The sequence below is a fragment of the Variovorax sp. LjRoot175 genome, assembly GCF_964253805.1.
Lineage (GTDB): Bacteria > Pseudomonadota > Gammaproteobacteria > Burkholderiales > Burkholderiaceae_C > Variovorax.
The window spans coordinates 1,471,857-1,527,513 of the sequence record NZ_CAXURY020000001.1 but is presented as its reverse complement, the minus strand read 5'-3'; the positions used below and the strand labels follow the sequence as shown (position 1 = coordinate 1,527,513).

Annotated in this window: 54 protein-coding genes (2 of these 54 only partly in view); 32 read left to right on the top strand and 22 right to left on the bottom strand. The window is 67.1% G+C overall.

Translation table 11 applies throughout. The annotated features are described in order from the left end of the window. The 4 genes in view from yccS to murJ are tightly spaced (at most 55 nt apart) and all read right to left on the bottom strand, a layout consistent with a single transcriptional unit that may run on beyond the window. On the bottom strand, positions 1-2,209 hold the 5' portion of the coding sequence (gene yccS / locus ACSQ89_RS07630) for a YccS family putative transporter (RefSeq protein ID WP_436292629.1). The gene continues 47 nt to the left of window position 1, outside the view; only the first 2,209 of its 2,256 coding nucleotides appear in the window; the start codon lies at positions 2,207-2,209; its stop codon lies beyond the left edge, outside the window. 39 nt (positions 2,210-2,248) lie between these two features. Beyond that, positions 2,249-2,671 carry a bleomycin resistance protein gene (locus tag ACSQ89_RS07625; protein WP_093106447.1) on the bottom strand — a complete coding sequence of 141 codons (423 nt, stop codon included), beginning with the start codon at positions 2,669-2,671 and terminating at the stop codon, positions 2,249-2,251. Beyond that, entirely contained in the window at positions 2,671-3,522 is an 852-nt protein-coding gene (locus ACSQ89_RS07620; protein ID WP_093106450.1) for a SirB1 family protein, read from the bottom strand. Before ACSQ89_RS07620 ends, ACSQ89_RS07625 begins: the two co-directional genes overlap by 1 nt. 55 nt (positions 3,523-3,577) lie before the next feature. Next, positions 3,578-5,143, bottom strand: coding sequence for a murein biosynthesis integral membrane protein MurJ (gene murJ / locus ACSQ89_RS07615; protein WP_436292628.1), 1,566 nt, complete (start codon positions 5,141-5,143; stop codon positions 3,578-3,580). A gap of 116 nt (positions 5,144-5,259) precedes the next feature. Between murJ and rpsT the strand changes: the two genes are divergently transcribed. After that, entirely contained in the window at positions 5,260-5,574 is a 315-nt protein-coding gene (gene rpsT, locus ACSQ89_RS07610) for a 30S ribosomal protein S20 (protein ID WP_093106455.1), read from the top strand. Between the two features lie 126 nt (positions 5,575-5,700). Here rpsT and ACSQ89_RS07605 read toward each other — a convergent pair whose 3' ends face one another. After that, positions 5,701-6,024, bottom strand: coding sequence for a DUF3579 domain-containing protein (locus ACSQ89_RS07605; RefSeq protein WP_093106458.1), 324 nt, complete (start codon positions 6,022-6,024; stop codon positions 5,701-5,703). Positions 6,025-6,185: 161 nt separating this feature from the next. Between ACSQ89_RS07605 and ACSQ89_RS07600 the strand changes: the two genes are divergently transcribed. The 6 genes from ACSQ89_RS07600 (at position 6,186) to ACSQ89_RS07575 (ending at position 12,475) form a co-directional block, all read left to right on the top strand. Further along, the gene (locus ACSQ89_RS07600) at positions 6,186-7,391 is read left to right on the top strand and encodes an aspartate aminotransferase family protein (RefSeq protein ID WP_093106459.1); all 1,206 of its coding nucleotides are present in this window, start codon (positions 6,186-6,188) and stop codon (positions 7,389-7,391) included. Continuing rightward, the gene (argF, locus tag ACSQ89_RS07595; protein ID WP_093106461.1) at positions 7,388-8,323 is read left to right on the top strand and encodes an ornithine carbamoyltransferase; all 936 of its coding nucleotides are present in this window, start codon (positions 7,388-7,390) and stop codon (positions 8,321-8,323) included. The genes ACSQ89_RS07600 and argF overlap by 4 nt, the downstream gene beginning before the upstream one ends. A 74-nt stretch (positions 8,324-8,397) precedes the next feature. Further along, positions 8,398-9,042 (top strand): arylformamidase, encoded by a 645-nt coding sequence (gene kynB / locus ACSQ89_RS07590; RefSeq protein WP_436292627.1) that lies wholly within the window; start codon positions 8,398-8,400, stop codon positions 9,040-9,042. Beyond that, positions 9,039-10,337 carry a kynureninase gene (gene kynU, locus ACSQ89_RS07585; protein ID WP_436292626.1) on the top strand — a complete coding sequence of 433 codons (1,299 nt, stop codon included), beginning with the start codon at positions 9,039-9,041 and terminating at the stop codon, positions 10,335-10,337. The genes kynB and kynU overlap by 4 nt, the downstream gene beginning before the upstream one ends. Before the next feature lie 12 nt (positions 10,338-10,349). Next, a complete protein-coding gene (gene kynA / locus ACSQ89_RS07580) occupies positions 10,350-11,186 on the top strand; it encodes a tryptophan 2,3-dioxygenase (RefSeq protein WP_093106468.1) in 837 nt (278 codons plus the stop codon). Positions 11,187-11,224: 38 nt separating this feature from the next. Further along, positions 11,225-12,475 (top strand): SMI1/KNR4 family protein, encoded by a 1,251-nt coding sequence (locus ACSQ89_RS07575; protein WP_436292625.1) that lies wholly within the window; start codon positions 11,225-11,227, stop codon positions 12,473-12,475. A 1-nt stretch (position 12,476) separates the two neighbouring features. Here ACSQ89_RS07575 and ACSQ89_RS07570 read toward each other — a convergent pair whose 3' ends face one another. The 4 genes from ACSQ89_RS07570 to ACSQ89_RS07555 are packed head-to-tail and all read right to left on the bottom strand — an operon-like array spanning position 12,477 to position 16,130. Further along, positions 12,477-13,658, bottom strand: coding sequence for an FAD-dependent monooxygenase (locus ACSQ89_RS07570; protein ID WP_093106473.1), 1,182 nt, complete (start codon positions 13,656-13,658; stop codon positions 12,477-12,479). Positions 13,659-13,665: 7 nt separating this feature from the next. Then, positions 13,666-13,947, bottom strand: a complete 282-nt coding sequence (locus ACSQ89_RS07565) for a DUF6587 family protein (protein ID WP_436292624.1) — start codon at positions 13,945-13,947, stop codon at positions 13,666-13,668. Position 13,948: 1 nt separating this feature from the next. Further along, positions 13,949-15,847: a ferrous iron transporter B gene (gene feoB / locus ACSQ89_RS07560; protein WP_436292623.1), complete on the bottom strand. Its 1,899-nt coding sequence runs from the start codon at positions 15,845-15,847 to the stop codon at positions 13,949-13,951. Continuing rightward, on the bottom strand, positions 15,840-16,130 hold the full coding sequence (locus tag ACSQ89_RS07555) for a FeoA family protein (RefSeq protein WP_436292622.1): 291 nt from the start codon (positions 16,128-16,130) through the stop codon (positions 15,840-15,842). The genes feoB and ACSQ89_RS07555 overlap by 8 nt, the downstream gene beginning before the upstream one ends. Positions 16,131-16,229: 99 nt before the next feature. Here ACSQ89_RS07555 and ACSQ89_RS07550 point away from each other — a divergent pair, with 99 nt between their 5' ends. Continuing rightward, on the top strand, positions 16,230-17,636 hold the full coding sequence (locus ACSQ89_RS07550; RefSeq protein WP_436292621.1) for a C13 family peptidase: 1,407 nt from the start codon (positions 16,230-16,232) through the stop codon (positions 17,634-17,636). A 79-nt stretch (positions 17,637-17,715) separates the two neighbouring features. Here the strand turns inward: ACSQ89_RS07550 and ACSQ89_RS07545 are convergent, their stop codons facing one another. Together ACSQ89_RS07545 and ACSQ89_RS07540 are read right to left on the bottom strand one after the other, a co-directional pair. After that, positions 17,716-20,583, bottom strand: coding sequence for an aconitate hydratase (locus tag ACSQ89_RS07545; RefSeq protein WP_093106481.1), 2,868 nt, complete (start codon positions 20,581-20,583; stop codon positions 17,716-17,718). 94 nt (positions 20,584-20,677) lie between these two features. Continuing rightward, complete coding sequence (locus ACSQ89_RS07540) at positions 20,678-21,094, bottom strand: hypothetical protein (RefSeq protein WP_436292620.1); 417 nt, start codon at positions 21,092-21,094, stop codon at positions 20,678-20,680. Between the two features lie 131 nt (positions 21,095-21,225). Between ACSQ89_RS07540 and ACSQ89_RS07535 the strand changes: the two genes are divergently transcribed. Beyond that, on the top strand, positions 21,226-22,059 hold the full coding sequence (locus tag ACSQ89_RS07535; protein WP_436292619.1) for a helix-turn-helix domain-containing protein: 834 nt from the start codon (positions 21,226-21,228) through the stop codon (positions 22,057-22,059). A gap of 40 nt (positions 22,060-22,099) precedes the next feature. On the opposite strand, the gene ACSQ89_RS07530 is transcribed toward ACSQ89_RS07535, so the two are convergent. The 5 genes from ACSQ89_RS07530 to ACSQ89_RS07510 form a co-directional block, all read right to left on the bottom strand. After that, a complete protein-coding gene (locus ACSQ89_RS07530) occupies positions 22,100-24,685 on the bottom strand; it encodes a bifunctional aconitate hydratase 2/2-methylisocitrate dehydratase (RefSeq protein WP_436292618.1) in 2,586 nt (861 codons plus the stop codon). Between the two features lie 63 nt (positions 24,686-24,748). Next, positions 24,749-25,312, bottom strand: coding sequence for a hypothetical protein (locus ACSQ89_RS07525; protein ID WP_436292617.1), 564 nt, complete (start codon positions 25,310-25,312; stop codon positions 24,749-24,751). A 31-nt stretch (positions 25,313-25,343) separates the two neighbouring features. Beyond that, positions 25,344-26,345, bottom strand: a complete 1,002-nt coding sequence (locus ACSQ89_RS07520; protein WP_093106491.1) for an HpcH/HpaI aldolase/citrate lyase family protein — start codon at positions 26,343-26,345, stop codon at positions 25,344-25,346. 62 nt (positions 26,346-26,407) lie between these two features. Continuing rightward, on the bottom strand, positions 26,408-27,184 hold the full coding sequence (gene tam / locus ACSQ89_RS07515; RefSeq protein WP_436292616.1) for a trans-aconitate 2-methyltransferase: 777 nt from the start codon (positions 27,182-27,184) through the stop codon (positions 26,408-26,410). 18 nt (positions 27,185-27,202) lie between these two features. Then, on the bottom strand, positions 27,203-28,189 hold the full coding sequence (locus ACSQ89_RS07510) for a malate dehydrogenase (protein WP_436292615.1): 987 nt from the start codon (positions 28,187-28,189) through the stop codon (positions 27,203-27,205). Between the two features lie 160 nt (positions 28,190-28,349). On the opposite strand from ACSQ89_RS07510, the gene ACSQ89_RS07505 reads away from it, so the two are divergent. From ACSQ89_RS07505 to accD, 19 genes are all read left to right on the top strand, one after another. Continuing rightward, positions 28,350-29,108 carry a GntR family transcriptional regulator gene (locus ACSQ89_RS07505; protein ID WP_436292614.1) on the top strand — a complete coding sequence of 253 codons (759 nt, stop codon included), beginning with the start codon at positions 28,350-28,352 and terminating at the stop codon, positions 29,106-29,108. A 160-nt stretch (positions 29,109-29,268) separates the two neighbouring features. Then, positions 29,269-29,715 (top strand): succinate dehydrogenase, cytochrome b556 subunit, encoded by a 447-nt coding sequence (gene sdhC, locus ACSQ89_RS07500; protein ID WP_093106502.1) that lies wholly within the window; start codon positions 29,269-29,271, stop codon positions 29,713-29,715. Positions 29,716-29,728: 13 nt separating this feature from the next. After that, complete coding sequence (gene sdhD, locus ACSQ89_RS07495) at positions 29,729-30,094, top strand: succinate dehydrogenase, hydrophobic membrane anchor protein (RefSeq protein ID WP_436292613.1); 366 nt, start codon at positions 29,729-29,731, stop codon at positions 30,092-30,094. A gap of 4 nt (positions 30,095-30,098) precedes the next feature. Further along, a complete protein-coding gene (gene sdhA / locus ACSQ89_RS07490; RefSeq protein WP_093106506.1) occupies positions 30,099-31,907 on the top strand; it encodes a succinate dehydrogenase flavoprotein subunit in 1,809 nt (602 codons plus the stop codon). 23 nt (positions 31,908-31,930) lie between these two features. After that, positions 31,931-32,632 (top strand): succinate dehydrogenase iron-sulfur subunit, encoded by a 702-nt coding sequence (locus tag ACSQ89_RS07485; RefSeq protein WP_093106509.1) that lies wholly within the window; start codon positions 31,931-31,933, stop codon positions 32,630-32,632. 13 nt (positions 32,633-32,645) lie between these two features. Beyond that, the gene (locus ACSQ89_RS07480) at positions 32,646-32,948 is read left to right on the top strand and encodes a succinate dehydrogenase assembly factor 2 (protein WP_093106511.1); all 303 of its coding nucleotides are present in this window, start codon (positions 32,646-32,648) and stop codon (positions 32,946-32,948) included. Positions 32,949-32,971: 23 nt separating this feature from the next. Then, on the top strand, positions 32,972-34,282 hold the full coding sequence (gltA, locus tag ACSQ89_RS07475; protein ID WP_093106514.1) for a citrate synthase: 1,311 nt from the start codon (positions 32,972-32,974) through the stop codon (positions 34,280-34,282). Between the two features lie 121 nt (positions 34,283-34,403). Then, the gene (locus ACSQ89_RS07470; RefSeq protein ID WP_093106516.1) at positions 34,404-34,544 is read left to right on the top strand and encodes an entericidin A/B family lipoprotein; all 141 of its coding nucleotides are present in this window, start codon (positions 34,404-34,406) and stop codon (positions 34,542-34,544) included. Positions 34,545-34,660: 116 nt separating this feature from the next. Beyond that, complete coding sequence (locus ACSQ89_RS07465; RefSeq protein WP_436292612.1) at positions 34,661-35,605, top strand: LysR substrate-binding domain-containing protein; 945 nt, start codon at positions 34,661-34,663, stop codon at positions 35,603-35,605. A 34-nt stretch (positions 35,606-35,639) separates the two neighbouring features. Further along, on the top strand, positions 35,640-37,061 hold the full coding sequence (leuC, locus tag ACSQ89_RS07460) for a 3-isopropylmalate dehydratase large subunit (RefSeq protein ID WP_093106522.1): 1,422 nt from the start codon (positions 35,640-35,642) through the stop codon (positions 37,059-37,061). A 13-nt stretch (positions 37,062-37,074) separates the two neighbouring features. Then, the gene (leuD, locus tag ACSQ89_RS07455; RefSeq protein WP_093106524.1) at positions 37,075-37,725 is read left to right on the top strand and encodes a 3-isopropylmalate dehydratase small subunit; all 651 of its coding nucleotides are present in this window, start codon (positions 37,075-37,077) and stop codon (positions 37,723-37,725) included. Positions 37,726-37,752: 27 nt separating this feature from the next. Then, on the top strand, positions 37,753-38,841 hold the full coding sequence (leuB, locus tag ACSQ89_RS07450; RefSeq protein ID WP_436292611.1) for a 3-isopropylmalate dehydrogenase: 1,089 nt from the start codon (positions 37,753-37,755) through the stop codon (positions 38,839-38,841). Positions 38,842-38,934: 93 nt separating this feature from the next. After that, positions 38,935-40,077, top strand: a complete 1,143-nt coding sequence (asd, locus tag ACSQ89_RS07445) for an aspartate-semialdehyde dehydrogenase (RefSeq protein WP_436292610.1) — start codon at positions 38,935-38,937, stop codon at positions 40,075-40,077. A 267-nt stretch (positions 40,078-40,344) separates the two neighbouring features. Continuing rightward, positions 40,345-42,969: a FimV/HubP family polar landmark protein gene (locus ACSQ89_RS07440; protein ID WP_436292609.1), complete on the top strand. Its 2,625-nt coding sequence runs from the start codon at positions 40,345-40,347 to the stop codon at positions 42,967-42,969. Positions 42,970-42,995: 26 nt separating this feature from the next. Beyond that, a complete protein-coding gene (gene truA / locus ACSQ89_RS07435) occupies positions 42,996-43,808 on the top strand; it encodes a tRNA pseudouridine(38-40) synthase TruA (protein WP_436292608.1) in 813 nt (270 codons plus the stop codon). After that, entirely contained in the window at positions 43,805-44,491 is a 687-nt protein-coding gene (locus tag ACSQ89_RS07430; protein WP_093106538.1) for a phosphoribosylanthranilate isomerase, read from the top strand. Before truA ends, ACSQ89_RS07430 begins: the two co-directional genes overlap by 4 nt. Before the next feature lie 51 nt (positions 44,492-44,542). Beyond that, the gene (gene trpB / locus ACSQ89_RS07425; RefSeq protein ID WP_093106540.1) at positions 44,543-45,820 is read left to right on the top strand and encodes a tryptophan synthase subunit beta; all 1,278 of its coding nucleotides are present in this window, start codon (positions 44,543-44,545) and stop codon (positions 45,818-45,820) included. Continuing rightward, positions 45,817-46,662: a tryptophan synthase subunit alpha gene (gene trpA, locus ACSQ89_RS07420; RefSeq protein WP_093106543.1), complete on the top strand. Its 846-nt coding sequence runs from the start codon at positions 45,817-45,819 to the stop codon at positions 46,660-46,662. Before trpB ends, trpA begins: the two co-directional genes overlap by 4 nt. Before the next feature lie 23 nt (positions 46,663-46,685). Further along, positions 46,686-47,558, top strand: a complete 873-nt coding sequence (gene accD / locus ACSQ89_RS07415) for an acetyl-CoA carboxylase, carboxyltransferase subunit beta (protein WP_093106545.1) — start codon at positions 46,686-46,688, stop codon at positions 47,556-47,558. A gap of 11 nt (positions 47,559-47,569) precedes the next feature. Here accD and ACSQ89_RS07410 read toward each other — a convergent pair whose 3' ends face one another. Continuing rightward, on the bottom strand, positions 47,570-48,130 hold the full coding sequence (locus ACSQ89_RS07410; RefSeq protein WP_093106548.1) for a YggT family protein: 561 nt from the start codon (positions 48,128-48,130) through the stop codon (positions 47,570-47,572). Between the two features lie 49 nt (positions 48,131-48,179). On the opposite strand from ACSQ89_RS07410, the gene ACSQ89_RS07405 reads away from it, so the two are divergent. The 4 genes from ACSQ89_RS07405 (at position 48,180) to ACSQ89_RS07390 (ending at position 52,213) form a co-directional block, all read left to right on the top strand. Beyond that, positions 48,180-48,827: an LON peptidase substrate-binding domain-containing protein gene (locus tag ACSQ89_RS07405; RefSeq protein ID WP_436292607.1), complete on the top strand. Its 648-nt coding sequence runs from the start codon at positions 48,180-48,182 to the stop codon at positions 48,825-48,827. Between the two features lie 91 nt (positions 48,828-48,918). Continuing rightward, a complete protein-coding gene (lysS, locus tag ACSQ89_RS07400) occupies positions 48,919-50,457 on the top strand; it encodes a lysine--tRNA ligase (protein WP_436292606.1) in 1,539 nt (512 codons plus the stop codon). Then, positions 50,454-51,707 (top strand): Hsp70 family protein, encoded by a 1,254-nt coding sequence (locus tag ACSQ89_RS07395; RefSeq protein WP_436292605.1) that lies wholly within the window; start codon positions 50,454-50,456, stop codon positions 51,705-51,707. The genes lysS and ACSQ89_RS07395 overlap by 4 nt, the downstream gene beginning before the upstream one ends. Continuing rightward, the gene (locus tag ACSQ89_RS07390) at positions 51,704-52,213 is read left to right on the top strand and encodes a M48 metallopeptidase family protein (RefSeq protein ID WP_436292604.1); all 510 of its coding nucleotides are present in this window, start codon (positions 51,704-51,706) and stop codon (positions 52,211-52,213) included. The genes ACSQ89_RS07395 and ACSQ89_RS07390 overlap by 4 nt, the downstream gene beginning before the upstream one ends. Here ACSQ89_RS07390 and nagZ read toward each other — a convergent pair. From nagZ to era, 5 genes are all read right to left on the bottom strand, one after another. Next, a complete protein-coding gene (gene nagZ, locus ACSQ89_RS07385) occupies positions 52,210-53,286 on the bottom strand; it encodes a beta-N-acetylhexosaminidase (protein WP_436292603.1) in 1,077 nt (358 codons plus the stop codon). The genes ACSQ89_RS07390 and nagZ overlap by 4 nt on opposite strands. After that, positions 53,283-53,678 (bottom strand): holo-ACP synthase, encoded by a 396-nt coding sequence (gene acpS, locus ACSQ89_RS07380; RefSeq protein ID WP_436292602.1) that lies wholly within the window; start codon positions 53,676-53,678, stop codon positions 53,283-53,285. Before acpS ends, nagZ begins: the two co-directional genes overlap by 4 nt. A gap of 86 nt (positions 53,679-53,764) precedes the next feature. Beyond that, positions 53,765-54,508, bottom strand: a complete 744-nt coding sequence (locus ACSQ89_RS07375) for a pyridoxine 5'-phosphate synthase (RefSeq protein ID WP_093106566.1) — start codon at positions 54,506-54,508, stop codon at positions 53,765-53,767. Next, the gene (gene recO, locus ACSQ89_RS07370) at positions 54,505-55,278 is read right to left on the bottom strand and encodes a DNA repair protein RecO (RefSeq protein WP_436292601.1); all 774 of its coding nucleotides are present in this window, start codon (positions 55,276-55,278) and stop codon (positions 54,505-54,507) included. Before recO ends, ACSQ89_RS07375 begins: the two co-directional genes overlap by 4 nt. A 30-nt stretch (positions 55,279-55,308) precedes the next feature. Further along, positions 55,309-55,657: the final stretch of a GTPase Era gene (gene era / locus ACSQ89_RS07365; RefSeq protein WP_126838273.1), read on the bottom strand. It continues 620 nt past the right edge of the window; 349 of the gene's 969 nt are visible here — the last part of the coding sequence; its start codon lies beyond the right edge, outside the window; the stop codon is at positions 55,309-55,311.

The window sequence follows — 55,657 nt, the reverse complement described above, 5'->3', positions numbered from 1 at the left end:
TTGACGCTTCTGCCGGCACCTTGCCCTCAGGCTGCAGCCATTCGCGCGCATGGTCGCGCAACGCGTCGATCTGCAGCCAGATCAGCGTGAGCTCCGTGCGAACGAGGCGGGCGGCCTGGTCTGCCCCGTCGCTGGGGTCGATCGCCGTCGCGAGCGCCGCACGGACGCAGGACTCCTCCAGGCCTGCGCCCGCCGCATCGGGCTCCCCCCTCTCCAGCCCGGCAGACAGGACATCGAGCGCCGCTGCTGCGCCTTCGGCCGCTTCCCGCAGCACCGCTGCACGTTCCGCATCGGGCAGCGCAACGCGGTGCGCGCCGAGCGCCGAGAGATAGCTCAACAGCGTGTGCGACCGGATCAGGAATCGCAGCGCCACGCCTGCGCGCGGCCGTACGTAGCCGGGCTCGCGGAACATGTCGGCCACCGCAGTCGAGAGCGCCGCGTCGGCGTTGTGGGCGTTGCGCCGCGCGAGCCGGTAGGCCAGGTCGTCGCGCGCGCCCGAGCGGTACTGCTGGACGATCTGTCGCAGGTAGCCGGCATGGTTGCGCATCGCGGTCGCGGCCAGCTCGTCGATGCGCCGCGCCTGCCAGTGCGGCAGCACCAACAGCACGGCGAGCCCCGCAATGGCGCTGCCGATGGCCGTGTCGACCAACCGCGGCGCGATCAGTCCATCGCCATCGCCCACCTGGTTGAAGCACATCAGCACCAGCAGCGTGATGGCCGCCGTGGCCAGCAGGTAGCGGGTGGTGCGCGTGGCAAAAAACAGCACGCCGGCCACCACGGCCAGCAGCGACTGCAGCAGCGGCTGGGGAAACAGCTGCAGCAGCGCCCAACCGACCACCACCCCGAGCGCGGTGCCTGCGATGCGCTGGCCCATGCGCGCCACGGTCTCGCTGTAGGTCTGCTGGCAGACGAACAGCGTGGTCAGGAGGATCCAGTAGCCCTGCGCCGGATGAACCAGCTGCATCACGCCGTAGCCGGCGGCAAGCGCGATCGCCAGCCGCAACGCGTGACGGAACAGCGCCGAGCGCGGCGTGAGTTGGCGCCGCACGCGCTCCATCACCTCGCGCCAAGAGCGCGGCGAGCGGTCGAACAAGCCCATGTCGGTGCGCCCCGCCTGGGCGGCCGGCTGACTCGCACCCGCAAGCTGCCCGTCGAGCTGCAAGAGGTTCCGTGCAAGCGCCTCGATCGAGGCCAGCAGCGCCAGTCGTTCCGGCGTGGTCGCGCGCTCGCGCTCTTGCTCGATCGCACTGCGCAGCTCCGCCAGCGCCTGCACCGTCCCGGCGTCGGCGACGAAGGGCTCGCGCCGGGTGATCGAACGGGCGAGGCGCTGGCAAGCCTGTCCCTGCAGGCCGAGCACGCGCTGGCAGCGGTACAGCAGGTCACTGTGGAAGAAGGCATCGGCCAGCGCGTTGTAGTCGTCGTGCGACGAGCTCGCGCGCTCATGCACGTCCTGCGCGATCAGGTAGAGCCCGCGATAGCGCGCGATGCGACCCGTCGGTGTCCGAGCGCCGATCCGCCTGAAGATGCTTTCCTTGGCGGCATTCAGCTCGGCCACCACCTCGGCGTTGAGCTGCGCGAGCGAGAGCCGCTTGCGCTCGATGTCGATCCCGCGCAGCGGCTCGAACAGCGAGGCCTTGAAGCGCACGTAGTCGCCGAGCACCGAGAACAGTCTGATCAGGCGCTCCTGCACCGGCTGGGCCGGAAAGGCCGCGCACCAGAGCACCGAAAACACCCCGTACCAGGCCGCGCCGGCCAACAGCAGCACCGCCTCGACCCAGTCTGCGGCGTCGCTCGCGGGCCGGTTGTCGATGCCGAGCATGGCGTACACCGCCAGGATGAGCGTCGCGAAGCCGATCGCCTTGTAGCGCGCCTCGACCGCGCCCAGCATCGTCAGGCAGAACGCCGCCAGCGCCAGAGCGGTGATGAACAGCAGGGGCTCGCCAATCAAGGCCTCGATCGCGAACGCCGCCGCTGCAAAGCAGACCAGCGTCACGACCTGGGCGCGAAATCGGCCGCGCCAGCTGTCATCGGTTTCGGCCAGCGCGCTCGCGATGGCGCCCAGAAACAGCGGGATCAACGCCTCGGGATGCCCGGTGAACTCGCACAGCGCCACCAGGCTGCCCAACGTGAGCAGCACCCGCAGCGGCTGCGCCCGGCCTGCGAATGCGCGAAGCCGCTGGCGAAAGGTGTAGCCTGCAAGTGAAATCATTGCCGTGGTCACGCATGATGCGTGCCACGGCACGGGCAGCTAAGGCAGGTAGCCGCAGAAGCGCAGCACGTGCCCGTCGGGCTCGCGGATCGCGAACTCCCGCAGGCCCCAGGGCTGCGACGCCACCGGTTCGATCACGTTGACGCCGCGCTTCAGGTAGGCGGCATGCAGTCCGTCGACATCCTGGCCGACATGTATCACGATCTCGCCGCGCCAGGGATCGGCTTCGCGCCGGCCGCATTGCCAAAGGCGGATGTAGACCGGGTCGCCGTAGCTGCGATCGCCTTTCTTCACGCGCGCATAGCTCGGCGGCTCGCCGGCGATGAAGTCGAGCTCGAAGCCCAGCACGTCGCAGAAGTAGCGCGCGGCGCGTGACGCGTCGGCCACCGGCAGCACCGGCTGGATGCCGTGGAACTCGTGCCGCGTGCCGAGGTCGACCCCCGTGGCCTTGGCCTGGTCCATCAGTTCTCCGTCCGGCGCAGCGCAGCGACGCGTTCGGCGATCGCATCGATGTCGAGCGCGTCTTCGGCGTGCATCAAATAGGTTTCGAGGTCGCGCACCGCCAGCGCGCTGTTGCCCTGCTCGGCATGCGCCAGGCCGCGGTCGCGGTACTCGCCCCAGGCTTCGGGAAACAGCGCCACCAGCCGGTCCTGCACCGCGATCGCGCGCTGCCAGTCTTCCTGCGCGCGATGGATTTCTTTCAGGTTGCGCAGCATCCGGCCGATGATTTCGCGCGGCGAGGCCGGCTGCAGGTACAGGCCCAGCGGCACGTCGAAGTCGCCGACCAGGCCGTTGCTGCGCTTGTAGGGCTCGAGCCGCTCGCTGAGCTCTTCGCGCGAGAGCGACTTGCCGGTGAAGGGGTCGATCACCACCTGTCCCTTCGGCAGCGTGACCTTGAGCATGAAGTGGCCCGGAAAACCCACGCCCCGCGCCTGCAGGCCCAGGCCCTGCGCAAGCTCCATCCACAGCACGGCCAGCGAGATCGGGATGCCGCGGCGCGTGCGCAGCACGGCATTGAGGTAGCTGTTGTCGGGATCGTAGTAGTCGTTGACGTTGCCGCCGAAGCTCAGGTCATGAAAGAAGAACTGGTTGAGCGCCCGCAGGCGCTGCAGCGGCGCCGCGTCGGCGGGCAGGCGGCGCCTGAGCCGCGCGAGCAACTGGTCGACGTCGCCCAGCACCTGTTGCACGTCGAGTTCGGGATATTCGTCCTGCGCCAGGCTGGCGGCCGCTTCGAGCAGGGGAAAGTGATCGTCGCTCTTGACAAGCGAGTCGAAGTACTCCAGAGCAGTGGGCGCCGAGAAGCTGAACGTCATGTGTCTTTGTAGAGGAGCGCGCGGAGAGCGTCAAGGCGGCTGCATGCGTCGCGTTTCAACGGCGCACAAAACTGCGCAACTTGACACCGACGAGCGCAAGCACCGCGAAATAGAGGAGCGCGGCGCCCACGATCAGCGCCGCCAGCAGGCCGATGCGGCGCAGGCGCTCGGCCTGCAAACCGATCCAGTCGAAGTGCTGGGCGCCCCAGACCAGCAGCGCACCCAGCACCAGGGCGCCGGCCATCACCTGCAGCACGAACTTGCCCCAGCCCGGCTCGGGCTGGTAGCTGCCGCGCCGGATCAGGCCGACCAGCAGCCAGCTCGCGTTGATCAGCGCCCCGATGCCGATCGTCAGTGTCAGCGCCGCATGCTGCAGCACCGGCACGAGGACGATGTTGAGCAGTTGCGTGAGCACCAGCACCACCACGGCGATCAGCATCGGCGTGCGCGTGTCGTGTTTGGCGTAGTAGCCCGGCGCCAGCACCTTGATCGCCACCAGGCCGACCAGGCCGACCCCGTAGCCCATGAGCGCCATGCTGGTTCGCTGCACGTGCAACTCGTTGAAGGCGCCGTTGTGGAACAGCACGGCGACCAGAGGCTTGGAGAAAACAAGCAGGGCCAACGCGCAGGGCACCGAGAGCAGTACCACGAGGCGCAGGCCCCAGTCGAGCATCGACGAATAGCGCACGTCATCCTTGGCGGCACGCGCGCCTGCGAGCTGCGGCATCAGCACCACGCCCAGCGCCACGCCCAGCATGGCGGTCGGGAATTCCATCAGGCGATCGGCGTTGGTGACCCAGCTGACACTGCCGGTCGCCAGATGAGACGCGATCTGTGTGTTGATGAGCAGCGAGATCTGCGCCACGCTGACGCCGACCAACGCCGGCAGCATCAGCTTGGTGATCTTGCGCGTCGTCGGATCGGCCCAGGCCGCACGGATCGCCGCGATGCTGGCACCGATGCGCGGCATCATGCCGAGCCCGCGCAGGGCCGGTATCTGCAGCGCCAGTTGCAGCACCCCGCCCACCATCACGCCCACGCACTGGGCATAGATCGGCTCGATACCGAGCCGCCGGAACCACGGCGCGCCGAGCACGATCGAGAGGATCAGCGCCACGTTCAGCAACACCGGCGACGCCGCCGGCACCACGAACTTGCGCCAGGTGTTGAGAATGCCGCCGGCCAGCGCGACCAGCGACATGAAACCGATGTAGGGAAACATCCAGCGCGTCATGATGACCGCGGCATCGAAGCCCTGCGGATTCTGTTTGAGGCCGCTGGCCATGGCCCAGACCATCAGCGGCGCTGCAATCACCCCGGCCGCGCAGACGACGACCAAAGTCCAGGTCAGGAGCGTCGCCACGTGATCCACCAGTTCCTTGGCGCCCTCCTCGCCGCGCTCCGTCTTGCTGGCGGCCAGCACCGGCACGAAAGCCTGGCTGAAGGCGCCTTCGCCGAACACGCGCCGGAACAGGTTGGGGATGCGAAAGGCGACGTAGAAGGCGTCGGTCATCGCGCTGACGCCGAACACCGAGGTCATGAGCACGTCGCGGACGAGCCCCGTGACCCGGGAGGCGAGCGTCAGCAGGGAGACGGTGGAGGCGGATTTGAACAGGGACACGGGCGGAAGTGTATGTGGCCGCGCGTGCTCTTCCGGGCCTGCAGGACGGCCTCGGGCTCCTCGCCTATAATGGAGGGCTTTGCTGCATCATCCTCAGACACCTAAGGAACACATCCATGGCATCCGCCAAGCCCAAGAAAAAGAACCCGCGCCTCGCGTCGGGCCGTAAACGCGTCCGCCAGGACGTCAAGCTCAACGCCGCGAACACCTCGCTGCGCTCCAAATACCGCACCGCCGTGAAGAATGTCGAAAAGGCGGTGCTCGCCGGCGACAAGACCAAGGCGGCAGAACTCTTCGCGAAGGCCCAGAGCATCGTCGACACCGTCGCCGACAAGGGCATCTTCCACAAGAACAAGGCCGCTCGCGACAAGAGCCGCCTCGCGGCCAAGGTCAAGACCCTGGCCCTCGCCCCTGAAAAGGCCGCCGCCTGACGTCATCAGGCATTAAGCCCGGACCGGTTTTCAGCCAGTCCGCCGTTTGATCGGGGTGCGCTGCAGCAAAGTGACAAAACCGCCTTCGGGCGGTTTTTTCATGTCCGCCCGCCTTCGGGCGGTTCTTCATGGGCGACCTGTTTTGGCATCCGGCACCAGGCAAGCCTCCACCACTTGCAGCCCGTTGTCCCTGGCGAAATTCATCACGAAGTCCCAGGCCATCACCTCGGCCTCGCGCAATTCGCTGCTGACCACCACGCACTTGATGCCATTGATGACCGTGGGCACGCACCAGGGCGAGTAGTTCAGATGACTCCCGGGCTGGGGCCCGCCCGGGCGGAACGAACACATCACGCCCGCCAGTCGCTCCGCCCAGTCGCTCGGGCGAAATGTCCGGCCATCTTGGGTGATGCCCTGGATGAAAACTTCTTTGGCGGAGGGGGAAACCATCGGTCGGCGAGAAGGAAACGCGCACTTGTGCTGCGCTGCACAACGATTCTATCCGGCGGTCCCGCGAGCGACACCTGCGAGGACATTGCTGTGATGCTCAATCCTCAACGATGCTGTCAAAGGGCACGCCTAGAATCCGCGTTCCCTTTTCCGGAGATCGTATGAGCGCCACTGCCGCCCCCTCGTCGCCCCACGTCATGAACACCTACGGCCGCCTGCCGATCGCGCTGTCGCACGGCCAGGGCTGCCGAGTGTGGGACACCGAAGGCCGCGCCTACCTCGACGGCCTGGGCGGGATTGCCGTCAACACGCTGGGCCACAACCACCCCGAGCTGGTGCCCGCGCTGCAGGACCAGATCGCCAAGCTGATCCACAGCTCCAACTACTACCACGTGCCCGGCCAGGAACAGCTGGCGACCAAGCTGACCGAGCTCTCGGGCCTCACCAACGCCTTCTTCTGCTCCACCGGGCTGGAGGCCAACGAGGCCGCGCTCAAGCTGGCGCGCAAGTTCGGCCATGACAAGGGGATCGAGCGCCCCGAGATCGTGGTCTACGAGGCCGCCTTCCACGGCCGCAGCATCGCCACGCTGTCGGCCACCGGCAATCCCAAGGTGCAGAAGGGCTTCGGCCCGCTGGTCGAAGGCTTCATCCGCGTGCCGCTCAACGACATCGAAGCGCTCAAGAAGGCGACCGAAGGCAATCCGAACGTGGTGGCCGTGTTCTTCGAAACAATCCAGGGCGAAGGCGGCATCCATCCGATGCGCTGGGAGTACCTGCGCCAGGTGCGCGCGCTGTGCGACGAGCGCGACTGGCTCATGATGATCGACGAGGTTCAGTGCGGCATGGGCCGCACCGGCAAGTGGTTCGCGCACCAGTGGGCGGACATCTTGCCGGACGTGATGCCGCTGGCCAAGGGCCTCGGCTCGGGCGTGCCGATCGGCGCCGTCGTCGCAGGTCCGCGCGCCGCCAACCTGTTCGGCCCGGGCAACCACGGCACGACCTTCGGCGGCAATCCGCTCGCGATGCGCGCCGGCATCGAGACCATCCGGATCATGGAAGAGCACAAGCTGCTCGAGAACGCAGCCAATGTCGGCGCGCATCTCAAGGCCGCGCTGGAGCGCGAGCTGGGCGGCCTGGCGGGCGTGACGGAAATCCGCGGCCAGGGCCTGATGCTCGGCATCGAGCTCGACCGGCCCTGCGGCGTGATCCTCAACCGCGCCTGCGATGCCGGCCTGCTGCTCAGCGTGACGGCCGACAGCGTGATCCGCCTGGTGCCGCCGCTGATCCTCAGCATCGCCGAAGCGGACGAGATCGTCGCGATCCTGGCGCCGATCGTGAAAGCCTTCCTCGCGGAGCCTCGGCCATGAGCGACAAGACACCCGCCATCCGGCACTACCTGCAGTTTTCCGACTTCACGGCCGACGAGTACGCGCACGTCTTCGCGCGTGCCGCGCTGATCAAGAAGAAGTTCAAGGCCTACGAGAAGCACCAGCCGCTGGTCGATCGCACGCTGGCCATGATCTTCGAGAAGGCCTCGACCCGCACCCGCGTGAGCTTCGAGGCCGGCATGTACCAGTTGGGCGGCAGCGTGGTGCACCTGACCACCGGCGACAGCCAGCTCGGCCGTGCCGAGCCGATCGAGGACAGCGCCAAGGTCATCAGCCGCATGGTCGACCTGGTGATGATCCGCACCTACGAGCAGACCAAGATCGAGGCCTTCGCGGCGCATTCGCGCGTGCCGGTGATCAACGGCCTCACCAACGAATTCCATCCCTGCCAGATCCTGGCCGACATCTTCACCTTCATCGAGCACCGTGGCTCGATCGCCGGCAAGACGGTGGCCTGGGTCGGCGACGGCAACAACATGGCCAACACCTGGCTGCAAGCCAGCGAGATTCTCGGCTTCAAGGTGCATGTGAGCACGCCCAGCGGCTACGAGGTCGACCAGTCGATCGCCGGCATCCGCTCGGCCGACAGCTACAAGGTGTTCAAGGACCCGATGGAAGCCTGCCGCGGTGCCGACCTGGTGACCACCGACGTCTGGACCAGCATGGGGTACGAGGCCGAGAACGAAGCGCGCCGCGCGGCCTTTGCCGAATGGTGCGTAGACGAAGAGATGATGCGCGTCGCCCATCCCGACGCCCTCTTCATGCACTGCCTGCCAGCGCACCGCGGCGAGGAAGTCCAGGCCGAAGTGATCGACGGCCCGCAATCGGTGGTGTGGGACGAAGCCGAGAACCGGCTGCATGCGCAGAAAGCGCTGATGGAGTTCCTGCTGCTGGGGCGGCAGACGAACTGACTCCCGCGCCGGTGTTTTCATTCTGTTGGAAATAACCGACACCACGACCCCGTTCGCGGCGCTAACTTTGCGCCATGAACCAACGCATCTGGGATATCTCGCCACCGGTGCATGAAGGCGCGCCGGTGTTTCCCGGCGACACGCCTTACCGCCAGCGCTGGGCGGCCACCATCGGGCCGGGCTGCCCGGTCAACGTCAGCGAAATCACGCTGTCGCCGCACGTCGGCGCGCATGCCGACGCACCGCTGCATTACGACCCGGCGGGCGCGACCATCGGCGACGTCGATCTCTCCCCTTACCTCGGCCCCTGCCGCGTGATCCATGCGATCGAGTGCGGGCCCCTGATCGAGTGGGAGCACCTCGCTCACGCCGCCGACAACCTGCCGCCGCGCGTGCTGGTGCGCACCTACCGGCACGCACCCATGGACCGCTGGGACGGCGCGCTCGCCGCCTACGCGCCCGCCACCATCGAGCGCCTGGCCGCGCTGGGCGTGAAGCTGATCGGCATCGACACCGCCAGCATCGATCCGGCCGAGAGCAAGACACTCGACAGCCACCAGGTCATCCGCCGCCTCGGCCTGCGCGTGCTCGAGAACCTCGTGCTCGACGCCGTGCCCGAAGGCGACTACGAACTCATCGCGCTGCCGCTCAAGCTCGTGACGGCCGATGCCTCCCCTGTCCGCGCCGTGCTGCGCGAACTCACACCTACCCAACCATGACCCTCGACGATTGCCAGCGCCTCGACGCGCAAGACCCCCTCGCCGCCCTGCGCGACCTGTTCATCCTGCCCGAGGACGTGATCTACCTCGACGGCAACTCGCTGGGCGTGCTGCCCAAGGCCGCGCCGGCGCGCGTCGCCGAGGTCGTCGCCAAGGAATGGGGCGAAGGCCTGATCCGCTCCTGGAACAGCGCCAGCTGGATCGACCTGCCGCAGCGCCTCGGCGACAAGCTGGCGCGCCTGATCGGCGCGGCGCCCGGCGAGGTGGTGTGCACCGATGGCACCTCGGTCAATCTCTACAAGGTGCTGTTCGCGGCGCTGTCGCAGATGAAGGCCAGCGGCCGCCAGGTCGTGATCAGCGAACGCAGCAATTTCCCGACCGACCTCTACATCGCCGAGTCGCTGTGCCGCGAGCGCGGCTTCACCTTGAAGCTGATCGAGGCCGGCGAGCTGCCCGCGGCACTGACCGCCGAAGTGGCGGTGCTGATGCTCACGCACGTGAACTACCGCACCGGCGCGATGCACGACATGAAGGCGCTCACGGCCGCGGCCCACGCGGCCGGCGCGCTCACGGTGTGGGACCTCGCGCACAGCGCGGGCGCGGTGCCGGTGGCGCTCAACGACAGCGAGGCCGATTTCGCGATCGGCTGCGGCTACAAGTACTTGAACGGCGGCCCGGGCGCACCGGCCTTCGTCTGGGTGCATGCGCGGCATGCGAGCCGCTTCGAGCAGCCTCTGTCGGGCTGGTTCGGCCATGCGGCGCCCTTCGAATTCACGCCGCACTACCGGCCGGCGCCGGGCGTGACGCGCTATCTGTGCGGTACCCAGCCCATCATCGCCCTGTCCGCACTCGAATGCGGGCTCGACACGGTACTGGCCGCCGAGCCTTTCGACGGCGATCAGGGCAGCATGGCGGCGCTGCGCACCAAGTCGCTGGCGTTGACCGACGCCTTCATCGCCCTGGTGGAAGAACGCTGCCCAGGCCGCTTCACGCTGGTCACGCCGCGCGCGCATGCGCAGCGCGGTTCGCAGGTGTGCCTCGCACTCAGCGACAACGAGCCCGGTGCCTACGCCATCGTGCAGGCGCTGATCGCGCGCGGCGTGATCGGCGACTTCCGCGCCGCCCATTCGACGAGCTCAGGGCAATCGGAGGACAGGGACATCCTGCGCTTTGGCTTCACGCCCCTGTACCTCGGCTTCGAAGACGTGTGGAATGCCGTCGAGCACCTGGTGCAGGTCCTGGAGCGCGAGGAATGGAAGCGCCCTGAGTTCAACCAGAAACTCGCGGTGACCTAGAGAGGGACGCACATGAGCACCGAAAAGATCGTCCACGACGAAAAGGCGCAGCTGGACTTCAGCGCCTCGATGAGCTACAGCGACTACCTGAGCCTCGACAGCATCCTCAACGCCCAGCATCCGCGCTCGCCGGCACACGACGAGCTGCTCTTCATCGTGCAGCACCAGACCAGCGAGCTGTGGATGAAGCTCATGCTGCACGAGCTGCGCGCCGCGATCCGCTGCGTCGCAGAGGACGACCTGTCCAGCGCCTTCAAGATGCTGGCGCGCGTCTCGCGCATCATGGAGCAGTTGGTACACGCCTGGGACGTGCTGGCCACCATGACGCCGCCCGAGTACAGCGCGATGCGGCCCTACCTGGGCAGCTCCAGCGGCTTCCAGAGCTGGCAGTACCGCTGCATCGAGTTCGCGCTCGGCAACAAGAACGCCGCCATGCTCAAGCCCCATGCGCACCGCCCCGAGCTGCTGGCCGAGGTCGAGGCGGCGTGGCGCGCACCCTCGCTCTACGACGAGGCGCTGCGCTTGCTGGCACGCCGCGGGCTGGACATTCCGGCCGACCACCTCGAGCGCGACTGGACCAAGCCTTATGAACTCAGCGACGGCGTCGAGCAAGCCTGGCTCGTGGCCTACCGCAACCCGAAGGCTCACTGGGACATTTACCAGCTCGGAGAGGAACTGACCGACCTCGAAGACGCCTTCCGCCTCTGGCGCTTCCGCCACGTGACCACGGTCGAGCGCGTGATCGGCTTCAAACGTGGCACGGGCGGCACCGGCGGGGTAAGCTACCTGCGCAAGATGCTCGATGTGGTGCTGTTCCCGGAGATCTGGAAATTGCGTACCGACCTGTAGCGCCGCCGCCGAGCTCGACAACGATCAAGGAGACGACGATGAGCAGCGATTTCTTTGCCGACGACGAGTTGAGCCAGCTGCGCGAGCACGGCATCGTGCTCTTTGCCGAGCGCGTGATCTTCGATGCCCGGCCGCCGATTCCCTTCGAGCAGATCGCCACGGTACAGGCCCTGTGCGCCGGGCCGATCCCGCCCGAACTCGTCGCGCTCTGGCAGCAAACGGCGGGCGGGCGCATCGACTACGACCTCCACCTGCGCATGAACGGCAACGAAGAGGCCGTCAGCTGGAGCGAGCTGTTCTGGAACGGCAGCGACGGCTACCACGACCTGCAGGGCTGGATCGATCACGAACGGCAAGTGGCGGAGGAAGCCGCCAAGGCGGGCGACCAAGCCTGGGACGGCAAGCTCACCGCCCTGCCCTTCGGCGGCTTCGAATACAGCGACCGCATCTACGCCGTGGTCGAGCCCGGCGCGGACTACGGCCATATCCTGGCGTGGAAGCAGGGCCTCCCCGAGGCCTGGGCGCACGCGCTGCACGAGGATGGATTGACGACCGTCGGGCACGATCTGTACGCAGCCTTTGCCGTGCTGCACCTGGACGAAGACCCGCTCGAACCGGCCGGCGACTACTTCACCGGGCAAGCACTGCTCGAATACCTCGACGAGCGTCACGAAGCGCACGGCCTGTCCCTGGAGCTGATGGACAAGCTGGTCGCGTTCTACCGCCGCGCCACGGTCGACTGGAAGACACCGCTGGCCGATGGCACGCTGGGCCAGGACGGCCCGCTCTCGCGCATCGCATTGCGCCATGCGGTCGCCACCGACGATGCCGCGCTGGTCGAACGGCTGGCGGCGGCCGGCGTGGCGCTCGACGGCCCGCTGCAGGGCAGCGCGATCGCCACCGACCTGGCGCTGAGCCACGGTGCCCATGCTGCAGCGGCCGCGCTGGTGCGCGCCGGTGCGCCGGTGGCGCCGGACGCGCTCGACTACATCGACAGCGCGGTCTCGCCCGAACTCGTCACCCTGCTGCTCGATCACGGCGCCCAACCGAGCGCCACCGCGATCGCAGAGTGCGTGGCTTGCGGCGCGCCGGCCGCCGCGCGGCTCATCGCCGCTGCCTACGGCCAGGCCCACGATGACCTGCCCGCGGCTTTCGAATCGGTCAGGAACGGGATGCTCGCCGAGCTCGAGACCTCGCTGGCCGAGGTGCGCACCGGCAAGGTCAGCCACTATCTGGGCGCGCACGGTCTGGCCGAGCGTGTCGACCATTTACAAAGCTTCGCGCTCTGATTCAAGCCCGGTAGAGCCAGGGCACGTCGAGCAGCCGCGCGCCGAGCAGTCGCAGGGCCGCATCGCGCCCCACGCGCACCAGGCCGGTGGCATGAAAGATCTCGCCGTTGCGCCGCGCCCGCGCCTGAACCTGGGCGTTGCGCTCCCAGCGCGCGGCCGCGTAGCGCGCCAGCGCGGCCGGCACTGCCGCCGAATCGCCTCCATCGAGTGCACCAGCCAGCGCCACCGCGTCCTCGATCGCCATGCCGGCACCCTGCGCCAGGTAGGGCAGCATCGGATGCGCCGCGTCGCCGGCCAGGGCCACGCGTTCGCCGGCCATCTGCTCGGGTCCGGTGAGCGGCGGCCGGTCGCTGAGCGTCCATGCGCCCCATGAAGGCATCGCTTCCAGCAGCGCCTGGAGGCCGGCGCAGGTTCGGCCGGTGGCCGCCTGCAGCGCAGCCAGGCTGCTCGCCTGGTCCCAATCGCGCGCATCGCCGGCCGGCGCGGCCTCGGCCAGCACCACGACATTGAGCGCATCGCCGCGGCGCACCGGGTAAGCCACCGCATGCAGCCGCGGCCCGAGCCAGACGCCGATCTGCGTGCTGCGCAGCGCCGCAGGCAGCGCCGATTGCTCGATGAGCGCACGCCAGGCCGTGTGGCCGGTCGCGCGCGGCGGCGGCGAATCCTCCACCACGCGCGAACGCACCGCGCTCCAGAGGCCGTCGGCGCCGATCAGCGCATCGCCCTCCCAGGCCCGCGCATCCGCACTCGACACGCAGACCGCGCCGGCACGCGCCACCGCCTGGTCGACGCGCGTGCCGGTGTTGAGCGTGACGGCGCCGCTCCCGCGCACGGCAGCCAGCAGCAGTGCATGCAGGTCGGCGCGGTGCACGCAAAGATAAGGGGAGTCATAGCTTCGCAGCATCGCATTGCCGAGCGGCAGGCGGGCGATCTCCAGGCCGCTGGTCGCGCTGCGCACCACCAGCGCCTCGGGCCGCGCCGCGATGCGCACAAGCGGCTCCCACACGCCCAGCGACTGCAGCCGGCGCGTGACGTTGGGGCCGAGCTGGATGCCGGCACCGACCTCGCCGAAAGCCACGGCCTGTTCGAACAGGTCGATGCGGTGGCGGCGGCGAGCCAGCGCGAGCGCGCTCGCCAGACCCGCAATGCCCCCGCCTGCGATCAGGATGTGAGCGGCCGGCATGCCCCGCTCAATGCGCGCGCGTCGCTGGCTTTGCGCGATCCGGCGCTGCCGAAGGACTGCTCTTGGTGGTGCCGCAACTGCCGCAGCTGTCGCACGAGCCGCAGCCCGAGCTCTTGGCCAGCGACTCGGCCAACTGCCGTGCCTGCTCCGCATCGACCAGGCCCGCGCGCTGCGTGCCCGACGCGAGCCTCGCCGCCGCGGCGCGGCGCCAGCCGGCGGGCATCCAGCGCCAGACCGCATAGATCGCGGCCAGCGCGACGATCAGCCCGACGATGATCTGTTGTGTCATCTCATCCTCCTGTGAGTGCCAGAGCAACCCTATAGGTTATCCAGCACGCAATGTAGGCGAGCGCGAACAAATAGCCGGCCATGATCCACACGTAGCGCCACGAACCGGTCTCGCGCTTGACCGCGGCCAGCGTCGAGATGCACTGCGGCGCGAACACGTACCAGACCAGGAGCGACAGCGCCGTGGCGAGCGACCAGCTGCCGGCGATCAGCGGCTCGAGCTGGCCCGCGACGTCGTCGCCGGTGGCCGACAGCGCATACACCGTGCCGAGCGCGCCCACCGCCACCTCGCGCGCCGCCATGCCCGGCACCAGCGCGATCGAGATCTGCCAGTTGAAGCCGATGGGCGCAAAGATGTGCTCCAGCCCGCGGCCGATCATGCCGGCCAGGCTGTACTGGATCGCCGGGCCGGTCGCGCCCTCGGGCGGCGACGGGAAGGTCGAGAGGAACCACAGCAGGATCGTGAGCGTGAGGATGATCGTGCCCACGCGCTGGATGAAGATCCACGCCCGTTCATAAAGGCCCAGCGCCAGGTTGCGCAGGTTGGGCCAGCGGTAGGCCGGCAGTTCCATCATCAGCGGCGAATGCTGCTTGCTGTCGCGGAAGCGCTTCATGACCCAAGCCACCGCCATCGCCGAGACGATGCCGAACACGTAAAGCGCGAACAACACCACGCCTTGCAGGTTGAACACGCCGCTCACGGTGCGCGCCGGGATGAAGGCCGCGATCAGGAGCGCATAGACCGGCAGCCGCGCCGAGCAGGTCATCAGCGGCGCGATCATGATCGTGGTGAGCCGGTCGCGCCAGTTGCTGATGGTGCGCGTGGCCATCACCCCCGGAATGGCGCAGGCGAAGCTCGACAGCAGCGGAATGAAGGAGCGGCCCGACAGGCCCACGGTGCCCATCACGCGGTCGAGCAGGAAGGCCGCGCGCGGCAGGTAGCCGGAGTCTTCCAGGGCGAGGATGAACAGGAACAGGATCAGGATCTGCGGCAGGAATACGATCACGCCGCCCACGCCGGCGATGATGCCGTCGACCAGCAGGCTCTGCAGCATGCCCTCGGGCACGAAGCGCTTGATGAGTTCGCCGAAGGCGGCGGTTGCGTCCTTGATCGCGTCCATCGGCACGTTGGCCCAACTGAACACGGCCTGGAACATCAGGAACAGCGTGACGGCGAGCACCAGCATGCCCCACACCGGATGCATCACCACGCGGTCGATGCGGTCGCTGGCGGCCAGGCTGCCGACCGGCTCGCGCACCGCCACGCCGAGGATGCGGCGCACCTCGCGCTGCGTGGCGAGCACGTCGTCGAGCCCCGGCGCCTGCCAGGGCTGGGGCGCCGCGACCGCCACCGGCGCATCGAGCGCCTCGAGCAGGCCCTTGGCGCCGCCGGCATGCACGCCGACGGTCTCGATCACCGGCACGCCGAGCTCGCGCGAAAGCAGCGCGACATCGACCACGATGCCCTGCTTCTTCGCCATGTCGGTCATGTTCAGCGCCACCACCATCGGCAGGCCCAGGCGCTTGGCCTCGAGCACCAGCCGCAGGTTGAGCCGCAGGTTGGTGGCGTCGGTCACGCACACCAGCAGATCGGGCAGCGCCTCCTGGCTCCTGCCGGTGACCACGTCGCGCGTCACCGCCTCGTCCGCCGACAGCGCATTGAGGCTGTAGGCGCCCGGCAGGTCGAGCACGAACACGCGCCGGCCGGCGGCGGTGCGCAGCAGGCCTTCCTTGCGCTCGACCGTCACGCCGGCGTAATTGGCCACTTTCTGGCGGCTGCCCGTCAGCAGATTGAACAGCGCCGTCTTGCCGCAGTTGGGATTGCCCAGGAGCGCGATGCGGCCCGGCGGCGCCGACGAGACAGCGGCGCCGGGCTGGAAGTTCAGCGTCGCTTCAACCATGCTGCGCGGCTCCCGGCATCACGCGGATGAACGAGGCCTCGTGGCGGCGCAGCGCGAAGGTGGTGTGGCCCAGGCGCACGGCCAGCGGCTCGCGGCCCGGCACGCCATTGGCAACGATGCGCACCGCCTCGCCGGGCACGAAGCCGATCTCGGTCAGGCGCAGCACCAGCTCCCGGCCTTCCGCTTCATCGGGCCGAAGCACATCGAGCACGGTCGCCCACTGGTTGCTGGGAAGCTGATCGAGGCTGATGGCGGCCAAGGCCGCGCCGTTCGTGGTGGTCACCCGCGGAATCCAATTGTCAAAATGAGAATTATTCTCGAAAACGCCGGCGTTTGGCGAACCGGGGCCGAAGAATCCCTGCGTGCAAGGCATCATCCGGGCATGACAGACGAGCATCCCGACCTGCCCGCACACGACGTGCAACGCCGTCCCAGCTTCTGGCATTGGATCGTCGAAGGCCTGCGCGCCTCGGTGCTGCTGGCCCCTCGCATCGCGGCCTCGCCCAGCCCCTGGCAGTTGATGCTCATCGTGCTGATCCCGCTCCTGCTGGTGCTGGGCATCGAACGGCTCCAGATCGACGGCCCGGCCACCTTCCATCCGGCCGCGGAGCTGAATGCCTGGTGGGCTGTCGCGCTCACGCTGTGGGTCGGCTGGGCGGCGCTGTCGCCCGCCGCGAGCGTGAGCCGCTGGTTTGCGTTGAGCACCTGGGCCGCCGTGCCCTGGAACCTGCTCATGGCGGGCTTCGCCCTCGCCTACTTCCGGGGCTGGTTGCCTCAACCGCTCACCACCACCTCGGGCTTCTGGGCTGTCTACGGCAGCCTGATCGCGTGCTGGCTGCTGAGCTCGATATGCCTCATGGCACGCTGCACGCCTTCGCGCATGCGCCTTGCCCTCTTCGTCCCCGGCATGCTGGCCATCACCGCCATCGGCATCTGGCAAGACACGCAGCAAGACCGCGAGCGGGTCTGGCAGCCGGACTACAGCGCCTCGGCGGCGCCGGAGCGGCCCCGGCTGCAGCTGACGCAGGAGACCTTCGAGGAACAGCAGGCCGTATGGCAGCGCGCCGTCGCCGGCCTGGCGCCGCGGCCGGACGGCGAATCCCATGTCTACGGACTGGTGTTCGCGCCCTATGCCTCAGAAGATGTCTTCCTGCGCGAAAGCGCCATGGTGGCCACCCTGCTCGAAGAGCGATTCGACGCCAAGGGGCGCGTGCTGCGCCTGGTCAACCACACGACCACCACGCAGGAGCTCCCCTGGGCGACGCCGCTGAACCTGCGGCGTGCCGTGGAGGCGCTGGCCGCGCGCATGGACCGCGAGCGCGACGTGCTGGTGCTCTACATGACCTCGCACGGCGCGCGGGATTTCAAGCTCGCCGCCACGCACTGGCCGCTGACCGTGCCGTGGCTGACGCCGCAGGAAGTGCGCGAAGCGCTCGACGCGGCCGGCATCCGGCACCGCGTGATCGCCATCTCGGCCTGCTATTCGGGCGGCTGGATCGAACCCCTCGCCACCGAGGACAGCCTCATCATGACCGCCGCCGATGCCGAGCACACCTCTTACGGCTGCGGCAGGCTGTCCGAACTCACCTTCTTCGGCCGCGCGGTATTCAACGAGGAACTGCGCAAGAGCCACTCCTTCGAAGCAGCCTTCGCGGCGGCCGTGCCGGCGATTCGCCAGCGCGAAATCGACGCCGGCAAGGACGACGGCTTCTCGAACCCGCAGATCCAGGTGGGCGAAGGTATCCGCCCGGTGCTCGAGCGCCTGGCGAAGCGGCTCGACAGCAACTGAGCTCAGGCAGCGAGCAGCTGCCGCAGCACCCCGGCACGCGGCCGCGTGCCGGTCACAGAGGCAGGCTCTGCCTGTGTGCTCAGGCAGCGAGGAGCTGCCTGAGCACAAAAGGCAGGATCCCGCCGTGTTTGTAGTAGTCGACCTCGATCGGCGTGTCGATGCGCAGGCGCACCGTCACTTCCTGGTGGCTGCCGTCGGGACGGTGCACCACGATCTTGACGTCCATCTGCGGCTTGAGTTCCCCGCCGATCACGACGTCGATCTTCTCGCCGCCGGTGAGCTCCAGGCTTTCCCACGAATCGGCACCGCGGAACTGCAGCGGCAGCACGCCCATACCGACCAGGTTGGCGCGGTGGATGCGCTCGAAACTGCGCGCCACCACCGCCTTGATGCCCAAGAGCTGCGTGCCCTTGGCCGCCCAGTCGCGCGACGACCCGGTGCCGTACTCCTCGCCGCCGAAGATGACGGTGGGCACGCCCTGCTCGATGTACTTCATCGCGGCGTCGTAGATGAACATCTTCTCGTTGCCCGGCTGGAACTGCGTCAGTCCGCCCTCCTCGCGCGAGCCGTCCGGGCCCGGCGGAAGCATGAGGTTCTTGATGCGCACGTTGGCGAAGGTCCCGCGCATCATCACGTCATGGTTGCCGCGGCGCGAGCCGTAGCTGTTGAAGTCGGCCTTCTGCACGCCATGCGCCTTGAGCCAGATGCCCGCCGGCGAGCTTTCCTTGATCGAGCCGGCCGGCGAGATGTGGTCGGTGGTGATCGAGTCGCCGAACAGCGCCATGATGCGCGCCCCGGTGAAGCCGGCGTCCGATGCGTGCGGCTCCATCTTGAAGCCCTCGAAGAAGGGCGGCTCGGCGATGTAGGTGGACTTGGGCCAGTCGTACACCTGCCCGGTCGTGCCCTTGATGCTGCTCCACAGCTTGCCGGGGTTGTCCTTGATCTGCTCGTAGTTCTTGCGGAAGGCCTTCGCATTCATCGCATAGTGCAGGTTCTCGTCGATCTCCTTCATGCTGGGCCAGATGTCGCCGAGGTAGACGTCCTTGCCCTTCTTGCCCTTGCCCACCGGCTGGGTCATGAGATCGACCATCACGTTGCCCGCGATGGCATAGGCCACCACCAGCGGCGGCGAGGCCAGGAAGTTGGCCTTGATGTTCGGATGGATGCGCGCTTCGAAGTTGCGGTTGCCCGAAAGCACGGCCGCGCCCACGAGGTTGTTCTTGGTGATCGCCTCGTTGATCTCGGGCGCCAGGTCGCCGGCATTGCCGATGCAGGTGGTGCAGCCGTAGCCCGCGAGATAGAAGCCGAGCTTTTCGAGGTACTGCAGGAGGCCCGCCTTCTCGAGGTACTCGGTCACGATGCGCGAGCCCGGCGCCAGCGAGGTCTTGATGTGCGGCTTGACCGTGAGCCCCGCCTCCACCGCCTTCTTGGCCAGCAGGCCGGCAGCCAGCAGCACGCTGGGATTCGAGGTGTTGGTGCAGGAGGTGATGGCGGCGATCAGCACGTCGCCGTTGCCGATGGTCACGCCGCTGGCTTTCACATGGGCTGCCGTGTCGCCGACGTGCGCTGATTCCGACGTCGGCTTGTTGTCGGCCATTTCGACCACCGGGCGCGGCGCGCCCGGCTTCGGGTCGTCCGGCTCCTGCTCCGCCGACTCGCCGTTGTGCGGCAGCGGATAGCGCAGCTTGAGCTTGTCGGCCGGCTGGTTGAAGCCGTTGGCCTCGTTGGGCTTGCTGTAGAGCTCGGAGAATTTGGTCGCGAGATGGCCGAGATCGATGCGGTCCTGCGGGCGCTTGGGGCCCGCGAGGCTCGGCGTCACGGTGCCGAGGTCGAGCTTGACGACCTTGGTGTAGTTCAGCTCGCCGGGCGCCGGCATGCCGAACAGCCCCTGCGCCTTGTAGTAGGCCTCGAAGCGCTCGATTTCCTTGTCGGTGCGGCCGGTGCCCTTGAAGTAGGCCACCGTCATCTCGTCGACCGGGAAGAAGCCCATGGTCGCGCCGTACTCGGGCGCCATGTTGCCGATGGTCGCGCGGTCGGGCACCGCGATCGAGGCCGCGCCGGGGCCGAAGAACTCGACGAACTTGCCCACCACCTTCTCGCCGCGCAGGATGGCCGTGACATAGAGCACCAGGTCGGTGGCCGTGACGCCTTCGCGCAGCTTGCCGCTGAGCTCGAAGCCCACCACGTCGGGCGTGAGCATGTAGACCGGTTGGCCCAGCATCGCGGCCTCGGCCTCGATGCCGCCCACGCCCCAGCCCACCACGCCGATGCCGTTGATCATGGTGGTGTGGCTGTCGGTGCCGACCAGCGAGTCGGGGTAGTAGACCGGCGGGTCGCCGTCGTCGTTCGGGCTCTTGTAGACGCCGCGCGCGAAGTATTCGAGGTTGACCTGGTGCACGATGCCGAAGCCGGGCGGCACCACGCCGAAGGTGTCAAAGGCCTGCATGCCCCACTTCATGAACTGGTAGCGCTCGTTGTTGCGCTGGAACTCGAGCTTCATGTTGAGGTCGAGTGCCTTGGGCGTGCCATAGTAGTCCACCATCACCGAGTGGTCGACCACCAGGTCCACCGGCACCAGCGGCTCGATGGTCTTGGGCGACTTGCCCAGCGACTTCGCGACACTGCGCATGGCGGCAAGGTCTGCGAGCAGCGGCACGCCGGTGAAGTCCTGCAGCACCACGCGGGTCACGACGAAGGGGATCTCGTCGGTGCGCTCCGCATTGGGCGCCCAGTTGGCGAGTTGCTCGACATGCTCGGCCGTGACCTTCTGGCCGTCGCAGTTGCGCAGCACCGATTCGAGCACGATGCGGATCGACACCGGCAGCTTGTCGACGTTGGGGTATTGCTTCGCGAGTTCCTTGAGTGACCAGTATTTGCCGGCTTTGCCCGATGCGGTCTTGAAGGTCTTGAGCATGGGGGCAAAAGCGTGTGCCGGTTCTTTGGCCATGAGGAACTCCTGTGATTCGTGGAAGCTCCTTAAAGATAGCAGGGATCGATGACAACGGCTGTAGTCGGGGAGCGCACCCCAGTGCTCCGTAGGCTCATGCCGCGATCGCGCCGCGGGCCGCCGGCCGGCTGTGGCGCAGGCCCATCCATTGCAGTTCGGCCAGCACGACCACGGTCAGGGCTTGCGCAATCACCCAGGCCCACCCGAGCGGCGCGATCGCGGCCCCGCCGATGGCCAGCAGGGCAACGCAGGCCGCGGCCCAGCCGAAGTTGCCGACGACCACCAGCCCGATCAGCCGGCGCGGCGGGACGCCGCGGCTGGCCATCCATGCCGCGGCGGCGGCATAGGCCAGCAGGAAGACGCCGGTGCCCAGGAGCAGGGGCGCGGGCAGACCGCTCAGGCGGGCCAGCACGCCGGTGAAGGCCACCTGCAGCAGGCCGGTCGCGGCGCACGAAGCGGCATCGGCCCACATCATGCGGGGCAGAAAGCGGGAAGAAGCGAAGACGGACATGACGGACTCCTTGTGTGGCACGCCGCAGGCCCTTCCTGTCGCGTTGGGGTCCATCATTCCGGCGACACGGCGGACCGTCGATGACCTGGGAGGTCATGGCCGCGGCGCGCCGCTTCACTAGGATGGCGGCCATGAGCTCCCACAGCACACCTCCTACCGCGGCCGACCCCTTCGGCATCCACTTGCGCCACTGGCGCCAGCACCGCCGCCTGAGCCAGCTCGACCTGGCGCACGAGGCCCAGGTCTCGACGCGCCACCTGAGCTACGTCGAAACCGGCCGCGCCGAGCCCAGCCGCGAGATGGTGCTGCGCCTTGCCGAGCGGCTCGAAGTGCCGCTGCGCGAACGCAACACGCTGCTGGTGGCGGCCGGCTACGCGCCGATGTACCGGCAGCGCTCGCTGGACGATCCCGCCCTCGCCTCGGCGCGCCGGGCGGTCGACCTGGTGCTCAAGGGGCACGAGCCCTTTCCGGCGCTGGCGGTCGATCGCCACTGGAACCTGGTGGCGTACAACGCGCTCGTGCCGCTGCTGATGGCGGGCGCGGCGCCAGAGCTGCTGAAGCCGCCGGTCAACGTGCTGCGGCTCAGCCTGCACCCCGATGGCCTGGCCTCGCGCATCGCGAACCTGGCCCAGTGGCGCGCGCATCTGCTCGAACGGCTGCAGCAACAGATCGCGGCCACGGGCGACGCGGCGCTCTCTGCACTGCACGATGAACTGGCGGCCTATCCGGCACCGAACGTCAGCCACGACACGCCCGCCGCGGGCGGCGAGCTCAACGGCGTGGTGGTGCCCTTCCAGTTCGTGACGCCGCAGGGCGTGCTGAGCTTCATCAGCACCACCACCATCTTCGGCACGCCGGTGGATGTGACGCTGCAGGAACTGGCGGTGGAGTCCTTCTTTCCGGCGGATGCGCAGACGGCCGCAGCACTGGCAGCGCTCCACGAAGGAGAAAAAAAGCCCGCCTAGAGGCGGGCTTTTTACTGAGGCGCCTGGCGGCGAGCAACGGTCAGGCCGCGACCGAATCTGCCACGCCCTTGTAATCCTCGATCTTGTCGAAATTCAGGTACTGGTAGATCTGCGCGCTCGACGCATCGAGCACGCCGACGCTGGCCATGTACTCTTCCTTGGTCGGAATGCGGCCCAGGCGCGAGCAGATCGCGGCCAGCTCGGCGCTGCCCAGGTACACGTTGGTGTTCTTGCCCAGGCGGTTGGGGAAGTTGCGCGTGCTGGTCGACATCACGGTCGCGCCTTCGCGCACCTGCGCCTGGTTGCCCATGCACAGCGAGCAGCCCGGCATCTCGGTGCGCGCACCCGCGTTGCCGAACACGCCGTAGTGGCCTTCTTCGGTGAGCTGCTGCGCATCCATCTTGGTCGGCGGCGCGATCCACAGCTTGACCGGGATGTCGCGCTTGCCTTCGAGCAGCTTGGACGCCGCGCGGAAGTGGCCGATGTTGGTCATGCACGAACCGATGAACACTTCGTCGATCTTGGCGCCGGCCACGTCCGACAGCGTCTTCACGTCGTCGGGGTCGTTCGGGCAGGCCACGATGGGCTCGTGGATGTCGGCCAGGTCGATCTCGATCACGGCGGCGTATTCGGCATCGGCGTCGCCCTTGAGCAGCTGCGGATCCTTGAGCCAGGCTTCCTGCGCGGCGATACGGCGCTGCAGGGTGCGCGCATCGGCATAGCCTTCGGCGATCATCCACTTCATCAGCGTGATGTTGCTGTTGATGTACTCGATGATCGGTTCCTTGTTCAGGTGCACCGTGCAGCCCGCGGCCGAACGCTCGGCCGAGGCGTCGCTCAGTTCGAAGGCCTGTTCGACCTTGAGCTCCGGCAGGCCTTCGATCTCGAGGATGCGGCCCGAGAAGATGTTCTTCTTGCCCTTCTTCTCGACCGTGAGCAGGCCCGACTTGATCGCATAGAGCGGAATCGCATTGACCAGGTCGCGCAGCGTGACGCCTGGCTGCATCGTGCCCTTGAAGCGCACCAGCACCGACTCGGGCATGTCCAGCGGCATCACGCCGGTCGCAGCCGCGAAGGCCACCAGGCCCGAACCGGCCGGGAAGCTGATGCCGATCGGGAAGCGCGTGTGGCTGTCGCCGCCGGTGCCGACGGTGTCGGGCGTCAAGAGGCGGTTCAGCCACGAGTGGATCACGCCGTCGCCCGGGCGCAGCGAGACGCCGCCGCGGTTGCTCATGAAGTCGGGCAACTCGTGGTGCATCTTGACGTCGACCTTCTTCGGGTAGGCCGCCGTGTGGCAGAAGGACTGCATCACCAGGTCGGCGCTGAAGCCCAGGCAGGCCAAGTCCTTCAGCTCGTCGCGCGTCATCGGGCCGGTGGTGTCCTGCGAACCGACGCTGGTCATCTTCGGCTCGCAGTAGGTGCCCGGGCGCACGCCCATGCCTTCCGGCAGGCCACAGGCGCGGCCGACCATCTTCTGGGCCAGCGAATAGCCCTTCTTCGAATCGGCCGGGCTGACCGGCAGGCGAAACAGCGTCGAAGCCGGCAGGCCCAGCGCCTCGCGTGCCTTGGCCGTGAGGCCGCGGCCGATGATCAGCGGGATGCGGCCGCCGGCACGCACTTCGTCGAACAGCACATCGCTCTTGAGCTTGAACTCGGCGATGAGCTTGCCGTCCTTCAGCGCCTTGCCTTCATAGGGGCGCAGCTCGACCACGTCGCCCATCTCCATCTGGCTCACGTCGAGCTCGATCGGCAGCGCGCCCGCGTCTTCCATCGTGTTGTAGAAGATCGGCGCGATCTTGTTGCCCAGGCACACGCCGCCGAAGCGCTTGTTGGGGATGAAGGGAATGTCCTGGCCGGTGAACCAGAGCACCGAGTTGGTGGCGCTCTTGCGCGACGAACCGGTGCCGACCACATCGCCCACGTAGGCGACCAGGTGGCCCTTGTCCTTCAGCGACTCGATGAACTTGACCGGGCCGCGCTTGCCGTCTTCTTCCGGCGTGATGCCGGGGCGCGCGTTCTTCAGCATGGCCAGCGCATGCATCGGGATGTCGGGGCGCGTGGTGGCGTCGGGCGCGGGCGACAGGTCGTCGGTGTTGGTCTCGCCGCTCACCTTGAGCACGGTGATCGTGAGGCTTTGCGGCACTTCGGGCCGGCTGGTGAACCACTCGGCATCGGCCCAGCTCTGCAGCACCGCCTTGGCATTGGCGTTGCCCTTGTCGGCCTTTTCCTTGACGTCGTGGAACTGGTCGAACATCAGCAGGGTCTTCTTCAGACCCTCGGCTGCGACGGCGCCCACTTCGGCGTCGTCGAGCAGGTCGATCAGCGGGCTGATGTTGTAGCCGCCGAGCATGGTGCCCAGCAGTTCCGTGGCATGGGCGCGCGAGATGAGCGTGCTCTTCTCGCTGCCGTGGGCCACGGCCGCCAGGTAGCTCGCCTTGACCTTGGCCGCGTCGTCCACGCCGGCAGGCACACGGTGCGTGAGCAGGTTCAGCAGGAATTCGCCGTCCTTGGCGGTGGCGTTCTTCAGCAGCTCGATGAGCTCGCTGGTCTGCTGGGCCGACAGCGGCAGCGGCGGGATGCCGAGCGCGGCGCGCTCGGCGACATGGTCAACGTAGGCTTGCAACATCTTTTTCTCCGGGATCTGAAACCAGTGGCGGCCTAGCAAAAGGCGGGCCGCCGGCGCCTTGATTTACCTCTTGGGTGCGTCCGCGCCCTCGAACAGGCTCTTGGGCGGGTTCTTCTTCATGTCTTCGGCCATCAGCGCCTGCTCGGTTGCCTGGCATTCGTCGGCCAGGCGCAGGCCCTGCTTCTGGCTCATCAGCATCGACTTGTTGCCCAGCTGAAGCCACATGGCTTCGGCACGCGGGTCTTCGAGGCGGATTGCGCCAGTGCGGCTGTTGACCGGGTGCATGAAATAGCGCGTGGTGCCGTGCGTGACGATGAAGAAGCCTTGCTTCTTCTCGCTGGCATCGATCTTCACGCTCGCGCCCAGTTCGCACTTGATGGTGCCGGTGAGCACGCGCTGCGCGACGGCCAGGTCTTCGGGCGTGAGCACGACGTCGGTCTCTTCGCTGATGGGCTTGGCTTCCTCGACCTTCTTGATGACGCGCTTGGGCACGACCTTCTGCGTCACGTTCTTGGCCGTACTCTTGGCCCGTTCCTTGAGGGGCGGCTTGGCGGCGGAATCCGCTGCGTTCTGGGCAAGGGCCGGCAGCGCGAGGGCGACGGCGGCGATCAGTGCGATCTTCTTCATGGGTGTCTTTCCTTTGGAGGAGGTTCGGTTTTCAGGAGGACGCCGGTGCAGCAAACCAAGCTTGCGCCTCGGACGGCAGCGCACGGCCGGTGGCGTGCGCACGCGAAAGTACCTGCCAGAAATGACGGTAGCTTGCGCGGTCGTGCAATGTGCCATCAAAACTGACCGGCGCCCAATCGGCGGCAGTGGCAGCCGCTATGATTTTTGTAGCCATTTGAATCTGCCGCTCATCGGGCGCGAAGGCCTCGAGGATGGGGCGGATCTGGTTCGGGTGGATGCTCCACATGCGCGTGTAGCCGAACTCACCCGCTGCTTTTTTCGCCGCGGCGCGCATCGCATCGATGTCGTTGAATTCTGTAACCACGCAATGCGACGGCACCTTGCCGTGCGCGTGCGCGGCCGAAGCGATTTCGAGCTTGGCGCGCACCACCAGCGGATGCGTGAACTGCCCGGCCGCGCCCATGCCCTCGGCCGGGATCGCGCCGCCGTGCGCCGAGACGAAATCCATCAGGCCGAAGCTCAGCGACTGGACGCGCGGATGGGCGGCGATGTCGAAGGCATGGTGCACGGCCAACGGCGATTCGATCAGCACGTGCAGCGGCACCGCTTCGGCGCCGGCCGCGTTGAGGGCCTCGACGGCCTCGCGCACGTCCTCGGCCGATTCGACCTTGGGCACCATCAGGTGGCTCAGGCGATGGCCGGCACGCCCCGCGATGGTGATCACGTCGCCGGCAAAGGCCGGGTGGTCGACCGGATGCACCCGTGCGCCCACGCGCATGCCGGGTGCGGCAGCCAGCGCCAACTCGGTGACCAGCGCGGCATGCTCGGCTTCGCCGCCCACGGGGGCGCCGTCTTCGCAGTCGAGCGTGACATCGAACACGCAGGCGCCGAACTCCTGGGCCATCTCGGCCTGCAGCGCCAGGCTCTTGCGCATGCGCGATTCGACGCCGCTGTAGTGGTCGCACACGGGCAACACGACGGCACCGGCTTGCGCGCCGAGCAGCACGTCCCGTGGATGCGCGGAAGTGCTCATTGCGTAACCTCCGCGCTGCGCGCTGCGCGCTGCGGTATTCGCCTTGGGAACGGCCCGGCGGCTCATGCCTTGCGCTGCGCCACGATGAACATGCGCGGGAAGGCCAGCAGGCGCTTGCCGTCGGTGCGCACGGGATAAGCGCCGTCGACGCGGCGCTGGTACTCGGCCAGGTAGCTGGCCTGCAGATCGGCCGGCAGCCGGTCGACGAAGGGCTTGAGCCCGGTGCCGCGCACCCACTCGACGATCGCGGCGGCAGAAGCCATCGGATGCTGGTAGGCGGTGCGCCAGACGTCGACCTGTGCCGAATCGGCAGCCAGCAGGTCGTAGTAGCCGTCGATCGGCAGCAGTTGCGTGCGCAGCTTGTCCGCATCGCCGATCGCTAGAGTCCACGGCGCCTCGGCCGCGACTTCACGCATCAGCCGGTGCGTGGGCTCCTCGCGGTTGTCCGGCATCTGGATGGCGAGCACGCCGCCGGGCGCCAATGCAGCGAACAGGCGCGGGATCAGCGTCTCGTGATCGGGCACCCACTGCAAGGAGGCGTTGGCGTAGATCAGATCGGGCGGCAGCTCGGGCTGCCAGCGCGCGATGTCGCTGAGTTCGAAGCGGGCCTGGGGCAGGCGCTCGCGCGCGCTGACCAGCATGGCTTCGGAGTTGTCGGTGCCGAGCACCTCGGCAGCGGGAAATCGCTGCACCAGCAGCTCGGTGGAATTGCCAGGCCCGCAGCCGAGGTCGACCACGCGGGCCGCCCCGGTCAAGGGCACGCGCGCCAGCAGCTCCTGTGCCGGGCGCGTGCGCTCGTCCTCATAGCGACGGTAGAGCGCGGGATTCCAGTCGAGCATGCCGGTGACTGACTGCGCTTAGAGCAGGTGAGCCACGCCGGCCTGTTCGTCCAGCAGTTCCTTCAGCGTCTTGTCGATGCGCTCCTGGCTGAAGGCGTCGATCTCGAGGCCTTCGACCAGCTTGTACTCGCCGTTCTCGGTGGTGACCGGGAAGCCGAAGATCACATCCTTCGGAATGCCGTACTGGCCGTCCGACGGGATGCCCATGGTGACCCACTTGCCCTTGGAGCCCAGGGCCCAGTCGCGCATGTGGTCGATGGCGGCGTTGGCAGCCGAAGCGGCCGAGGACAGGCCGCGCGCTTCGATGATCGCGGCGCCGCGCTTGCCCACGGTGGGCAGGAAGACGTCGGCATTCCAGACCTGGTCGTTGATCAGGTCCTTGACGCTCTTGCCGCCGACCGTGGCGAAGCGGTAGTCGGCGTACATCGTGGGCGAGTGGTTGCCCCAGACGGTGAGCTTTTCGATGTCGCCGACGGCGGTGCCGGTCTTGGCGGCGATCTGGCTGGCGGCACGGTTGTGGTCCAGGCGCAGCATGGCGGTGAAGTTCTTGCGCGGCAGGCTGGGCGCGCTCTTCATCGCGATGTAGGCATTGGTGTTGGCGGGGTTGCCGACCACCAGCACCTTGACGTTGCGGCTCGCGACCTGGTCGAGGGCCTTGCCCTGAGCTGTGAAGATCTGAGCGTTGGCGGCCAGCAGGTCGGCGCGCTCCATGCCGGGGCCGCGCGGGCGGGCGCCGACCAGCAGCGCGTAGTCGGCATCCTTGAAGGCGACCAGCGGATCGCCGGTGGGGATCACGCCGGCGAGCAGCGGGAAGGCGCAGTCTTCGAGCTCCATGATCACGCCCTTGAGCGCCTTCTGGGCTTTCTCGTCCGGGATCTCGAGCAGTTGCAGGATGACCGGCTGGTCCTTGCCGAGCATTTCGCCGGAGGCGATGCGGAACAACAGGGCATAACCGATCTGACCGGCGGCACCAGTGACGGCAACGCGAACAGGCTTTTTGCTCATGGGAAAACTCCAGGATGTGATGAAACGGTGCGCGGTCGCGGGTGCGGCCGCGGAGGTCGGGCCGGGCGATCCGCCCGGGCGCAAAGGCCGTCGAAGATTTTATGCCGATTTGCGCTTTCGATGGCGCCAGTCTTGTGTCTTATATAAGATGTCGGCCGACATGAGCACCTCCCCCACCGCGCTTGCCGAGCTGACGCCCTCGTTCAGCCCGCTCTACCAGCAGATCAAGTCCTTGATCCTGCAGAGCCTGCATGCCGGCGAATGGAAGCCGGGCGAGCCGATCCCGAGCGAGATCGAACTCGCGGCGCGCTTTCGCGTGAGCCAGGGCACGGTACGCAAGGCCATCGACGAGCTCGCGGCCGAGAACCTGGTCGTGCGCCGCCAGGGCAAGGGCACCTTCGTCGCCACGCACGCCGAGCAGCACGTCCAGTACCGCTTCCTGAAGCTGGTGCCGGACAGCGGCGACGTCGACAGCGAGGGCCCGGCCGAGCGCGAGATCGTCGACTGCAAACGGCTGCGCGCGAGCGCCGACATCGCGCGCCTGCTGGCGCTTCGCACCGGCGATGCCGTCTTGCAGGTCCGGCGCGTGCTGGCGTACCGCGGAACGCCGACCATCCTCGAAGACCTCTGGCTGCCGGGCGCGCCCTTCAAGGGTTTGACGGCGGAGCGGCTGAACGCCTGGCACGGCCCGATGTACGCGATGTTCGAAACCGAGTTCGGCGTGCGCATGGTGCGCGCCGAAGAAAAGATTCGCGCCGTGCTGCCGGACGCGGCGCAGGCCGCGCTGCTCGCCGTGTCCACCGCCACGCCGCTTCTGAGCGTGGAGCGCGTGGCCCACACCTATCACGACACGCCGATGGAACTGCGCCGCGGCCTCTATCGCACCGACACGCACCACTATCGCAATGAACTTGGCTGAGCCTTCCGCACCACCGCTATCGAATCAGTAGCATCCGAGCGAGGCAGTGCGACGACTTCGCGGCGCACGAAGCGCGATGGTGCGTTGCAATAGAATTTTGCGTTGTTTGCATTTCCGCCAAAGACCAAGCCGCCCCTCGAAAAATATACCGAAAGCCCCCATGACAGAGCTGGCCACACCACCCCGCCCCCCGCGACGCGAGTTCCGCAACATCAATGTCTTCACCGATGTGACCACCTACCGGCTTCCGCCGGCCGCCGTCGTGTCGATTCTTCACCGCGTGAGCGGTGCGCTGATATTCCTGCTGCTTCCCTTCATCCTCTGGATGTTCGACACCTCCGTGTCTTCCGAGTACTCCTACGCCCGCTTCAAGGCCGCCTTCAACAGCGGCCTTGGTTTCGTTCCGGGATGGTTTCTGAAGCTGGTGGTGCTGGCGCTGATCTGGGCCTACCTGCACCACTTCGTCGCCGGCCTGCGCCATCTGTGGATGGACGTGAGCCATGCCGCGGCGAGCAAGGAATTCGGCCACAGCTCGGCCATCGCCACGCTGGCGATCAGCATCCTCTTGACCCTGGTCCTCGGCGCCAAGCTGTTCGGCCTCTACTGAGAAGGAGCACGAGATGTCTGTGAACTACGGCTCCAAGCGCATCGTCGTCGGCGCGCATTACGGTCTGCGCGACTGGCTCAGCCAACGCATCACGGGTGCCCTGATGGCGCTCTTCACCATCATCCTGCTCGTGCAGGTGATCTTCACGCGTGGGCCGATCGGCTACGACGCGTGGGCCGGCATCTTCGCTTCGCAGTGGATGAAGGTTCTGACCTTCGTCGTGATCGCTTCGTTGCTCTATCACGTCTGGGTCGGCATGCGCGACATCTGGATGGACTACGTCCAGCCGGTCGGCATCCGTCTCGTTTTGCAGGTTTTCACGATCGTCTGGCTTGTAGCGTGCGCGGGTTGGGCCATTCAAGTGCTCTGGAGAGTCTGACCCCATGTCCTATACCAAAGAACAAATCACCAAGCGCAAGTTCGACGTCGTCATCGTCGGCGCCGGCGGCTCCGGCATGCGCGCCTCGCTGCAACTGGCGCGCGCCGGCCTCAACGTGGCCGTGCTGTCCAAGGTGTTCCCGACCCGTTCGCACACCGTCGCGGCGCAAGGCGGCGTCGGTGCCTCGCTCGGCAACATGAGCGAGGACAACTGGCACTACCACTTCTACGACACGATCAAGGGCTCCGACTGGCTCGGCGACCAGGACGCGATCGAGTTCATGTGCCGCGAAGCGCCGAAGGTGGTGTACGAGCTCGAGCATTTCGGCATGCCCTTCGACCGCAATCCGGACGGCACCATCTACCAGCGCCCCTTCGGCGGCCACACCGCCAACTACGGCGAGAAGCCCGTGCAGCGCGCCTGCGCAGCGGCCGACCGCACCGGCCACGCGATGCTGCACACGCTCTATCAGAAGAACGTCGAGGCACGCACGCAATTCTTCGTCGAGTGGATGGCGCTCGACCTGATCCGCGACGCCGAGGGCGATGTGGTCGGCGTGACCGCGCTCGAGATGGAAACCGGAGATCTGCACATCCTGCAGGCCAAGACCGTGCTGCTGGCCACCGGCGGCGCGGGCCGCATCTTCGCGGCCTCGACCAACGCCTTCATCAACACCGGCGACGGCCTCGGCATGGCGGCGCGCTCGGGCATTCCGCTGCAGGACATGGAGTTCTGGCAGTTCCACCCGACCGGCGTGGCCGGCGCCGGCGTCTTGCTGACCGAAGGCTGCCGCGGCGAAGGCGCGATCCTGCTCAACAGCAACGGCGAACGATTCATGGAGCGCTACGCGCCCACGCTCAAGGACCTGGCGCCGCGCGATTTCGTCTCGCGCTCGATGGACCAGGAAATCAAGGAAGGCCGCGGCTGCGGCCCGAACAAGGACTACGTGCTGCTGAAGCTCGACCACCTCGGTGCCGAGACCATCCACAAGCGCCTGCCTTCGGTGTACGAGATCGGCGTCAACTTCGCCAACGTCGATATCACGAAGGAGCCGATCCCGGTGGTGCCGACCATCCACTACCAGATGGGCGGCATTCCGACCAATATCAACGGCCAGGTCGTGATCCAGAAGGGCGAGGAAAACAGCGCCGTGGTCAACGGCCTGTACGCGGTGGGCGAATGCTCCTGCGTGAGCGTGCACGGCGCCAACCGCCTGGGCACCAATTCGCTGCTCGACCTGCTGGTGTTCGGCCGCGCGGCCGGAAACCACATCGTCGAATTCAACGACAAGCTGAAGGAACACAAGCCGCTGCCCGCCGATGCCGCCGATCGCACGCTGGAACGCCTGAACCAGCTCGAGTCGTCGACTTCGGGCGAGTATGCGCAAGACGTGGCCGGCGAGATCCGCTCCGTGATGCAGCAGCACGCCGCCGTGTTCCGCAAGCAGGCTTCCATGGACGAGGGCGTCAAGAAGATCGCCGCCGTGCGTGAGCGCGTGGCCAAGGTCACGCTGAAAGACAAGTCGCGCGTCTTCAACACCGCGCGCATCGAGGCGCTGGAAGTCGACAACCTGATCGAGGTGGCGCAGGCCACCATGGTCTCGGCCGCCGCGCGCAAGGAGTGCCGCGGCGCGCACACGGTCGAAGACTACGAGCGCCCGTCCGACGATCCCGTCGCGCCGCTGGGCCGCGACGACGCGAACTGGATGAAGCACACGCTCTGGTACAGCCAGGACAACCGCCTGTCCTACAAGCCCGTCAAGCTGAAACCGCTGACGGTCGAGTCCGTGCCTCCCAAGGTCCGTACCTTCTAAGAACATATCTCAAGGTTTTCACGATGAAGCGCACATTCCAGATCTACCGCTACGACCCGGACAAGGACGCCAAACCCTACATGCAGACCGTCGAGATCGAGCTCGACGGCCACGAGCGCATGCTGCTCGACGCCCTGATGAAGCTGAAGGCGCAGGATCCGACGCTGTCGTTCCGCCGCTCCTGCCGCGAAGGCGTCTGCGGCTCGGACGCGATGAACATCAACGGCAAGAACGGCCTCGCCTGCCTGACCAACATGCTCACGCTCAAGGGCACGATCGTGCTGAAGCCGCTGCCCGGGCTGCCGGTGATCCGCGACCTGATCGTGGACATGACGCAGTTCTTCAAGCAGTACAACTCGATCAAGCCCTACCTGCAGAACGACAGCGTGCCGCCCGAAAAGGAGCGCCTGCAGTCGCCCGAAGAGCGCGATGAGCTGAACGGCCTGTACGAATGCATCCTGTGCGCGAGCTGTTCGACCAGCTGCCCGAGCTTCTGGTGGAACCCCGACAAGTTCGTCGGCCCGGCCGGCCTGCTGCAGGCCTACCGCTTCATCGCCGACAGCCGCGACGAGGCCACCGCCGAACGCCTGGACAACCTCGAAGACCCGTACCGCCTGTTCCGCTGCCACACGATCATGAACTGCGTCGACGTGTGCCCGAAGAACCTGAACCCGACCAAGGCGATCGGCAAGATCAAGGAACTGATGGTGCGCCGCGCCATCTGAACTTTTCAAGACCATGCAATCCGCCACCGACCTCCGGCAGCCGATCAGCGAACGTGCGCTGAGCAAGCTGCGATGGCGCTGCCGGCGAGGCTTGCTTGAAAACGACCTCTTCATCGCGCGCTTCTTCGAGCGGCATGAAGAAGGTCTGACCTGCGGGCAGGCGCAGGCATTGGAGACATTGATGGACCTGTCGGACAACGATCTGCTCGACCTGCTGCTTCGAAGAAAGGAACCCGAGCCCGAATGGGCCGGGGCCGACGTGATCGAACTCCTGCAGTTGATGCGCACCGACGGCGCGCAATCCCAACCCTCCTGAACATTCTTTGAAAGACACTCGCAATGAAAGCATCCGAGACCAAGGCCACCCTGTCGTTCAGCAACGGCGGACAGAACGTCGAGCTGCCGATCTACAAGGGCACCATGGGCCCCGACGTGATCGACATCCGCAAGCTCTATGCCCAGACAGGGATGTTCACCTACGACCCGGGCTTCATGTCGACGGCCTCGTGCGAGTCAGCCATCACCTACATCGACGGCGACAAGGGCGAGCTGCTGTACCGCGGCTACCCGATCGAGCAGCTCGCCACCAACTGCGACTTCCTCGAGACTTGTCATCTGCTGCTGTACGGCGATCTGCCGAACGCGACGCAGAAGGCCGGCTTCACCAAGCTCGTGACCAACCACACGATGGTCAACGAGCAGATGCAGTTCTTCCTGCGCGGTTTCCGCCGCGATGCGCACCCGATGGCCATCATGACCGGCCTGGTCGGCGCGCTGTCGGCCTTCTATCACGACAGCACGGACATCACCAATCCGAAGCACCGCGAGATCGCCGCGATCCGCCTGATCGCGAAGATGCCGACGCTCGTGGCCATGGCCTACAAGTACACGATCGGCCAGCCCTACATGTACCCGAAGAACGACCTCAGCTATGCGGGCAACTTCCTGCACATGATGTTCGCGACGCCCTGCGAGGAATACAAGGTGAGCCCGGTGCTCGAGCGCGCGCTCGACCGGATCTTCATCCTGCATGCCGACCACGAGCAGAACGCCTCGACCTCGACCGTGCGCCTGTGCGGCTCGTCGGGCACCAACCCCTTCGCGGCGATCGCGGCGGGCGTGGCCTGCCTCTGGGGCCCGGCCCACGGCGGCGCCAACGAGGCGGCGCTCAACATGCTCCACGACATCCAGAAGGCCGGCGGCGTCGACAAGATCGGCGAGTTCATCAAGCAGGTCAAGGACAAGAACTCGAACGTCAAGCTGATGGGCTTCGGGCACCGCGTCTACAAGAACTACGATCCGCGCGCCAAGCTGATGCAGGAAACCTGCAGGGAAGTGCTGAGCGAATTGGGCCTCGAGAACGACCCGCTGTTCAAGCTCGCGATGGCGCTCGAGAAGATCGCGCTCGAAGACGAATACTTCGTCTCGCGCAAGCTCTACCCGAACGTCGACTTCTACTCGGGCATCGTGCAGCGCGCGATCGGCATTCCGGTGCCGCTCTTCACCGCGATCTTCGCGCTCGCGCGCACCGTCGGCTGGATCGCCCAGCTCAACGAGATGATCGGCGACCCGGAGTACAAGATCGGCCGTCCGCGCCAGCTCTTCGAAGGCTCGCCCAAGCGCGACGTGCAACCCATCGCCCAGCGCTGAGCCTCGCGTTCGCGCTCAACTCGGAAAGCTGCCCTCGGGCAGCTTTTTTGCGTCTTGGCTGACACGCGGCGCCGGCAAGGGGGGAATAGGCTGCAAGGCACCTCAACGAAGGAGTTCCGCCATGAAGAAACTTGCCGCATTGGTCGCCATTGCATTCACTCTCTCCGTGCCGCTGGCTGGCTGCAACACCTGGAGAGGTGCCGGCCAAGACGTGCAGAAGGCCGGGGAAAAGATGGAGGACGCGGGCAAGAAGAAGCAATGACGACGCACTCGCCCATCGCACGCCGACAGTAATGTCATCGCGCATCGCGATGGCTCCTCCTTAGAAACCGAAGGAAAATACGGGACTCCATCTCCATACGAGATGCCAAGCCCCGTATGACCTCCTCAGAACGCAGCTTCGCCCGCCGCATCGACCTTACGTCGCTGCAGTTGTTCGTGGCCGTCTGCGAGCTCGGCAGCATCGGACGCGCGGCGGAGCGCGAATTCATCGCGGCTTCGGCCATCAGCAAGCGGCTCTCGGATCTCGAAGCCACCCTCGGCACCCCCCTGCTCTATCGCCATGCGCGCGGCGTCGACCTGACACCCGCCGGTGAGAGCCTTCTTCACCACGCGCGCTCGGTGCTCTACAGCCTCGAGAAGATGCAGGGCGAACTGAGCGAATACGCCGACGGCGTGCGCGGCCATGTGCGCGTGCACGCCAACATCTCGGCCATCGTGCAGTTCCTGCCCGAGGACCTCGGCGCTTTCACGCGCGAGCACGACGCGATCAAGATCGACCTGGAAGAGCACCTCAGCAGCGAGGTGGTGCGTGCGGTCCACGAGGGTGCTGCGGACCTCGGCATCTGCCACGTGCCCGAAGGCACGAGCGAACTGCAGAGCCTGCTGTACCGCCACGATTCGCTGGTGCTGATCGTGCCCGCCGGCCATCCGCTGGCGGCGCAGCGCGCGATCGATTTCGCGGACTCGCTCGATGTCGACCACGTCGGCCTGCACACCAACAGCTCGATCTACGTCGCGATGCACCAGGCCGCACTGGCCGCCAATCGCACGATCAAGCTGCGCATTCACGTGACCGGCCTCGACGCCATGTGCCGAATGATCGAGAACGGCCTCGGCATCGGCGTGATGCCGCTGCGCGCCTTCGAGCTGATGCAAGGCGGCATCGGCCGCGGCTTGACGAGCGTGGCGCTGAACGACACCTGGGCGGCGCGCGAGATCCGCCTGGTCGCACGCGATTTCTCGACGCTGCCGGTCGCGGCGCGCATGCTCGTCAAGCACCTGCAGGCGCCGGCCGCGGCGCCCGACCAGCTGGCCGCATAAGACAATCACCCTCCCCACGAAAGAGACCATCACCATGGCACGCACGCTCTACGACAAGCTCTGGGACGAACACGTCGTCCACACCGAGGAAGACGGCACTTCGATCCTCTACATCGACCGCCACCTGGTCCACGAAGTGACCAGCCCGCAGGCCTTCGAGGGGCTGCGCGAAGCCGGCCGCAAGCTGTGGCGCATCAGCTCGGTGGTGGCCACGGCCGACCACAACACGCCGACCACGCACTGGGAGCGCGGCTATGACGGCATCGCCGATCCCGTCAGCCGCGAGCAGATCACCACGCTGGACAGCAACATCTCGGAGTTCGGCGCCGCTGCATTCTTCCCCTTCCTGAGCAAGCGCCAGGGCATCGTGCACGTGATCGGCCCCGAGTCGGGCGCGACGCTGCCGGGCATGACGGTGGTGTGCGGCGATTCGCACACCTCCACGCACGGCGCCTTCGGCGCGCTCGCGCACGGCATCGGCACCAGCGAGGTCGAGCACGTGATGGCCACCCAGACGCTGCTGGCCAAGAAGGCGAAGAACCTGCTCGTCAAGGTGGATGGCAAGCTGGCGCTGGGCTGCACCGCCAAGGACATCGTGCTGGCCATCATCGGCAAGATCGGCACCGCCGGCGGTACCGGCTACACGATCGAATTCGCCGGCTCGGCGATCCGCGATCTGAGCATGGAAGGCCGCATGACGGTGTGCAACATGGCGATCGAGGCCGGTGCGCGCGCCGGGCTGGTGGCGGTGGACGAGAAGACCATCGCCTACGTCAAGGGTCGCCCGCTCGCGCCCACGGGCGTCGAATGGGACCAGGCCGTCGCCTACTGGAAGACGCTGCAATCTGACGCCGATGCGCACTTCGATGCCGTGGTCGAACTCGACGCCGCGCAGATCAAGCCGCAAGTCACCTGGGGCACCTCACCCGAGATGGTGGTGCCGGTGGACGGCCGCGTGCCCGATCCGGACAAGGAAAAGGACGCCAACAAGCGCGGCGCCATCGAGCGCGCGCTGACCTACATGGGTCTGGAGCCGAACAAGCCGATGAACGACATCCTCATCGACAAGGTGTTCATCGGCTCCTGCACCAACAGCCGCATCGAGGACATGCGCGAAGCCGCGGCGATGGTCAAGAAGTTGGGCCAGAAGGTCGCCAAGAACGTCAAGCTCGCGATGGTCGTTCCGGGCTCCGGCCTCGTGAAGGAACAGGCCGAGCGCGAAGGGTTGGACCAGATCTTCAAGGCCGCGGGCTTCGAATGGCGCGAGCCGGGCTGCTCGATGTGCCTGGCGATGAACGCCGACCGGCTGGAGCCCGGCGAGCGCTGCGCCTCCACCAGCAACCGCAACTTCGAAGGCCGGCAGGGTGCCGGCGGCCGCACCCACCTGGTGAGCCCGGCCATGGCCGCCGCCGCCGCGGTGCACGGCCATTTCGTCGACGTCCGCCAATTCGCCTGAGGAGCCAGACACCATGCAGAAATTCACCGTGCACAAGGGCCTCGTGGCGCCGATGGACCGCGAGAACGTCGACACCGACGCGATCATTCCCAAGCAGTTCCTGAAGTCGATCAGGAAGACCGGTTTCGGCCCCAACCTGTTCGACGCCTGGCGCTACCTCGATCCGGGCGAGCCGGGCCAGGATCCGAAGTCGCGCAAGCCGAACCCCGACTTCGTGCTGAACCAGCCGCGCTATGCGGGCGCCTCGATCCTGCTCGCACGCCAGAACTTCGGCTGCGGCTCGTCGCGCGAGCATGCACCGTGGGCGCTCGACCAGTACGGCTTTCGCGCCATCATCGCGCCGAGCTACGCGGACATCTTCTTCAACAACAGCTTCAAGAACGGCCTGCTGCCGATCGTGCTGAGCGAGTCGCAGGTCGCCCAGCTCTTCGACGAGACCTTCGCCTTCCCGGGCTACAGCCTCACCATCGATCTCGAGCGGCAGGTGATCGTCAAGCCCGACGGCAGCGAACTGGCCTTCGAGGTCCAGGCCTTCCGCAAGTACTGCCTGATCAACGGCCTGGACGACATCGGCCTGACGCTGCGCCACAAAGACAAGATCAAGGCCTTCGAGGCCGAGCGCCTGGCGCAGAAGCCCTGGCTCAGCCACCAGCTGATCGCCTGACCCCTTCCACTTCTTCAGAACAACTTCATGAAAATCGCAGTTCTTCCCGGTGACGGCATCGGCACCGAAATCGTCGCCGAGGCCATCCGCGTGCTCGACACGCTCGACCTCTCCTTCGAAATGGAATCGGCCCTGGTCGGCGGCGCGGCCTACGAGGCCCACGGCCACCCGCTGCCCGAGGCCACGCTCAAGCTGGCCAAGGAAGCGGATGCCGTGCTGTTCGGCGCCGTCGGCGACTGGAAGTACGACAAGCTGGAACGCTCGCTGCGCCCCGAGCAGGCCATCCTGGGCCTGCGCAAGAACCTCGGCCTGTTCGCCAACTTGCGTCCGGCGATCTGCTACGAGCAGCTGGTCGGCGCCTCGAGCCTGAAGCCCGAGCTGATCGCGGGTCTCGACATCCTGATCATCCGCGAGCTCACCGGCGACATCTATTTCGGCCAGCCGCGCGGCCGCCGCACCGCTGTCGACGGCCACTTCCCCGGCGCCGAGGAGGCCTTCGACACCATGCGCTATTCGCGCCCCGAGGTCGAGCGCATCGCCCACGTCGCCTTCCAGGCCGCGCGCAAGCGCAGCAAGCGCGTGACCAGCGTCGACAAGGCCAACGTGCTCGAAACCTTCCAGTTCTGGAAGGACATCGTGACCGAGGTGGGCAAGGAATACCCCGACGTCGAACTCGACCACATGTACGTCGACAACGCCGCGATGCAGTTGGTCAAGGCACCCAAGAAATTCGACGTGGTGGTCACCGGCAACATGTTCGGCGACATCCTGTCCGACGAGGCCGCCATGCTGACGGGCTCGATCGGCATGCTGCCCTCGGCCTCGCTCAACGCCGGCAACCAGGGCCTCTACGAACCCAGCCACGGCAGCGCGCCCGACATTGCCGGCAAAGGGGTTGCCAATCCTTTGGCTACAATCCTGTCCGCTGCCATGATGCTCCGCTTTTCCCTGAACCAGCCCGAGGCTGCCGACCGTATCGAGTCGGCGGTCAAGCACGTGCTGGCCCAGGGTTTGCGTACGGCAGACATCTGGTCCGCGGGCACGACCAAGGTGGGCACCCGCGAGATGGGCGACGCCGTGGTGGCAGCCATCACCAAAAAGACGATTACCGGCTAACCGCAGCCCGCTTCGTCATGCCCTCCCCCCGGCTCTGACGAGCCGGGCGCAAAGAAAAGACAACTTTCTTTTTTTCACAAGGGCAAACTGAAAATGGCGAACGCAACTCAACCTCTGGTCGGTCTCGTAGGCTGGCGCGGCATGGTCGGCTCGGTCCTCATGGACCGCATGCAGGCCGAAGGCGACTTCGGACTGATCGAGCCGCTTTTCTTCTCGACCTCCAATGCCGGCGGCAAGGCCCCGGCGATGGCCAAGAACGAGACCACGCTGAAGGACGCGCACGACATCGAGGCGCTCCGGAAGTGCGACATCGTCATCACCGCCCAGGGCGGCGACTACACCAGCGCGGTCTTTCCCAAGCTGCGCGCCGCGGGCTGGAACGGCCACTGGATCGACGCCGCCTCCACCCTGCGCATGAACGATGACGCGATCATCGTGCTCGATCCGGTCAACCTGCCGGTGATCCAGAAGGCGCTCGCCAAGGGCGGCAAGAACTGGATCGGCGGCAACTGCACCGTGAGCTGCATGCTGATGGGCGTGGGTGCTCTCTACAAGGCCGGCCTGGTCGAGTGGATGACCAGCATGACCTACCAGGCCGCTTCCGGCGGCGGCGCGCAGCACATGCGCGAGCTGCTCACGCAGTTCGGCTCGATCAACGGCGAAGTGCGCGCGCTCCTGGACGATCCGAAGTCGGCCATCCTCGAGATCGACCGCAAGGTGCTGGCCAAGCAGCAGTCGCTGAGCGCGGCCGAGACGGCCAACTTCGGCGCACCACTCGGCGGCAGCCTGATTCCTTGGATCGACAAGGATCTCGGCGACGGCATCAGCAAGGAAGAGTGGAAGGCCGGCGCCGAAACCAACAAGATCCTCGGTCAGGGCGCAGGCTTCGGAACGGCTGCGACGCCGGTCGACGGCTTCTGCGTGCGCATCGGCGCGATGCGCTGCCACAGCCAGGCGCTGACATTCAAGCTCAAGAAGGATGTGCCGGTCGCCGACATCGAAGCGCTGATCGCGGCCGACAACGACTGGGTCAAGGTGGTGCCGAACAACCGCGAAGCCACGCTCAAGGACCTGACGCCGGTCGCAGTGACTGGCACCATGAGCATCCCGGTCGGCCGCGTGCGCAAGCTCGCGATGGGCCCCGAATACGTCGGCGCATTTACCATCGGCGACCAGTTGCTGTGGGGTGCGGCGGAGCCGCTGCGCCGCATGCTGCGCATCCTGCTCGAGGCTTGAAGCGATGTCGGGCGCCCTTCCGGACGCCCGACGTTGCGGTGCCGCAACGCAGAAAGCGCTCCGAAGTTGGTGCGCACTGGGTAGATAAGGCCTGTCGCCTTGTCAGTGCGGGGTGATGATGTTAACGTCCTCTTACACTTTTGGGCCGAGCTGCCCCCTACCAGCATGACACGACACCCGTTGCCTGCGGCCCGCCTCCCGGCCACTTGCCCGACTCCGACGATTTCAGGTCGGTGCCAGCTCTCACTTCTCAGCGTCGCGGTCGCCTTGGCCCTGGGCGCGATCAGCACCGACGCGGCCGCCCTGGCGCTCGGGCGGCTCAATGTGCAATCGGCCTTGGGTGAACCGCTCAGGGCCGAAATCGAGGTCACCGAAATCACGGCGGCCGAGGCTGACGGCCTGAAAGTCCGCATTGCCCCGGCGGACGCATTCAACGCCGCCGGCGTCCCCTACAACCCGGCCTTGGCGGATGTGCGGACCAACCTGCAGCGCCGCGCCGACGGCCGTTATGTGGTGCGGCTGAGCAGCAATCGCATGCTCAGCGAGCCCTTCATCGACTTGCTGCTCGAAGCGACCTGGAACTCCGGCCGCGTCGTGCGCGACTACACGGTGCTGCTCGACCCGCCCAAGAGCCGAACCGCAACGGCCGCCGCGCCGATCGCCCCAGCTGCACCGCAGATCACCGCGCCTTCGCAGCGCACCGCTCCCGCCGTCGTGCAGGCCCCGGCCCGCCGCGAACGCCCCGCGCCCGCCGCTGCGGCCCCGGCAGCCCCGACGCAAGCCGACAGCGCGGTGCGTACCGGCAGCGGCGACCAGCAGGTGACCGTGCAGCCCGGCGATACCGCCAGCAAGATCGCTGGCGCTTACAAATCGGCCGACGTGTCGCTCGACCAGATGCTGGTGGCGCTGCTGCGCGCCAATCCCGACGCTTTCATCGGCGGCAATGTCAACCGCATCAAGGCCGGTGCCGTGCTCGATGTGCCGAGCGCAGCGCAAGCCAGCAGCGTGCCGGCCCCCGAAGCCCGGAGCACCGTGACCGCGCAAAGCCGCGATTTCGGCGAGTACCGCCGGCGCCTGGCCGAGAACGCACCGGCTTCGCGCGTCGCCGAGGCAGACCGCCAGGCTTCGGGCAAGCTGCAGGCCAACGTCGAGGATCGCAACGCCGCAAGTGCAGCCGCTGACAAGCTCAAGATCACCCAAGGCGGCGCAGTCGCCGGCCGGCAGACCGAAGAACAGCTGGCCAAGGCCCGCCAAGCCCAGGACAGCAGCACGCGCGTTGCCGAGCTGTCCAAGAACATCAGCGAACTGAACAAGCTGCAGGCCGCGAGCGGATCGCCCACAACGGCCGGCAGCACCGCGCCAGCCGCAGCGCCAGCACCGGTTGCGCCTGCACCTTCGGCGGCTGCGCCGGCCGCGACCCCGCCCACGACGGGCTCGACCCCCGCTCCCACTGCTGCCGCGCCTGCAGCCAGCCCGGCCATCCCCGCCCTGCCGGCCGCTGTCGCACCCGCCGCAACGGCCGCGGCGGATGCCCCGGCAACGCCGCCGGCTGCTACGACGACGCCCCCCGAAGCCGCGGCTTCCGCAGCCGCGCCCGCAGCGGTGCCTGCCCCAGCGGCCGCCGCCAAGCCCAAGCCGCCCGCACCTGCACCTGCGCCGGTGGAACGCAGCTTCTTCGACGAATTGCTCGACAACCCCATCATGCTGGGCGCGGCTGCGCTGATCGCGCTCCTGGTCGGCTTCCTGCTCTACCGCGTGCTCGGCCGCAAGCGCCGCGACGCCAACGACAGCGTGTTCCTCGAGAGCCGCATTCCCAAGGACTCCTTCTTCGGCGCCAGCGGCGGCGAATCGGTGGACACCAAGAACCGCGGCAACTCGGTCGTGTCCTCGCTGTCGTACTCGCCGAGCCAGCTCGACGCCGGTGATGTCGATCCGGTGGCCGAAGCCGACGTTTACCTGGCCTATGGACGCGATCTGCAGGCCGAGGAAATCCTGCGCGAAGCGCTGCGCGTCAACCCGGAGCGCACTGCCATCCATCTGAAGCTGCTCGAAATCCACGCCAAGCGGCGCGACCTGCGCGCCTACGAAGCGCTGGCCTCCGACGTGCACAAGCTGACCGGCGGCACCGGTGCCGACTGGAACCGCGTGGTCGAACTGGGCAAGGACCTGGATCCGGGCAACCCGCTGTACGAATCGGGTGGTCGCGGCGTCTCGGCCGCAGAGACCGCCGCCTTCGCCGGCACGCTGGCCGCGGCAACCGCGACCCCGCCTGCTCCCGCACCGGCAACGAGCCCCGTGGCAAAACCCGTTGTCGCGGCCGCGCCGCCGCCGGCCTTCGTGCCGTCCGTCGCGCCGCTCGATTTCGACCTCGACTTGAGCAAGCCGCCGGCACCTGCGCCGGCTGCTGCGGCGCCGGTCAACGCCACCCTTCCGGCCGCGCGCAACGGGGCTGAGAATGCCGCAGCGCCATCGCTGGTCAAGTACAGCGCACCACTCGCTTCGAGCGCCAAGATCGATCTCAACAACGACTTCGACACCGCGCCCGGCGCGCTGGAGCCGAACACGGCACGCGCGCCGCTGAACACGGAGGAGGAGTTCACGCAGCCCGCGACCCTGCGCGCCGGTCTCCCCGGCGACTCCGGCTTCATCGAATTCGACATGAGTTCGATGGCCGGCCTGTCGGGCCGCAGCCCTGCCGACACCGAGCGCGGCCGCCTGGAGCCGGTCGAGGACAGCGGCGAAAGCCCGCATGCCATCAAGCTTTCGCTGGCGCGCGAACTGAAGGCGCTGGGCGACGTCGAAGGTGCGCGCTCGTTGGTCGAGGAAGTGGCTTCCGAGGGCTCGGGCGAGGTCAAGGCCGAAGCCAAGCAACTGCTCGGCCAGTTGCGCTGAACGGCCGTGCGGCCGCCGATCCCGCGGTGAGGCTGGCCCTCGGCATCCGCTACAACGGTCAAGCCTACGACGGCTGGCAGAGCCAGCCATCGCGCCGTACCGTTCAGGACAAGCTGGAAGATGCGCTCGGCCACTTCGCCGCTCAGCCCATCTCCACGCTCTGCGCGGGGCGCACCGATGCTGGTGTCCATGCCCTGATGCAAGTGGTGCACTTCGATACCTCCGTCGAGCGCGCACCCTTCTCCTGGGTGCGGGGCACCAACCGTTTTCTTCCCGACGACATCGCGGTGCAATGGGCGCAGCCGGTGCCCGACCAGTTCCACTGCCGCGCCAGCGCGCTCGCCCGGCGCTACCTGTACGTACTGTCGCAGTCCCCGGTGCGCCCGAGCCTGGATGCGGGCCGCGTGGGCTGGTCCATGTACGAACTCGACGGCGACGCGATGCGTGCCGCGGCTGCGATGCTGGTGGGCCGGCACGATTTCAGCTCCTTTCGCGCCTCGGCCTGCCAGGCGCGTTCGCCGGTCAAGGATTTGCGGCGCATCGACATCACGCGGCACGGCGACGCCGATCGCTGCCGCTGGCACTTCGAGTTCGAGGCTGACGCCTTCCTGCATCACATGATCCGCAACATCATGGGCAGCCTGGTGCGCATCGGCCGGGGCGACGCGCCTCCGGAATGGATGCGCGACGTGCTGGAGGCGCGCAGCCGCGTAGTGGCCGCTCCGACTTTTTCGCCGAACGGCCTCTACTTCCTGGGGCCGCTCTATGCTGCCGGATGGGGGCTTCCGCCGGAGGCGACGATGCAGAACACCGGCGCTGCGTATGATGGTCCGCCATGAGTTCCGCCCCGTCCGCCACGCGCACGCGAATCAAGATCTGCGGGCTGACGCGCGAGCAGGACGTGGATGCCGCGGTCGATGCCGGTGCCGATGCCGTGGGTTTCGTGCTCTATCCGGCCAGCCCCCGCGCGGTGACGGCGGAACGCGCCAGCCGGCTGGCCTCGCGGCTGCCGCCCTTCATGACGCCGGTGCTGCTTTTCGTCAACGAGCTTGTGGCCCAAGCCGCGGCCTCGCTGGCCGGCGTCCCGGGTTCCATGGCCCAGTTCCATGGCGACGAGACGCCCGATCAATGCTGGGAAGCCAGCGGCCGCGGCGCCCACCGCTTCATGCGCGCGGCCCGTATTCCGCTGGGCGCGGCCGGAGCGGGCTTCGACCTCGTAAAATACGCGTCCGATTACTCCCGCGCCCACGCCATCCTGCTCGACGCCCATGTCGAAGCCTATGGCGGTGGCGGCAAGGCATTCGATTGGTCACATCTTCCACCCGCCGTCGACGCTCACCTCGTCTTGAGTGGTGGGCTCACACCTGCAAACGTGGGCGATGGCATTCGCCAGTTGCGCACGGCAGCCAAGTCGCTGTCCGTTGACGTGAGCTCCGGCGTCGAGGCCTCCAAAGGCATCAAGGACGCCGTGAAGATCCGCGAATTCGTGGCCGCCGTGCGTGCGGCCGATGCCCTCAGTTAGCTGGCTGCCGACCTCGATCGAAGGGGGCAGCCGGCCCCACCGATCGAGACCATGAACACCTACCAGCAACCCGACGCCAGCGGCCATTTCGGCATCTACGGCGGCACCTTCGCCAGCGAAACGCTGACCCACGCGATCAACGAATTGCGCGACGCCTACGCGAAGTACAAGGACGACCCGCAGTTCCAGGCCGAGTTCCATCACGAACTCGCGCACTTCGTGGGCCGGCCCTCGCCGATCTACCACGCCGCGCGCACCAGCCGCGAAATGGGCGGCGCGCAGATCTACCTCAAGCGCGAAGACCTGAACCACACCGGCGCGCACAAGGTCAACAACACCATCGGCCAGGCCATGCTCGCCAAGCGCATGGGCAAGCCGCGTGTGATCGCCGAAACCGGCGCCGGCCAGCACGGCGTGGCCACCGCCACCATCTGCGCGCGCTACGGGCTCGAATGCGTGGTCTACATGGGAAGCCAGGACGTCAAGCGCCAGAGCCCCAACGTCTACCGCATGAACCTGCTCGGGGCGACCGTGGTCCCCGTGGAATCGGGCAGCAAGACACTGAAGGACGCGCTCAACGAAGCGATGCGCGACTGGGTCACCAACGTCGAGAACACCTTCTACATCATCGGCACCGTCGCCGGCCCGCATCCCTACCCCACCATGGTGCGCGACTTCCAGAGCGTCATCGGCACCGAGTGCATCGAACAGATGCCCGCCATGCTGGCGGCCCAGGGCATCACCGGCGAGGCCGAAGGCCGGCAGCCCGACGTGGTGGTCGCCTGCGTGGGCGGCGGCAGCAATGCCATCGGCATCTTCCATCCCTACATTCCCTTCGCGGACACGCGCCTCATCGGGGTGGAAGCGGCGGGCGAAGGCCTGGACAGCGGCAAGCACGCGGCCTCGATCCTGCGCGGCAGCCCCGGCGTGCTGCACGGCAACCGCACCTACCTGCTGCAGAACGAGGACGGCCAGGTCACCGAGACCCACAGCATCAGCGCAGGCCTCGACTACCCCGGTGTCGGTCCCGAGCATGCCTACCTGGCCGACATCGGCCGCGCCGAATACGTGGGCATCACCGATGCCGAGGCCCTCGAAGCCTTCCACTACCTGTGCCGCACCGAAGGCATCATTCCCGCGCTCGAATCGAGCCACGCGTTCGCCTACGCGATGAAGCTCGCGAAGACCATGCGCCCCGACCAGTCGATCCTGGTCAACCTCTCGGGCCGCGGCGACAAGGACATCGGCACGGTGGCCGACCTCTCGGGCGTCGACTTCTACGACCGGCCATCGATGCGCGGTTTGAGCGTGAAGGGAGGCCGGGCATGAGCCGCATCGCCGCCACCTTCGAAGGCCTTCAAAAAGACGGCCGCAGAGCTTTGATTCCCTACGTCACGGCCGGTTTTCCCTTTGCCGACATTACGCCCGAACTCATGCACGGCATGGTCGAAGCGGGCGCCGACGTGATCGAGCTCGGCGTACCCTTCTCCGACCCGATGGCCGACGGGCCGGTGATCCAGGCGGCCGGCGAAGCCGCGCTGGCGCTGGGCATCGGCATGAAGCAGGTGCTGGCCATGGTGGCCGCTTTCCGGCAGAAAAACGACGCCACGCCGGTGGTGCTGATGGGCTACGCCAATCCGGTCGAGCGCTACGACGGCGTGCACGGCAAGGGCAGCTTCATCCGCGACGCGGCAGCCGCCGGCGTGGACGGCCTGCTGGTGGTCGATTACCCGCCCGAGGAATGCGAAGACTTCGCCGCCGAGCTTCAGGCGCACGGCATCGACCTCATCTTCCTGCTGGCCCCGACCAGCACCAGCGAGCGCATGGAACAGGTCGGCCGCATCGCCACCGGCTATGTCTACTACGTCTCACTCAAGGGCGTGACCGGTGCCGGCCACCTCGACACCGAGGCGGTCGGACGGATGATTCCGCGCATCCGCGAGCACGTGAAGCTGCCGGTGGGCGTGGGCTTCGGCATCCGCGATGCGCGCAGCGCGCAGGCGGTCGGCTCCACGGCCGATGCGGTCGTGATCGGCACCCGCATCATCCAGCTGATCGAGGGCCAGCCGCGCGACCAGGTGGTGCCGCGGGTACGCAGATTCCTCGCCGAAATCCGCGAGGCGCTCGACGCCTTGCCGGCCGCCACGCCCAAGAACGCGGCTGGCCGATAATCCCGCCAACACAAGGAGCCCCCATGAGCTGGCTTGAAAAACTGCTTCCCCCCAAGATTGCCCCCACCGACCCGAGCGAGCGCCGCCAGATGCCCGAAGGGCTCTGGATCAAATGCCCGAGCTGCGAGACCGTTCTCTACAAGACGGACCTCGAGCACAACCAGAACGTGTGCCCGAGCTGCGGCCACCATCACCGCATCGGCGCGCGCGCGCGGCTCGATGCCTTTCTGGACTCCGAAGGCCGCTACGAGGTCGGCCAGGAAGTGCTGCCGGTCGACGCCCTCAAGTTCAAGGACAGCCGCAAGTACCCCGAGCGGCTCAAGGAAGCGCTGGAGAACACCGGCGAGACCGACGCGCTCGTGGTCATGGGCGGCTCGGTGCACAGCATCAACGTCGTGGTCGCCTGCTTCGAGTTCGACTTCATGGGCGGCAGCATGGGCAGCGTGGTCGGGGAGCGCTTCGTGCGCGGCGTCGAGACCGCGATCGAGCAGAAGGTTCCCTTCATCTGCTTCACCGCGACCGGTGGTGCGCGCATGCAGGAAGGCCTGCTCTCGCTGATGCAGATGGCCAAGACCAACGCCGCGCTCACGCGCCTGGCCAAGAAGGGCCTGCCCTACATCAGCGTACTGACCGATCCGACGATGGGCGGCGTGAGCGCCGGCTTCGCCTTCGTGGGCGACGTCGTGATCGCCGAGCCCAAGGCGCTGATCGGCTTTGCCGGACCGCGCGTGATCGAGTCGACGGTTCGGGTGACCTTGCCTGAAGGCTTCCAGCGCGCCGAGTTCCTGCAGACCAAGGGCGCGATCGACTTCATTTGCGACCGCCGCGAGCTGCGCAAGACCGTCGCAAGCACGCTTGCGATGCTGCTGCGCCAGCCCGCCGACGCAGTGATCTGAGCGCGGCCGGCCTATCGGCCGAGGCCGAAGGCCGTGGCCATCAGGCTGCCGAGAACGATCGCGCCGACCTGCAGCAGGACGATGGCGGCGAGCGGCGACAGGTCGACGCCACCCACCAGCGGAATGAAGCGCCGCAGCGGCCGCACCAGCGGTTCGGCCAGCCGCGCGATCAGATCCTGCAGCATCGACGATGCATTCGGCACCCAGGACAGCACGGCATAGACGATCAGCAAGGCAGTCAGACCCGACACTGCCAGTTGCAGCAGGCCGATGAGCGACACCAGCGGCAGGATCGCCCAACGGCCCAGGCTGCCCATCAGCATCCAGAGCAGCAGGAACTTGGCCATCACCAGCAGCCAGGCGGCCACGGCGCTGGCCAGATCCCAGCGCTTGACCGAAGGCACGATGCGCCTCAGCGGCAACACGATCCAGTCGGTGACGGCGAACACGAAGCGCCCCAGCGGATTGCCGAAGGGCACCCGGTGGTACTGCATGTAGAGACGCAGCAGGCAGGCGCCGCCGAGGAGGCCGACGATCACGTCGAGCAGGAACGAGGGGATCTGGTAGAGCATGGCGCGCGGTCGTGGACGGAATGCGATGATAGCCACGCAAGGTTCATCGATGACGACTCAACCCCTTCTGCATTCGCTTCCCCTCTTTCCCCTCGCTACGGTGCTGTTCCCCGGCGGCCTCTTGCCGTTGCGCATCTTCGAGGTGCGCTATCTCGACATGATCGGCAAGTGCCACAAGGCAGGCGCCCCCTTCGGCGTGGTCAGCCTCACGCAGGGCTCGGAGGTTCGCAGGGCGGGCGCAGAAGCCGAAAGCTTCGCCACGCTCGGCACGCTCGCCGTCATCCGGGAATTCGACGCGCCCCAGGCCGGCCTGATGCAGATCGAATGCGTGGGCACGCACCGCTTTCGCGTGCTTTCCAGCGAGCTCCACAAGCACGGGCTGTGGACGGCCGATGTCGAGGCGGTGTCCGATGACGTTGCGCTCGCTGTCCCCGAGGACTTGCAGCCGACGGCCGAAGCGCTGCGCCGCCTGGTCCAGACGCTCGAGGAGCGGCGCCGCATGGAGGGCAACGAGAACGTCCGGCTGCCGATCACGCCGCCCTACCGCTTCGACGATTGCGGCTGGGTGGCCAACCGCTGGTGCGAGCTGCTGCCGGTACAGCCGGAACTCAAGCAGCGCCTGATGGAGCTCGACAGCCCGCTCATGCGGCTGGAACTGGTCAGCGACCTGCTCGGGCGCACCGGCATCACCAAGTAGTCCGCTCTTCATTCCATAGCGCGAGGGCGAGGGTCGGCCGGCTAAAATGGCGGGTTGCGCGCGCAGCCGCCCGCGCCTCTATTCCTCTTCCATGTCCGACGCTCCGACCTCCCCCGTTCCCGCCCCTGCCACCGACGACAACCAGCTCATCGCCGAACGGCGCGAAAAGCTGAAGGCGCTGCGCGCCGCGCAGGCCGAAGGCAAGGGGGTCGCGTTCCCGAACGACTTCAAGCCCGCCGATCGCGCAGCCGCGCTCGTTGCAACGCATGGCGAAACGGCCGCCGAAGTGCTCGAAGCCACGCCGGTCGCTGTCAGCGTGGCGGGCCGCATGATGCTCAAGCGGGTGATGGGCAAGGCCAGCTTCGCGACCGTGCAGGACGCGACCGGCCGCATCCAGCTCTACATCACGCGCGACGCCGTCGGCGAGGAGGCCTACGCCGAATTCAAGCACTGGGACCTGGGCGACATCGTCGGCGCCGAAGGCTCGGCCTTCAAGACCCGCACCGGCGAGCTCTCGGTCAAGGTCACGAAGCTGCGCCTGCTGACCAAGAGCCTGCGGCCGCTGCCCGACAAGTTCCACGGCATGGCCGACCAGGAGCAGAAGTACCGCCAGCGCTACGTCGACCTGATCACCGACGAGACGGCACGCGAGCGCTTCGCGGCGCGCAGCCGCGCTGTGAGCGCGCTGCGCGAATTCATGGTGGCCAACGACTTCCTCGAGGTCGAGACGCCGATGCTGCACCCGATCCCGGGCGGCGCCAACGCCAAGCCCTTCAAGACGCACCACAACGCGCTCGATCAGGAGATGTTCCTGCGCATCGCGCCCGAGCTCTACCTGAAGCGGCTGATCGTCGGCGGCTTCGAGCGCGTGTTCGAGATCAACCGGAGCTACCGCAACGAAGGCATCTCGGTGCGGCACAACCCCGAGTTCACGATGATGGAGTTCTACGCGGCCTACTGGAACTACCGCGACCTGATGGACTTCACCGAAACGCTGATCCGCACGATCGCGCAGAAGACCGTGGGCAAGCTCGAGCTCGAGTACCAGGGCAAGCCGGTCGACCTGAGCCAACCCTTCGAGCGGCTCACGATCCGCGAGGCGATCCTGAAGCACACGGAGGCGGGCGCGAACGTCGACGACGCCGCCTGGCTGGTCAACGCGCTGCGCAAGCTCGGCCTGACCGAAGAGAAGGGCAAGCTCTCGCAGCGCAGCCTGGCGAGCCTGCAGGTGATGTACTTCGAGGAGACCGTGGAAGAAAAGCTCTGGCAGCCGACCTTCATCATGGAGCACCCGACAGAGATCTCGCCACTGGCGCGCGCCAACGACGAGCGCCCCGAGGTGACGGAGCGCTTCGAGCTCTACATCACGGGCCGCGAATTCGGCAACGGCTTCAGCGAGCTCAACGACGCAGAAGACCAGGCCGCGCGCTTCAATGCGCAGGTCACGGCCAAGGACAGCGGCGACGACGAGGCGATGTTCTACGACCACGACTTCGTGCGCGCGCTGGAATACGGCATGCCGCCCACCGGCGGCTGCGGCATCGGCATCGACCGCCTGATGATGCTCCTGACCGACTCGCCGAGCATCCGCGACGTGATCCTGTTTCCTGCCTTGCGCCGGGAATCTTGAAGACGCCTGCGCCCGTCATCGGCATCGACTTCGGCACATCCAATTCCGCGGTCGCCTGCGTGGCGGGAAGCGGACTTGCCCGCATGCTGCCGGTGGAAGGGTCGGCGACGACGATCCCGACGGCCGTCTTCTTCAATACCGAAGACCGCAGCACGCATTTCGGGCGCGAAGCGATTTCGCTCTACCTCGCCGGCACCGAAGGCCGCTTGATGCGCTCGCTGAAGAGCCTGCTCGGCAGCTCCCTGATGCAGGATCAGACCGAGATCGACAACCAGCGGGTCAGCTTCGAGGAAATCATCGCGCTCTTCCTGTCGGAACTTGCGACGCGCGCCCAGCGGCAGCTCGGCGTCGAGCCTGCACGGGTCGTGATCGGTCGGCCGGTGCATTTCGTCGACGACGATGCCGCGCGCGACCGCGAGGCGGAGGCCACGCTGCGCCGAGCCGCGCAAAGCGCCGGTCTGGGCGAAGTCGGATTTCAGTACGAACCGATCGCGGCCGCTTTCGATTACGAGCGGCGCGTCACCCGTGAATCGCTGGTGCTGATCGTCGACATCGGCGGTGGCACCTCCGACTTCACGGTGGTGCGTCTCGGTCCCGAACGCATGGCGAAGGCAGATCGCTCCAGCGACGTGCTGGCCACCACGGGCGTGCACATCGGCGGCACCGATTTCGACCAGCGGCTCAGCGTCGAATGCGTGATGCCGCATTTCGGTTTCCGGCACATCGGCCCGCAAGGCCGCGAAGTGCCGAGCAGGACCTTCTTCGACTTGTCTTCCTGGCACCTGATCAACTGGCTCTATGCGCCGAAGGCGATCCGGCAGGTCCAGGAGTTGCGCATCAACTACCTCGACACGCAGCTGCACGACAGGCTCATGAGCGTGCTGGTGGACCGGCAAGGGCATCGCATCGCCAGCGAGGTGGAAGAAGCCAAGATTCGAACGTCCACGACGAACGACAACGTGGCCATCGATCTGTTCTTCGCGGAGGTGGATCTGGGCGCTGCCCTCACGGCGAACGGCATGGCCAGGCACCTGGCAGCGCTGCTCGACAACGTGGTTTCCTGCGCGCGCGAATGCGTGAAGCAAGGCGGCGCGACGGGTGACACGCTCGACGCCATCTATCTGACGGGCGGGTCATCGGCGCTGAGCCCGTTCCAGAGCGCGCTGCGACACGCGTTCCCGGGCACGAAGATCATCGAAGGCGATCTGTTCGGTGGCGTAGCCGCCGGGCTGGCCTACGCCGCTGCATGAAATACCTTTCCGCCTACCCCGCAGACCTGCGCGCCCAGGTCGAGCATCTCGTCGCACAGGGCAGGCTCGGCGACTTGCTGCTGAAGCGCTACGGCGGCGTGCACGATATCCGCACCGACCGCGCGCTCTACGACTACGTGAGCGGCCTCAAGAACGAGTTTCTGCGCAATGCCGAACCGCTGTCCAAGGTGGCTTTCGACAACAAGCTGCACGTGATCCGCAACGCGCTCGGCACCCACACGACCATCTCGCGCGTGCAGGGCAGCAAGCTCAAGGCAAAGCGCGAGATCCGGGTTGCGAGCCTGTTCAAGGAGGTGCCGATCGAATGGCTGCGCATGATCGTCGTGCACGAGCTGGCGCACCTGAAGGAGCGCGAGCATGACAAGGCCTTCTATCAGCTCTGCGCCCACATGGAGCCGGACTATCACCAACTCGAGTTCGACCTGCGCCTCTATCTGACGCACCTCGAAAGCGGTGGCCAGCGGCTCTGGTCGCCCGAAGTCTAGGGACGCGGAAGCATCGCCGCGGCGCGCCGGTAGGCCGGCGACTGCATGAGCGCGCCCCAATCGAGCGCCGGTGCACGTGGCAGGAGGCTGCGCCGGCGCGCCTCGCTGGCCGCATCCGGCTGCCAGCGGCCGCTGCGTCGGGCAGCGGCGAAGCCATCGAGCACTTCGTCGAGCACCGTGCTCTCGCTCACGCTCTGATTGCACAGCAGCGCGAGGTCGCAGCCGGCCTCGAGCGCGGCGAGCGCCGCTTCGGTGTAGCTCAGCAGCTCGCCCTCGATATGACGTGCGGCCTCCATGCTGAGGTCGTCGCTGAACACGGCGCCATCGAACCCCAGCTTGGCGCGCAGGATCTGCTGCAGCCATTTCGACGAAAAACCTGCGGGCCGGGCATCGACCTTGGGGTAGATCACGTGCGCCGGCATCACCGCCCCGAGCGTGCCGTTCAACCAGTCATAGGGGCGTGCGTCGTCGGCCAGGATAGCCTTGAGGCTGCGCCGGTCTATTGGAATCGCGACATGCGAGTCGGCCTTGACGAAACCATGGCCGGGGAAATGCTTGCCGCAATTGGCCATGCCCGCTTGCAAAAGTCCATGCGCCAGGCTTCGCGCGAGCAGCGCGACGACGCGCGGATCGCGATGGAAGCTGCGATCGCCGATCACGCTGCTTTCGCCGTAATCCAGATCGAGCACGGGCGTGAAACTGAAGTCGACGCCGCAGGCGCGGAGCTCGCCCGCAAGCACATGGCCGCAGGCGACCGCAACCTGGGCGGCGCGCAAGGGTTCGCTCATCCAAAGTTCCCCCAGCACGCGCATGGACGGCAGCCGCGTGAAGCCGTCGCTGCGAAAGCGCTGCACGCGGCCGCCCTCGTGATCGACGCAAATGAGGATGTCGGGCCGGAGTGCCTTGATCTCGGCATTGAGGGCGCTCATCTGTGCGCGGTCCTGCCAGTTGCGTGCGAAATGGATCACGCCGCCCACCAGCGGATGCGCAAGACGGCGGCGATCGGCCGCGTTCAGTTCGGTGCCCGCGACGTCGATGATCAGCGGGGCATGCAGTACGTTGTTGGCCGTCATTTCTTGCGTTCGACCACGACGAAGCTCGCCGCGTAGTCGGTCTCGTCGGTCACGGTCACGTGCGCCGTCAGATGCTCGGCCTCGAACCACTCCTTCAGCACGCCGTGGAGCACGATCACGGGCTTGCCGCTGCGCTGGTTCGCGATCTCGCACAGCCGCCAGCTCATCGGCATGCGCATGCCCTTGCCGATGGCCTTGCTGAAAGCCTCCTTGGCGGAAAAGCGTGTGGCCAGGTAGCGCAATCCGCGCTTCGGCCAGCGGGCGCTGCGCGCGCGCCAGACTTCGAGCTCGGCGTCGCTCAGCACACGCTGCGCGAAACGCTCGCCCTGGCGCTCGAAGGTCGCCTCGATGCGGCGGATGTCGCAGATGTCGGTGCCGATGCCGTAAATCATTTCAGCACCCGCCCGGCCGCCCGAAGGGTGCTGAGCGCCCCCTCGGGGGGCAGCGAGTACACGAAGTGACGAGCGTGGGGGCCCATTTACGTAGCCTCTTGGATGCAGCGCAGATAGTCCTTGGTGGCCGCGGCGTAGCCGAGCTCTAAGGCGTCCGAAACGAAGGCATGGCCAATCGAGACCTCGCGCACGTTGGGCACGGCCCGCAGGAATTCCGTGAGGTTGTCCCGGCTCAGGTCGTGACCGGCGTTGACTTCGAGACCGGCGGCCTGCGCGGCGCGCGCCGCCTGCACGTAGAGTTGCAGCACGGCATCCGCCCTGGAAGTGCCGCGCGAGGAGGCATAGCCTTCGGTGTAGAGCTCGATGCGATCGGCGCCGGCCGCCTTGGCCGCCGCCATCATGTCGGGCTCCGGATCCATGAACAGGCTCACGCGAACGCCCAGCGCCTTGGTTTCGGCGATCAGTGGGCGCAGTCGCTCGGCGTCGTAAGGAAAATTCCAGCCGTGGTCGCTGGTCGACTGGGTTTCGCTGTCGGGCACGAAAGTGGCCTGGTGCGGGCGCAGCTCGCGCACGAAATCCATCAGGTTGTGGAAAGGGTTGCCCTCGATGTTGAACTCGGCCTGCGGCCAGTCCTTGGCCAGCAGCCCCGAGAGGTCATGCACGTCCCGCGGGCGGATGTGGCGTTCGTCCGGCCTGGGGTGCACGGTGATGCCGTGCGCGCCGGCGTCCAGGCACAGCGCAGCGGCGAAGAGCACGCTCGGGATCCCGAGATGCCGGGTGTTGCGCACCAGCGCAACCTTGTTGAGATTGATCGACAGGGAAGTGCTCATAGGGCTTGCAAATCTCTCATCATCTGGCGCGTGCGCAGCATGCTCACGCCGCAATGGTAGTTGAGCAGCGTGCGCAGCTGGTTGCGCAAGGCACTGTTGGTGCCGGCGTTCATCAGGGCGACCAGGCGCAGCGTGGCGGGGAACGGCGCTCGGTCCCCGAGCGCGCGCTCCAAGGACTGCCATTCGGCGCCGCTCAACGCGGCTTCGTCGTCGGCAGCCTGGCGCAGGCCCGCTTCGGGCACCAGGGTGTAGCGCATCTCGGCCTGCAGCGGCGCCAGCGTGAGGGTCTGGGCATCGAGCGCCGGCAGCAGTCCGACCTCGCGCAGCAGCAGAAGCTCGAAGGCGCGCAGCGCCGCCGCCTGGGTGGCGGCCTGGGCGTCCGCATGGTCGCCCGCCAGCACCTGCACCGCACCGGCATAGGCGTCGAACAGCGCCTCGTGCGCGTCGTCCCGGGCCAGCAAGCGCAGCAGGAGCTCGTTGAGGTAGTAGCCCGACAGCAGGGCCTCGCCGGTCGGCATCACGTGGCCGCCCATCCATTCGGCGGCCTTGAGCGTGCGGATCTCGGCGTCGCCGCCGTAGGAAAGCTGCAGCGGCTGCAGCGGCAGCAGCACCGGGCGAAAGTTGGAACTGGGCCGCTTGGCGCCTTTCGCCACCAGCGCGATGCGGCCGTGATGGCGGGTGAAGACCTCGAGGATCAGGCTGGACTCGCTCCAGTCGTAGCGGTGGAGCACGTAGGCCGGCTCGTGCGAAATGCGGTGCGCGGCGGCCATCTCAGCCTCCCACGCTGGCCAACGGATGACTCACTCGTAGCCGAAGGAGCGGACGCGAGCCTCGTCGTCCGCCCACCCGGAACGCACCTTGACCCAGAGTTCCAGGAACACCTTGGCATCCGCCAGCTTCTCGAGCTCCTGCCGCGTCTCGGTGCCGATGCGCTTGATGCGTTCGCCCTTGTCGCCGATCACCATCGCCTTGTGGCCGTCGCGCTCGACGACGATCGTGGCGGCGATCCGCAGCAGGCGCTTCTGGCCCTTGCGCGCAGGCGGCTCTTCCTCGAACTTGTCGATCACGACGGTCGAGGTGTAGGGCAGCTCGTCGCCGGTGAGGCGGAACAGCTTTTCGCGCACCAGCTCGCTCGCGAGGAAGCGTTCG

What these genes read in the sequence shown, in the direction of transcription:
- nagZ (WP_436292603.1), bottom strand. Translation starts at nt 53,286, where the DNA reads ATGACGGCCAACAACGTACTGCATGCCCCGCTGATCATCGACGTCGCG.
- leuB (WP_436292611.1), top strand. Translation starts at nt 37,753, where the DNA reads ATGAAAATCGCAGTTCTTCCCGGTGACGGCATCGGCACCGAAATCGTC.
- sdhD (WP_436292613.1), top strand. Translation starts at nt 29,729, where the DNA reads ATGTCTGTGAACTACGGCTCCAAGCGCATCGTCGTCGGCGCGCATTAC.
- ACSQ89_RS07565 (WP_436292624.1), bottom strand. Translation starts at nt 13,947, where the DNA reads ATGACACAACAGATCATCGTCGGGCTGATCGTCGCGCTGGCCGCGATC.
- ACSQ89_RS07375 (WP_093106566.1), bottom strand. Translation starts at nt 54,508, where the DNA reads ATGAGCACTTCCCTGTCGATCAATCTCAACAAGGTTGCGCTGGTGCGC.
- gltA (WP_093106514.1), top strand. Translation starts at nt 32,972, where the DNA reads ATGAAAGCATCCGAGACCAAGGCCACCCTGTCGTTCAGCAACGGCGGA.
- ACSQ89_RS07550 (WP_436292621.1), top strand. Translation starts at nt 16,230, where the DNA reads ATGACAGACGAGCATCCCGACCTGCCCGCACACGACGTGCAACGCCGT.
- accD (WP_093106545.1), top strand. Translation starts at nt 46,686, where the DNA reads ATGAGCTGGCTTGAAAAACTGCTTCCCCCCAAGATTGCCCCCACCGAC.
- ACSQ89_RS07410 (WP_093106548.1), bottom strand. Translation starts at nt 48,130, where the DNA reads ATGCTCTACCAGATCCCCTCGTTCCTGCTCGACGTGATCGTCGGCCTC.
- trpB (WP_093106540.1), top strand. Translation starts at nt 44,543, where the DNA reads ATGAACACCTACCAGCAACCCGACGCCAGCGGCCATTTCGGCATCTAC.
- feoB (WP_436292623.1), bottom strand. Translation starts at nt 15,847, where the DNA reads ATGGTTGAAGCGACGCTGAACTTCCAGCCCGGCGCCGCTGTCTCGTCG.
- kynU (WP_436292626.1), top strand. Translation starts at nt 9,039, where the DNA reads ATGACCCTCGACGATTGCCAGCGCCTCGACGCGCAAGACCCCCTCGCC.
- rpsT (WP_093106455.1), top strand. Translation starts at nt 5,260, where the DNA reads ATGGCATCCGCCAAGCCCAAGAAAAAGAACCCGCGCCTCGCGTCGGGC.
- leuC (WP_093106522.1), top strand. Translation starts at nt 35,640, where the DNA reads ATGGCACGCACGCTCTACGACAAGCTCTGGGACGAACACGTCGTCCAC.
- argF (WP_093106461.1), top strand. Translation starts at nt 7,388, where the DNA reads ATGAGCGACAAGACACCCGCCATCCGGCACTACCTGCAGTTTTCCGAC.
- ACSQ89_RS07605 (WP_093106458.1), bottom strand. Translation starts at nt 6,024, where the DNA reads ATGGTTTCCCCCTCCGCCAAAGAAGTTTTCATCCAGGGCATCACCCAA.
- ACSQ89_RS07485 (WP_093106509.1), top strand. Translation starts at nt 31,931, where the DNA reads ATGAAGCGCACATTCCAGATCTACCGCTACGACCCGGACAAGGACGCC.
- ACSQ89_RS07570 (WP_093106473.1), bottom strand. Translation starts at nt 13,658, where the DNA reads ATGCCGGCCGCTCACATCCTGATCGCAGGCGGGGGCATTGCGGGTCTG.
- ACSQ89_RS07390 (WP_436292604.1), top strand. Translation starts at nt 51,704, where the DNA reads ATGAAATACCTTTCCGCCTACCCCGCAGACCTGCGCGCCCAGGTCGAG.
- ACSQ89_RS07480 (WP_093106511.1), top strand. Translation starts at nt 32,646, where the DNA reads ATGCAATCCGCCACCGACCTCCGGCAGCCGATCAGCGAACGTGCGCTG.
- ACSQ89_RS07470 (WP_093106516.1), top strand. Translation starts at nt 34,404, where the DNA reads ATGAAGAAACTTGCCGCATTGGTCGCCATTGCATTCACTCTCTCCGTG.
- ACSQ89_RS07430 (WP_093106538.1), top strand. Translation starts at nt 43,805, where the DNA reads ATGAGTTCCGCCCCGTCCGCCACGCGCACGCGAATCAAGATCTGCGGG.
- acpS (WP_436292602.1), bottom strand. Translation starts at nt 53,678, where the DNA reads ATGATTTACGGCATCGGCACCGACATCTGCGACATCCGCCGCATCGAG.
- trpA (WP_093106543.1), top strand. Translation starts at nt 45,817, where the DNA reads ATGAGCCGCATCGCCGCCACCTTCGAAGGCCTTCAAAAAGACGGCCGC.
- lysS (WP_436292606.1), top strand. Translation starts at nt 48,919, where the DNA reads ATGTCCGACGCTCCGACCTCCCCCGTTCCCGCCCCTGCCACCGACGAC.
- ACSQ89_RS07520 (WP_093106491.1), bottom strand. Translation starts at nt 26,345, where the DNA reads ATGAGCACTTCCGCGCATCCACGGGACGTGCTGCTCGGCGCGCAAGCC.
- ACSQ89_RS07545 (WP_093106481.1), bottom strand. Translation starts at nt 20,583, where the DNA reads ATGGCCAAAGAACCGGCACACGCTTTTGCCCCCATGCTCAAGACCTTC.
- kynB (WP_436292627.1), top strand. Translation starts at nt 8,398, where the DNA reads ATGAACCAACGCATCTGGGATATCTCGCCACCGGTGCATGAAGGCGCG.
- ACSQ89_RS07530 (WP_436292618.1), bottom strand. Translation starts at nt 24,685, where the DNA reads ATGTTGCAAGCCTACGTTGACCATGTCGCCGAGCGCGCCGCGCTCGGC.
- ACSQ89_RS07505 (WP_436292614.1), top strand. Translation starts at nt 28,350, where the DNA reads ATGAGCACCTCCCCCACCGCGCTTGCCGAGCTGACGCCCTCGTTCAGC.
- ACSQ89_RS07535 (WP_436292619.1), top strand. Translation starts at nt 21,226, where the DNA reads ATGAGCTCCCACAGCACACCTCCTACCGCGGCCGACCCCTTCGGCATC.
- ACSQ89_RS07600 (WP_093106459.1), top strand. Translation starts at nt 6,186, where the DNA reads ATGAGCGCCACTGCCGCCCCCTCGTCGCCCCACGTCATGAACACCTAC.
- ACSQ89_RS07575 (WP_436292625.1), top strand. Translation starts at nt 11,225, where the DNA reads ATGAGCAGCGATTTCTTTGCCGACGACGAGTTGAGCCAGCTGCGCGAG.
- ACSQ89_RS07405 (WP_436292607.1), top strand. Translation starts at nt 48,180, where the DNA reads ATGACGACTCAACCCCTTCTGCATTCGCTTCCCCTCTTTCCCCTCGCT.
- ACSQ89_RS07540 (WP_436292620.1), bottom strand. Translation starts at nt 21,094, where the DNA reads ATGTCCGTCTTCGCTTCTTCCCGCTTTCTGCCCCGCATGATGTGGGCC.
- ACSQ89_RS07465 (WP_436292612.1), top strand. Translation starts at nt 34,661, where the DNA reads ATGACCTCCTCAGAACGCAGCTTCGCCCGCCGCATCGACCTTACGTCG.
- ACSQ89_RS07525 (WP_436292617.1), bottom strand. Translation starts at nt 25,312, where the DNA reads ATGAAGAAGATCGCACTGATCGCCGCCGTCGCCCTCGCGCTGCCGGCC.
- tam (WP_436292616.1), bottom strand. Translation starts at nt 27,184, where the DNA reads ATGCTCGACTGGAATCCCGCGCTCTACCGTCGCTATGAGGACGAGCGC.
- ACSQ89_RS07510 (WP_436292615.1), bottom strand. Translation starts at nt 28,189, where the DNA reads ATGAGCAAAAAGCCTGTTCGCGTTGCCGTCACTGGTGCCGCCGGTCAG.
- leuD (WP_093106524.1), top strand. Translation starts at nt 37,075, where the DNA reads ATGCAGAAATTCACCGTGCACAAGGGCCTCGTGGCGCCGATGGACCGC.
- asd (WP_436292610.1), top strand. Translation starts at nt 38,935, where the DNA reads ATGGCGAACGCAACTCAACCTCTGGTCGGTCTCGTAGGCTGGCGCGGC.
- recO (WP_436292601.1), bottom strand. Translation starts at nt 55,278, where the DNA reads ATGGCCGCCGCGCACCGCATTTCGCACGAGCCGGCCTACGTGCTCCAC.
- sdhA (WP_093106506.1), top strand. Translation starts at nt 30,099, where the DNA reads ATGTCCTATACCAAAGAACAAATCACCAAGCGCAAGTTCGACGTCGTC.
- sdhC (WP_093106502.1), top strand. Translation starts at nt 29,269, where the DNA reads ATGACAGAGCTGGCCACACCACCCCGCCCCCCGCGACGCGAGTTCCGC.
- ACSQ89_RS07625 (WP_093106447.1), bottom strand. Translation starts at nt 2,671, where the DNA reads ATGGACCAGGCCAAGGCCACGGGGGTCGACCTCGGCACGCGGCACGAG.
- ACSQ89_RS07620 (WP_093106450.1), bottom strand. Translation starts at nt 3,522, where the DNA reads ATGACGTTCAGCTTCTCGGCGCCCACTGCTCTGGAGTACTTCGACTCG.
- kynA (WP_093106468.1), top strand. Translation starts at nt 10,350, where the DNA reads ATGAGCACCGAAAAGATCGTCCACGACGAAAAGGCGCAGCTGGACTTC.